Below are 57,102 nucleotides of genomic sequence, written 5' to 3' on the forward strand. Positions count from 1 at the left end.
GGGCGATGGCTGGCAGGCTTGGGCGCTCGCGCTCGAAGCGGTTGAGCAGCTCGGAGGAGAAATGCTGGGCGTCGCCAGCTGAGCCGCCGTTGCCGCAGGAAAGGATCTTGCCTTCGCTGAGCAGTGCCTGAACCATGGCCAGGCTGCCTTGCTCGATAAAGGGGATGAGCACTTCCATGGCCTGCTGCTTGGTTTCAATGCTGGCTTGGAACAGGTGGCGAATACGGGCTTGCATGTCCATTGGAGATATAACCTTCAGTGTGGCGTCTGTTCAGGTATCAAAGGCGTTTTGAATCCATTCCAGTTGCGCGGGGGCTTGGCTGTCGGCGTTTATGGCAATCACATCAAAACGGCATGGGTACTTGGCCCAGCGTGATTCTTGTTGCAGGAAGTGCTGAGCGGCGCGGCTGAGTTTCTCACGTTTGCGTGCATCCACGCTCTCTGCTGCGCCGCCCCAGGCGCTATGGCGCCGATAGCGAACTTCTACGAATACTACTGTATCGGCGTCGAGCATGACCAGATCGAGCTCGCCGAGGCGGCAGCGCCAGTTCTGTGCCAGCAGGCGCAGGCCGTGCTGCTCGAGATGCTGCCGGGCCAGGGCTTCGGCAGCATCACCGCGTTGTTGCGTGCTGATGCGCTCGCTCAATTGAGGCTGTCGGGCAGCGGCTGCACCTGGCCGTCACGGAACTCGGCCCAGGGCAGTTGCCGCTCGATGCGCTGGCTCGGGTTCAGGCTCAGGTTACCGGACAGGCCTTGCAGGCGAGTCTCGGGCAGCGCCTTGAGCTGGTTCAGGCGTGGTGCCAGCTGGAAGGCATCAGCGCCCATGGCATACAGGCGGCCGAGGCTACCGCCGGCCTGCGGCCACTGCGTGCTGGCCTGCTGGCGCAGCGGGTCGTTGACGTTCAGCAGCCACGGGGTTTCGCAGAACATGATGCCGTTGAGGTCGATGTACTGCGCCTGGTTGTAGGTGCCGGTAAACAGGTGCGAGGTGGCGTACACCGGTACATCGCCGGCGTACTGGAAGGCCAGGGTCGGTTTGATCTGCTGGGCCTGCTGCGGCGTGGCGGCGAGGAAGATGAAGTCGACATCACGGCGGCGCGACGGGGCGGCGGCAACCGAGGTGCCCAGGGTGTTTTGCAGGCGTTTGCTGCGTGCTTCGCTTTCGCGCAGTTGGAACAAATCGGCGATCTGTCGGGCCAGTTCGACCGGCTGATCAACATGCTCGGCGGCGATCAGGGTGCCGCCCTGGGCTTGCCAGCTCTGGCGGAAAGCGGCGAGCACGCGGTCGCCCCATTCGCCGTTGGGCACCAGCGCTACGGCGCGGCGCATGCCGTCGGCCCAGGCGCGGCGGGCGACTTCGCGAGCTTCGTCCTCGGCGGCGAGGCCGAACTGGAACAGTTGCGCCGGGCCTTCCTGAGTGCCTTCGCTGTAGTTCAGTGCGAGGGTGGTGATCGGCAGCTGTTCACGGCTGCTCAGCTGGCTGACCAGGTTCTTTTCCAGCGGGCCGATCACTAGCTGTACGCCGGTGGCCTGGGCCTGGGCGTAGAAGGCGTCCATGGAGCCGATGCGCGAGCTGTCGAACATCTGAATGTTCGGTGGGTTCTGTCCGGCTTGTTGCGCCTGGTAGTGCGCGGCGAGGAAGCCGTCGCGCAGGGCGCGGGCCACGCTGGCCAGTTGGCCATCTTGTGGCAGCAGCAGAGCAATCTCAGTTAGCGGTTGGCTGGAGAGCTTTTTCAGCTCGACCAGCGCCTGCGGCAGTTGTTGCGCTGCAGGGTGCTGCGGATTGGCGGCGACCCAGGCATCAATAGCGGTTTGCTGCTGCTCCAGGGTGCCGGCGCTCTTGGAGGCGCGGGCCAGTTCCAGCCAGCCGTCGAGGTCGGCATCGCCGCTGGCTTGCTGCTCGCTCGCGGGCAGGCTGGAGACCAGGGTCCAGATGGCTTCCTGGTTGTGCGTGGCGCTGGCGCCACTGAGTAGCGGGGCGATGTAGGCGCGTTCGCGGGCTGCGGCCAGGGTTTGCCCGGTGGCTTGCAGAGCGTTGGCGCGGACCAGCTGGCTGCGTACCTGTTGTTCAACTGGCAGCTCGCCGAGGCGCTCCATGCTCGGGTGGCTGAGGGCACGCAGGGCGGCCTTGGGTTTGTTGCGGCTCATGTCCAGTTCGGCGCGCAGGGTGCTGGCGTAAATCTGCTGGGCCGGTTTCAGGCTTTCCAGCTGCACCTGTTCAAGAATGCTGCTGGCGCGAGTCAGGTCTTTCTGCTTATAGGCCAGGTCGGCCGCCGACAGGCGCAGTGCCGCGGCTTGCTCGGCCGGGCTTTCGGCCGCTTGCTGCAGCAGTTGTTCGATGCTGGCTTGCGGCGTGCGCGGCAGCTCGCCCAGGGTCGATGAGGGCTGGCTGGCGCAAGCGGCTAGCAGGCCGGCAAGGCAGAGGATGGAAAGGGCGCGCAGGCGGGCGATCAGGCGGGTGGGCATGTAGGGCGTTCCTGATACTTGATCAAATTGAGCGTCGAATTGTACCCAAGCCCGCCGGGTGACGCGATGTCGAAGGTTGGAAACGGGCTACAATGCGCGCTTTGCTGATTTTGAGAGGCCTGTGCTGTGACCACTTCCGCTGCTGCGAATTCGCCTTTGGGCAGTCTTTATGTGGTTGCTACACCCATTGGCAACCTGGATGACATCAGCGCGCGAGCGCTAACCATCCTGCGCAGCGTGGCTCTGATTGCCGCCGAAGACACCCGCCATTCCGCACGGCTGATGCAGCACTTTGGCATCGGCACGCCGCTGGCAGCATGCCATGAGCACAACGAGCGCGATCAGGGCGGACGCTTTCTTGCGCGGCTGCTGGCGGGTGACGATGTGGCGCTGATCTCCGATGCCGGCACGCCGCTGATTTCCGATCCGGGCTATCACCTTGTGCGCCAAGCGCGTGCTGCCGGTATTGCGGTGGTACCGGTACCGGGCGCCTGTGCACTGATTGCCGCGTTGTCGGCTGCAGGCTTGCCGTCGGATCGCTTTATTTTCGAGGGGTTTCTGCCCGCCAAGGCGGCTGGGCGCCGCGCACGCCTTGAGCAGGTAAAGGAAGAGCCGCGCACGCTGATCTTCTATGAGGCGCCGCACCGCATTCTTGAATGCCTGCAGGATATGCAGGCGGTGTTTGGCGATGAGCGTCCAGCGCTACTGGCGCGTGAGCTGACCAAAACCTTCGAAACACTCAAGGGCATGCCGTTGGCTGAGTTGGCCGCCTGGGTGGCCGCCGACAGCAATCAGCAGCGCGGCGAATGTGTGGTGCTGGTTGCGGGCTGGCAGGCGCCGGAAGGCGAGGAGGCAGTCAGTGCTGAAGCCATGCGCGTGTTGAGTCTGCTGTTGGCGGAAATGCCGCTCAAGCGCGCGGCGGCACTGGCCGCGGAGATCACTGGGGTGCGCAAAAACTTGCTCTATCAGGTGGCCCTGGAGCAGCAGAAAGACGTTTAAACCTTGTTCTATGGGGCGCGGGCCGTTAACCTTGCCCGTGGAGAGTCGATCGGACAGTCGCTGCCGTGTTGCGTTCTGCGTAATGCGGGGGAGGAAAGTCCGGGCTCCATAGGGCGGAGTGCCAGGTAACGCCTGGGAGGCGTGAGCCTACGGAAAGTGCCACAGAAAATAACCGCCTAAGCGCTTCGGTGCCGGTAAGGGTGAAAAGGTGCGGTAAGAGCGCACCGCGCGACTGGTAACAGTTCGTGGCTAGGCAAACCCCACTCGGAGCAAGACCAAATAGGGTTCCATTGGCGTGGCCCGCGCTGGAACCGGGTAGGTTGCTAAAGGCGTGCAGTGATGTACGTCGTAGAGGAATGACTGTCCTCGACAGAACCCGGCTTACAGATCGACTCTCCACCTTCCTCATTTATCCGCTTCACTGTTTCACCTCCTTTCTAAGACCGAAAAAATCTTACTCTTAACAAACTACTTTAACTTCGCAGTTCAACGCGCTGCATAAGCTCATTTTTATATCCATTTCCTCGCGTTATTTCTCCGTTTTGCCCCTCTCAAAGTTCGCTAAATCGCCGTTCTATAAGGATTTTTCCCGCCAAGCGTGCCTTGACGGTGGGGGGCGTGCGTTCCTATAGTGTGCGCGAGTGGTAGGAAGTGGCACAAAGTGGGTTTCTTAGGCATGGATAGCTAATAAAAAGGGGTAGCGCGATCGTGTTTCGCGGAGCAAACGCCATCAGTCTCGACGCCAAAGGGCGACTCGCGATGCCAAGTCGGTATCGGGACGAGCTTGTGTCGCGTTGCGCCGGCCAGCTTATCGTCACGATTGATGCCATCGACCCCTGCCTCTGCGTCTATCCACTGTCCGAGTGGGAGCTGATTGAAGCCAAGCTCCGCGAGCTCGCCTCCTTCCGTGAAGAAAACCGCCGCCTGCAGCGTTTGCTGATCGGCAACGCTGTTGACCTTGAGCTGGATGCCAGTGGTCGTTTCCTGGTGCCGCCGCGTCTGCGCGAGTACGCCAAGCTGGATAAGCGCGCGATGCTGGTCGGCCAACTCAATAAATTCCAACTGTGGGATGAAGATGCCTGGAATGCTGTGGCCGATGCCGATCTGGCCGCGATCAAGCAACCGGGTGCTCTGTCCGACGACCTACGTGACCTGATCCTGTGACCATGACCAGCAATTTCCGCCACATCACCGTGCTACTCGACGAGGCTGTCGAAGGGCTGGCTGTGCGCGCCAATGGTTGCTACCTGGATGGCACCTTCGGGCGCGGCGGGCATAGCCGGCTGATCCTGGAAAAGCTCGGGCCAGACGGTCGCTTGCTGGGGTTTGACAAAGATCCCCTGGCAATTGCGACGGGAAATGCGCTGGCGGCCGAAGACGGCCGCTTTGTCGTTGTGCAGCGCAGCTTTGCCGAGCTGGGCGCCGAGCTGGCGCAGCGTGCGCTGGGCGGTCAGGTCAGCGGCATCCTGCTCGATCTCGGTGTGTCGTCGCCGCAGCTGGACGACGCCGAGCGCGGCTTCAGCTTTATGAATGACGGCCCGCTGGATATGCGCATGAACCCGGATGCCGGCGTCAGCGCCGCCGACTTCATCGCCAGCGCTGGCGAAGAAGAAATTGCCCGGGTGTTCAAGGAGTACGGCGAAGAGCGTTTCGCCAAGCGCATGGCTCGCGCCGTGGTGTTGCGCCGCGCCGAGCAACCGTTTACCCGCACCGCCGATCTGGCTCAGGTGCTGACCGTGGCCAATCCGGCCTGGGAAAAAGGCAAGAATCCTGCAACGCGCGCCTTCCAGGGCCTGCGCATCTATATCAACAACGAACTGGGTGATCTGGAGAGCGGCCTCGACGCGGCCCTGGAAAACCTCGAAGTGGGCGGTCGCCTGGTGGTGATCAGCTTCCACTCGCTGGAAGACCGCATCGTCAAACTCTTTATGCGCAAGCATGCCAAGGGTGAGATGGACAAGCTGCCGCGCGATCTGCCGATCATCCCGAAAGCCTTCGAGCCGCGCTTGAAGCTGATCGGCAAACCGGTATTCGCCTCCGAGGCTGAGCTTGCCGCCAATCCACGTTCGCGCAGTGCGGTGATGCGCATTGCAGAGAAAGTGCGATGAGCGCGTTATTCGCCAAGCCATTGCCCGGTGGCAGTCTGCTGATGCTGCTGTTGTTTGTGGCTGTGCTGGTGTCTGCGGTGGGGGTTTCCTACAGCGCGCACTGGAACCGTCAGCTGCTTAACGACCTGTATGCCGAACTCAGTGTGCGCGACAAGGCGCAGGCCGAGTGGGGTCGGCTGATTCTCGAGCAAAGCACCTGGACCGCGCATAACCGCATCGAAACCCTGGCCACTGAGCGCCTGAACATGCGTATCCCGGATGCCGCCGAAGTGCGCATGGTGGCGCCATGATCGGTCTTGAAGGCGCACTCTACCCCTGGCGCTTCCGTCTGGTGCTGCTGCTGCTGGCACTGATGGTGGGTGCGATTGCCTGGCGTATTGTCGACCTGCAGGTGTTTGACCAAAGCTTCCTGCAGGCTCATGGCGACGCACGCAGCGTGCGGCATATCCCGATTCCAGCGCATCGCGGGCTGATCACCGACCGTAATGGTGAGCCCCTGGCTGTCAGCACTCCGGTGACCACCCTGTGGGCCAATGGCAAGGAGCTGCAAAGCGGCAAGGCCAAGTGGAATGAACTCGCGGCTGCCCTGGGTCAGGACGCCAAGACCTTCTCTGCGCGCCTGGCTGCGGCGCATGAGCGCGAGTTTATGTACCTGGTGCGCGGGCTGACGCCTGAGCAGGGCCAGCGCATTCTCGACCTGAAAGTGCCGGGCGTGTACGGCATCGAAGAATTCCGCCGCTTCTATCCAGCGGGTGAGGTGGCCGCCCATGTGGTGGGCTTTACCGACATTGATGACCGCGGCCGCGAAGGCATGGAACTGGCCTTCGAGGATTGGCTGGCCGGCGTGCCCGGCAAGCGTCAGGTGCTCAAGGACCGGCGCGGACGACTGATCAAGGACGTCCAGGTTGCACAGAATGCCAAGGCCGGTAAGGCCTTGGCATTGTCGATTGACCTGCGCCTGCAATACCTGGCGCACCGTGAGCTGCGCAACGCTGTCACCGAGTTCGGCGCCAAGGCCGGCAGTCTGGTGCTGCTCGATGTGCAGACCGGCGAAGTGCTGGCCATGGTCAACCAGCCGACCTACAACCCGAACAACCGCCGCAATCTGCAGCCGGCGGCCATGCGCAACCGCGCGATGATCGATGTGTTCGAGCCTGGCTCGACCGTCAAGCCGTTCTCCATCGCTGCCGCCCTGGGCTCCGGCCGCTGGACCCCGGCAATGACCGTGGACACTGCGCCGGGCAGCTTGAAAATCGGTCGTTACACCATTCGTGACGTGTCCCGTGGCGGGGTGCTCAACCTGACCCAGATTCTGATGAAGTCGAGCAACGTCGGCATCAGCAAGGTGGCCTTCGATATCGGTGCCGAGCCGATTTACGCCGTGATGCAGCAAGTCGGCCTGGGTCAGGACACCGGCCTGAGCTTCCCCGGCGAGCGCGTCGGCAATTTGCCCAACTACCGCGTCTGGAAACAGGCCGAGACTGCCACTTTGGCTTATGGCTATGGCCTTTCGGTGACCGCGGTGCAGTTGGCGCATGCCTACTCGGTGTTGGCCAACCACGGCGGGAACGTGCCGTTGTCGATGGTGCGTTTGGATCGCCAGCCGGTCTCCACCCAGGTTATTGATGAGCAGATCGCCAAAACCGTACTGGGCATGCTCCAGTCGGTGGTTGAAGAGCCAGGCGGCGGCGGTGCGCGGGCCAAGGTGCCGGGTTACCACGTCGGCGGCAAAAGCGGCACCGCACGTAAAGCCGCCACTGGCGGCAGCAAGGGCTATGTCGACAAGGCCTATCGCTCGTTCTTCGCCGGTGTCGCGCCTATCGATAACCCACGTATTGCCGCGGTCATCATGATTGATGAGCCGGGCGAGGGCGGTTACTACGGCGGCCTGGTCGCCGCGCCGGTGTTTGGCAAGGTCATGGCCGGCGCGCTGCGGTTGATGAACGTCGCCCCGGATAACCTGCCGCCAGCCGAGCCAGTCAAGGTTGAGACCGCAGCCGTTGATCCCCTTAAAGGAGGGCGCATCTAATGCCTATGCCCCTTAATCAGTTGCTGCCGGAAGCCGCCAGCTCCACCCTGATTCGTGAATTGACCCTGGACAGCCGCAAGGTGCGCCCGGGCGACCTGTTTCTCGCCGTGCCAGGCACCCAGCAGGACGGCCGCGTGCATATCGCCGATGCGGTTGCCCGTGGCGCCGCCGCCGTGGCCTATGAGGCCGAAGGCGCTGCGGTGATGACTGCGCACAGTGCCGAGCTGGTTGCGCTCAAGGGCCTGGCTAATCAGCTGTCGGCGATTGCCGGGCGCTTCTATGGCGAGCCGAGCCGTGGCCTGCACCTGGTCGGTATCACTGGCACCAACGGTAAAACCAGCGTCAGCCAGTTGCTGGCTCAGGCGCTGGACCTGCTGGGCGAGCGCTGCGGTATCGTCGGCACCCTGGGTAATGGCTTTTACGGTGCGCTGGAGCAAGGCCGCCACACCACGCCTGATCCCATCGGCGTGCAGGCGACCCTGGCCGATATGAAAAACGCCGGTGCTCGCGCCGTGGCCATGGAAGTCTCGTCCCACGGTCTGCATCAGGGCCGCGTGGCGGCTCTGGCGTTTGATGTGGCAGTGCTGACCAATCTGTCCCGTGATCATCTGGATTACCACGGTTCGATGCAGGCTTACGCCGAGGCGAAAGCCGCGCTGTTCGCCTGGTCGGGCCTGCGTTGCCGCGTGCTCAACCTGGACGACGCCTTTGGTCGTGAACTGGCCGCTGCCGAGCACGAGTCGCGGTTGATCAGCTACAGCCTGATCGATTCCGACGCCTACCTGTATTGCCGCGACGCACAGTTCGACGAGCAGGGCGTGCGCGCGACCTTGGTCACTCCGCGTGGTGAAGGCAGCCTGCGCAGCTCGCTGCTCGGCCGCTTCAACCTGAGCAACCTGCTGGCGGTGGTCGGCGCGCTGCTCGGCCTGGATTACCCGCTGGATGAAATTCTCAAGGTGCTGCCACAGCTGCAGGGCCCTATTGGTCGTATGCAGCGGTTGGGTGGCGGCAAGCAGCCGTTGGTGGTGGTGGATTACGCACATACGCCGGATGCCCTGGAAAAAGTTCTCGAAGCCCTGCGCCCGCATGTCAAAGGCCGCCTGCTGTGCCTGTTCGGCTGTGGTGGCGACCGTGACAACGGCAAGCGTCCGCTGATGGCTGCGGTGGTTGAGCGTCTGGCCGATGCGGTGCTGGTCACCGATGACAACCCGCGCACAGAGGCGCCTGCGCAGATTTTTGCCGACATTCGTGCCGGTTTCGCCACGCCTGAGGCTGTGCAGTTTGTGCATGGCCGCGGCCTGGCGATTGCTCAGCTGATTGCCGCTGCCAGTGCCGATGATGTGCTGGTACTGGCCGGCAAGGGCCATGAGGACTATCAGGAAATCAACGGCGTGCGTCAGCCGTTCTCCGATCTGCTTGAAGCGACAAAAGCGTTGGCCGCATGGGAGGTGGCGCATGCTTAAGGCGCTGCGGTTGAGCGAAGTGGCTGGCCCATTGAGTGCCAAGGTGATTGGTGCCGATGTGGCATTCAGTGCAGTCAGCAGCGACAGTCGGGCGATTCAGCCAGGCCAGCTGTTCGTCGCCCTGGCCGGCCCGCGTTTCGATGGTCATGACTACCTGGCTGACGTCGCCAGCAAAGGTGCTTTGGCGGCGCTGGTCGAGCGTGAAGTCGTCGGTGCAGCGCTGCCGCAACTGCTGGTTGCCGATACCCGTTTGGCCCTGGGTCAGTTGGGCGCGCTTAACCGCCAGGCCTTCACCGCGCCTGTGGTGGCGATTACCGGCTCCAGCGGCAAGACCACGGTCAAGGAAATGCTCGCCAGCATCCTGCGTGAAGGTCTGCGAGGTCCTGTGCTGGCCACCCGTGGCAACCTGAATAACGATCTCGGCGCACCGCTGACTTTGCTGGAGCTGGCTCCTGAGCATGTTGCCGGGGTGATCGAGTTGGGTGCCAACCATGTCGGCGAGATTGCCTACACCGTCAACCTGACCCGACCGCAGGTAGCCATTATCAACAATGCCGGTAACGCCCATGTCGGCGAGTTCGGCGGCCCGGACAAGATTGTCCAGGCCAAGGGCGAAATCCTCGAAGGTTTAAGCGACAGCGGCGTGGCCGTGCTCAACCTTGACGACAGCGCATTCGCCATCTGGCAGCAACGTGCCCGGGGCCGTGCGGTCAGCAGCTTCGCCCTGCGTAATTCTGCCGCTGACGTTTATGCCAGCGAGCTGGCGCGCGACGCCCGTGGCTGCTCGGCTTTCACCCTGCATTGCGCCAGTGGTCAGGCCCGTATTCAGCTCAACCTGCTCGGCGAGCACAACGTCGCTAATGCCCTGGCCGCTTCCGCTGCTGCCCAGGCGCTGGGTCTGGCCCCGGCGGCGATCAAGGCTGGGCTGGAAAGCCTGCAACCGGTCAAAGGCCGCGCCGTAGCACAGATTGCGCCAAACGGTCTGCGAGTGATCGACGACAGCTACAACGCCAACCCGGCATCTGTTTGCGCCTCCATCGATATCCTCACCGGCTTCCCGGGCCGCCGCGTGCTGGTGCTGGGCGATATCGGCGAGCTGGGCGAATGGGCCGAGCAGGGCCATCGCCAGGTCGGCAGTTATGCCGCAGGCAAAGTTGATGCGCTGTACGCCGTGGGCCCGCTGACAGCTCACGCAGTGGCCGAGTTTGGTGCGGCAGCTCGGCATTTTGCCGACCAAGCCAGCCTGATTGCTGCGCTGCTTCTAGAACAAGGCAGCGAGCAGGGCGACACCACCCTTCTAATTAAAGGTTCACGCAGCGCGGCGATGGAAAAAGTCGTCGCGGCGCTGTGTGGCACATCCGGGGAGATTCACTAATGCTGCTGCTGCTGGCGGAATACCTGCAACAGTTCCACAAGGGTTTCGCAGTGTTTCAGTACCTGACACTGCGCGGCATCCTCGGCGTGCTCACCGCCCTGGCGTTGTCGCTGTGGCTCGGCCCGTGGATGATCCGCACCCTGCAGATCCGCCAGATCGGCCAGTCGGTGCGTAACGACGGCCCGCAGTCGCACCTGTCGAAGAAGGGCACGCCGACCATGGGTGGCGCGCTGATTCTCTCGGCCATCGCCGTCAGCACGCTGCTCTGGGCTGACCTGTCCAACCGCTATGTATGGACCGTGCTGGCCGTAACCCTGCTGTTCGGTGCCATTGGCTGGGTCGATGACTACCGCAAAGTGATCGAGAAGAACTCCAAGGGCCTGCCGAGCCGCTGGAAATACTTCTGGCAGTCGGTGTTTGGCCTGGGTGCTGCGCTCTTCCTTTATATGACTGCGCAAAGCCCGGTGGAAACCACCCTGATTCTGCCACTGCTCAAGGACTTCAGCCTGGAGCTGGGCCTGGGCTTCGTGGTGCTGACCTACTTCGTCATCGTCGGCTCGAGCAACGCGGTCAACCTCACCGACGGCCTCGACGGCCTGGCGATTCTGCCCACCGTCATGGTTGGCGGCGCGCTGGGGATCTTCTGCTACCTGTCGGGTAACGTGAATTTCGCCGAATACCTGTTTATCCCCTACGTGCCGGGTGCGGGCGAGTTGATCGTATTCTGCGCCGCCCTGGTCGGCGCGGGTTTGGGCTTCCTCTGGTTCAACACCTACCCGGCGCAAGTGTTTATGGGCGACGTCGGCGCGCTGGCGCTGGGCGCGGCCCTGGGCACCATCGCCGTGATCGTCCGTCAGGAAGTGGTGCTGTTCATCATGGGCGGCATCTTCGTGGTGGAAACCCTGTCGGTGATCATCCAGGTCGCCAGCTTCAAGCTGACCGGCAAGCGCGTGTTCCGCATGGCGCCGATCCATCACCACTTTGAACTGAAAGGCTGGCCCGAGCCGCGCGTGATCGTGCGCTTCTGGATCATCACCGTGATTCTGGTGCTGATCGGCCTTGCCACTTTGAAACTGCGTTGAGGAAAGTATGAGCCTGATCGCTTCTGACCACTTCCGCATCGTTGTCGGCCTCGGCAAGAGCGGTATGTCCCTGGTGCGCTTCCTTGCGCGTCAGGGCCTGCCGTTTGCCGTGGTCGACACCCGTGCCAACCCGCCGGAGCTCGCCACCTTGCGTGAGCAGTTCCCGCAGGTGGAAGTGCGTTGTGGCGAACTGGATGTGGAATTCCTCTGCCGCGCCAGCGAGCTGCTGGTCAGCCCAGGTCTGGCTATCGCCACGCCAGCGCTGCAGGCGGCCGCTGCGCGCGGGGTCAAGTTGTCGGGTGATATCGATCTGTTCGCCCGTTATGCCAAGGCGCCGATCATTGCCATCACCGGCTCCAACGCCAAAAGCACCGTGACTACCCTGGTTGGTGAGATGGCCGCAGCGGCGGGCAAGAAGGTCGCCGTCGGCGGCAACCTCGGTACGCCGGCGCTGGATCTGCTGAATGATGAGATCGAGCTGTACGTCATGGAGCTGTCGAGTTTCCAGCTGGAAACCACCGACCAGCTCAATGCCGAAGTGGCGACCTGCCTGAACATCAGCGAAGACCATATGGATCGCTACGCCGATCTGCCGGCCTACCACCTGGCCAAGCACCGCATCTTCCGTGGCGCGCGGCAGGTGGTGGTGAACCGCGACGACGCGCTGTCGCGTCCGCTGGTGGCCGATCAATTGCCGTGCTGGTACTTCGGCCTGGGCAAACCGGACTTCAAGCGCTTCGGTCTGCTCGAAGAAGATGGCGAGAAGTTCCTGGCCTACCAGTTCGCTGCGCTGCTGCCAGTGCGTGAGCTGAAGATTCGTGGTGCGCACAACCAGTCCAACGCCCTGGCGGCTTTGGCCCTGGGGCATGCCGTGGGTCTGCCGTTCGAGCCGATGCTCGAAACGCTGAAGCGCTTTGCTGGCCTGCCGCATCGCTGCCAGTGGGTGGGTGAGCGCAACGCAGTGAGCTACTACGACGATTCCAAGGCCACCAACGTCGGTGCCGCGCTGGCGGCCATTGAAGGCCTGGGCGCGGATATCAGCGGCAAGCTGGTGCTGATCGCCGGTGGCGACGGCAAGGGCGCGGATTTCTCGGCATTGAAGAATCCTGTTGGCACGTTCTGCCGCGCCGTGGTGCTGCTCGGCCGTGATGCCGAGTTGTTGGCTGATGCCCTGGGCGACGCCGCACCACTGATTCGGGTCAAGACCCTGGACGAGGCTGTACAACGCGCTGCCGAGTTGGCCGAGCCAGGCGATGCCGTACTGCTGTCGCCGGCCTGCGCCAGCCTGGATATGTTCAAGAATTTCGAAGAGCGCGGGCGTCTGTTCGCCCAGGCCGTGGAGGGTTTGCAATGATGCTTGCCCGCCTGCTCGCCTTGCCTTCGCCGCTGCATACCCGTCGTGGTATCGATCTGGACTTCCCGCTGCTGGCCGGTTGCCTGGCGCTGCTCGGCCTGGGCTTGGTTATGATTGCTTCGGCTTCCTCGGAAGTGGCGGCGGTGCAGTCGGGTAACCCGCTGTATCACATGATTCGTCACCTGATTTATCTGACCATCGGCCTCGGCGCTGCGCTGGCGACCCTGCTGGTGCCGATGGCGCTGTGGCAGCGTTACAGCGGCATGCTGCTGCTGGCGGCGGTGGTGCTGCTGATTCTGGTACTGCTGCCGGGCATTGGTCGTGAGGTCAACGGGGCCAAGCGCTGGATCGGCCTGGGCATCTTCAACCTGCAGCCGTCCGAGCTGGCCAAGCTGTTTAGCGTGATGTTTATCGCTGCCTACCTGGTGCGTCGCCAGGAAGAAGTGCGCGAGAAGCTCACCGGCTTTATCAAACCGATGCTGGTGCTAGGGCCGATTGCCGCGCTGCTGCTGGCCGAGCCGGACTTCGGCGCCACCGTGGTGCTGGTCGGTGCGGCCATCGCCATGCTGTTCCTCGGCGGGGTCAACCTGCTGCGCTTTATTCCGCTGGCGGCCTGCGTACTCGGCCTTGGCGTGGTGGTGATGACCAGTCAGGCCTATCGCTTGGAACGTCTGACCAACTTCGTCGACCCCTGGGCGGATCAGTACGGCGCCGGTTACCAGCTGAGCCAGGCGCTGATCGCCTTCGGTCGTGGTGAATGGTTCGGCGTCGGTCTGGGCAACAGCGTGCAGAAACAGTTCTACCTGCCGGAAGCACATACCGACTTCGTGTTTGCCGTGTTGGCCGAAGAGCTGGGCATGGTCGGCGCGCTGATTACCGTCGCTCTGTTTGTCTTCGTCAGTGTGCGCGCCCTGTATATCGGCCTGTGGGCGGAGAAGGCCAAGCAGTTCTTCTCGGCCTATGTGGCTTACGGCCTGGCGTTTCTGTGGATCGGTCAGGTGCTGATCAATATCGGCGTAAATGTCGGCCTGCTGCCGACCAAGGGCCTGACCCTGCCGTTCCTCAGCTACGGCGGCAGCTCGCTGGTGATCTGCTGCGTCAGCCTGGCGCTGTTGCTGCGCATCGAGTGGGAGCGTCGCACCCAGTTGGGCAACGAGGATGTCGACTTCAAGGAATCGGATTTCTTCGAAGGCCAGCCCGCCGAGGAGGTTCAGCATGCGCGGTAATGTGCTGATCATGGCCGGCGGCACCGGCGGGCATGTATTCCCGGCGCTGGCCTGCGCCCGCGAGTTCAAGGCGCGTGGCTACAGCGTGCATTGGCTGGGTACGCCGCGTGGTATCGAGAATGAACTGGTGCCGGCAGCTGGCCTGCCGCTGCACCTGATCGATGTCACTGGCCTGCGTGGCAAGGGCAAGCTGTCGCTGCTGAAAGCGCCGTTCCAGTTGATCAAGGCGCTGTTCCAGGCGCGCAAGGTAATGCGCGAGCTGCAACCGGTGTGCGTCCTGGGCATGGGCGGTTATGTCACCGGTCCCGGCGGCCTGGCTGCGCGCATGAGCGGCGCGCCGCTGATCATCCACGAGCAGAACGCCGTGGCCGGCACCGCCAACCGCAGCCTGGTGCCATTCGCCAGCCGCGTCTGCGAAGCCTTCCCGAATACCTTCGGTAATAGCGACAAGTGTCGCACCACTGGCAATCCGGTGCGTGAAGAGCTGTTCCTGGAAACCCCGCGTGATTCGCTGCGCAACCGCCAGCCGCGTTTGCTGGTGCTGGGCGGCAGCCTGGGCGCCGAACCGCTGAATAAATTGCTGCCCGAAGCCCTGGCGCTGGTGGCGGCTGAGCTGCGGCCTGAAGTGTTCCATCAGGCCGGCAAGCAACATGATGCAATTACTGCTGAACGCTATCGCGCCGTTGGCGTCGAAGCGCAGGTCGCGCCGTTTATCAAGGACATGGCGCGGGCCTACGCCTGGGCCGATCTGGTGGTGTGCCGGTCCGGCGCGCTGACTGTCAGCGAGCTGGCCGCCGCAGGCCTGCCGGCGTTCCTGCTGCCGCTGCCGCACGCGATCGATGATCACCAGACCCGCAATGCCGATTATCTGGCCAGTGCCGGCGCTGCCGTACTGCTGCCACAACGTTCCACTGACGCCGCCAAGCTGGCCGCGCAGCTGACCGAGGTTTTGATGCACCCCGAACAACTCACTCAAATGGCGCAGACGGCTCGTCGTCTGGCCAAGCCCGATGCAACCTGCACCGTTGTCGATATCTGCCTGGAGGTGGCCCGTGGCTAAGTCTCCCGCCGCTGCACGTTCGGAAATCCGCCGTATGCGCCGCATTCGCCGTATCCACTTTGTCGGCATCGGTGGTGCCGGCATGTGCGGTATCGCCGAAGTGCTGCTCAACCTGGGTTATGAAGTCTCTGGCTCCGACCTCAAGGCTTCGGCCGTGACTGAGCGTCTGGAAACTTTCGGTGCGCAGATCTTTATTGGCCACCGCGCCGAGAATGCCGAACAGGCCGACGTGCTGGTGGTGTCCAGCGCGGTGAATACCAGCAATCCGGAAGTCGCCACCGCCCTGGAACGTCGCATCCCCGTGGTGCCGCGCGCCGAGATGCTCGCCGAGCTGATGCGCTACCGCCACGGTATTGCCGTTGCCGGCACCCATGGCAAGACCACCACCACCAGCCTGCTGGCCTCGGTGTTCGCCGCTGGCGGCCTGGACCCGACGTTCGTCATCGGTGGCCGGCTGAATGCCGCCGGCACCAACGCGCAGCTGGGCAGCAGCCGTTACCTGATCGCCGAAGCCGATGAGAGTGACGCCAGCTTCCTGCACCTGCAGCCGATGGTCTCGGTGGTCACCAATATCGACATGGACCACATGAGCACCTATGGCGGTGACTTCAACAAGTTGAAGAAAACCTTCATCGAGTTCCTGCACAACCTGCCGTTCTACGGTCTGGCGGTGATGTGCGTGGATGACCCGATCGTGCGCGAAATTCTGCCGCAGGTGGCCCGCCCAACCGTGACTTACGGCTTTGATGACGGTGCCGATGTGCGTGCGATCAACGTGCGTCAGCAGGGCATGCAGACCTTCTTCACTGTGCTGCGCCGCGACCGCGAACCGCTGGATGTATCGGTGAACATGCCGGGCAACCACAACGTACTGAACGCCCTGGCCACCATCGCGATTGCTAGCGACGAAGGCATCAGCGATGAAGCCATCGTCCAGGGCCTGTCGCAGTTCCAGGGTGTTGGCCGGCGCTTCCAGGTCTACGGCGAACTGCCGGTGGATGGCGGCAGCGTGATGCTGGTCGACGATTACGGCCACCACCCGCGCGAAGTCGCGGCGGTGATCAAGGCCGTGCGCGGTGGTTGGCCGGAGCGCCGCCTGGTGATGGTTTACCAGCCGCACCGTTTCAGCCGCACCCGCGACCTGTATGACGATTTCGTTCAGGTTCTCGGTGATGCCCAGGTGTTGTTGCTGATGGAAGTCTACCCGGCCGGTGAAGCGCCGATTCCAGGGGCTGACAGCCGCAACCTGTGCCACAGCATCCGTCAGCGTGGCCAGCTCGACCCGATCTATATCGAGCGCGGCGTGGACCTCGCGCCCATCGTCAAGCCGCTGCTGCGCGCTGGCGACATTCTTCTCTGCCAAGGCGCCGGCGACATCGGCGGCCTGGCCCCGCAACTGTTGCAAAGCCCTTTGTTCGCCACAGTCGGCGGCGAGTCATCAGAGGAGTCGAAATGAGTGCTGCCAGTCTGCAATCACAATTTCCGGTCAGCGCCTTTGGGCGCGTGGCCGTGCTGTTCGGTGGCAAGAGCGCCGAGCGTGAAGTCTCGCTGAAGTCCGGTAATGCCGTGCTGCAGGCGTTGCTGGCTGCGGGCGTGGATGCGTTCGGCATCGACGCAGGCGATGACCTGCTGCAGCGCCTGACCGCCGAGAAAATCGACCGTGCCTTTATCGTGCTGCACGGCCGTGGTGGCGAAGACGGTTCGATGCAGGGCCTGCTCGAGTGCGCTGGGATTCCTTACACCGGCAGCGGCATTCTGGCCTCGGCCCTGGCCATGGACAAACTGCGTACCAAGCGTGTGTGGCTGAGCCTTGACTTGCCGACGCCGGCCCACGCGGCGCTGGCCTGCGAAGCCGATTGCCATGCGGCTGCTGCCGAGCTGGGCTTCCCGCTGTTCGTCAAGCCGGCCCATGAGGGTTCGAGCATTGGCATGGCCAAGGTCAATGATGTCGATGCGTTGATCGCTGCCTGGAAGGGTGCCAGTCGCTACGACTCGCAGGTGCTGGTCGAGCAGATGATCGCCGGCCCGGAATTCACCATCGCCATGCTGCGCGGTCAGGTGCTGCCGCCGATTGCGTTGGGCACGCCGCACAGCTTCTACGACTACGACGCCAAGTACCTGGCCAATGACACCCAGTACCGCATCCCGTGCGGCCTCTCGGCGGAGAAGGAAGCCGAGCTGAAAGACCTCACTGCCCGCGCCTGCGAAGCAGTCGGCACCCAGGGCTGGGCCCGCGCCGACGTGATGCAGGATGCCGACGGCAAGTTCTGGTTGCTGGAAGTCAACACCGTGCCGGGCATGACCGACCACAGCCTGGTGCCGATGGCAGCCCGTGCTGCGGGTCTGGATTTTCAACAACTGGTGTTGGCGATTCTGGCCGACAGCCTTGAGGCTCGGGGTTAACTCATGACGGCCACCTTGCGTCACCAGCCAGGTTCGAACCGCGCTCCCGTGCGCGGCAAGCCTGTGCCGCGTGGCGCCAGCCGTCTGGTGGCCAAGGAGCCGATCAGCCTGCGGGTGAGCCTGCCGAAAGCCCGCCTTGCTGGATTGGGCGGCTGGCTCAAGCACCTGACCTGGCCGCTGTTGCTGCTCGCACTGGGTTACGGCACCTATGAATTGTCGCTGCGTGCGTTGCCCTATGCCGACCAGCCAATTGCGCGGATCAGCGTCGAAGGCGACCTCAGCTACGTCAACCAGCAGGCCGTGCAGCAGCGTATTGCGTCCTATGCCAATGCCAGCTTCTTCAAGGTTGACCTGCTCAGCCTGCGCCGCGAGCTGGAACTGATGCCGTGGATCGCCAGCGCCCAGGTGCGCCGCGTATGGCCGGATCAGTTGGTGGTGCGTCTGGAAGAACAATTGCCGATTGCCCGCTGGGGCGATGAGGCACTGCTGAACAACCAGGGCGAGGCGTTCGCACCGCAGGAACTGGCCAATTACCAACACCTGCCGCAGCTGTATGGCCCCAAGCGTGCGCAGCAGCAGGTGATGCAGCAATACCAGGTGCTCAGCCAGATGCTGCGGCCCATGGGCTTTTCCGTGGCGCGCCTGGAGTTGCGTGAGCGCGGCAGCTGGTTCCTCTCCACCGGGCAGGGCATCGAGCTGCTGCTGGGGCGTGACCATCTGGTGGAAAAAATGCGGCGCTTCACGGCCATCTACGCCAAGGCCTTGAAAGAGCAACAAACGAATATCGCGCGGATCGATCTGCGTTATGCCAACGGCCTGGCCGTGGCATGGCGTGAGCCGGTAGCGCCCACGGCGGCAACAACCGCTGTCGTGCAGTGAATCAGGAGAAGGCAAGAGCCATGGCAAACGTGCAGAGCGGCAAGATGATCGTCGGCCTCGACATCGGTACCTCCAAGGTGGTGGCGCTGGTCGGTGAAGTGAATGCGGACGGCCAACTGGAAATCGTCGGCATCGGCACCCATCCGTCGCGCGGCCTGAAGAAGGGCGTGGTGGTGAATATCGAATCCACGGTGCAGTCGATCCAGCGCGCTGTTGAAGAAGCGCAGCTGATGGCTGGCTGCCGTATCCACTCGGCTTTCGTCGGTGTGGCCGGCAACCATATTCGCAGCCTCAACAGCCACGGCATCGTTGCCATTCGTGATCGTGAAGTCAGCCCGGCGGATCTGGAGCGCGTACTCGACGCCGCCCAGGCCGTGGCCATTCCGGCTGACCAGCGCGTGCTGCACACCCTGCCGCAGGATTACGTGATCGATAACCAGGAAGGCGTACGTGAGCCGCTGGGTATGTCCGGCGTGCGTCTGGAAGCCAAGGTGCACGTGGTCACCTGCGCGGTAAATGCCGCGCAGAACATCGAGAAATGCGTGCGCCGCTGTGGTCTGGAAGTCGACGACATCATTCTTGAGCAGCTGGCCTCCGCTTATGCGGTGCTGACCGACGACGAGAAAGAGCTGGGCGTATGCCTGGTCGACATCGGTGGCGGCACCACCGACATCTGCATCTTCACCGAAGGTGCGATCCGTCACACCGCGGTGATCCCGATTGCTGGCGATCAGGTGACCAACGACATCGCCATGGCTCTGCGTACGCCGACCCAGTACGCCGAAGAAATCAAGATCCGCTACGCCTGCGCCCTGGCCAAACTGGCCGGTGCCGGCGAAACCATCAAGGTGCCGAGCGTCGGTGATCGTCCGCCGCGCGACCTGTCGCGTCAGTCCCTGGCCGAAGTGGTCGAGCCGCGTTACGACGAGCTGTTTACCCTGATCCAGGCCGAACTGCGCCGCAGTGGCTACGAAGACCTGATCCCGGCGGGCATCGTCCTCACTGGTGGTACGGCGAAGATGGAAGGCGCGGTGGAGCTGGCCGAAGAGATTTTCCATATGCCGGTGCGCCTGGGCGTGCCCCAGGGCGTCAAGGGCCTGGCCGATGTGGTACGTAACCCGATTTATTCCACAGGCGTGGGCCTGTTGCTGTACGGACTGCAAAAGCAGGCCGACGGCATCTCCATGTCTGCGCTTGGCAGCTACAGCGATGAACCCAAACAACCTGTGCTGGAACGGCTGAAACGCTGGGTCCAGGGCAATTTCTGATTTTGCAGTAGGCGTTACAACTAGAAAGTAAAGGAGAGGGAAAATGTTTGAACTCGTAGACAGCGCACCAGCAAGTGCAGTCATCAAGGTCATCGGCGTGGGCGGCGGCGGCGGTAATGCTGTCAATCACATGGCGAAAAACAACATTGAAGGCGTTGAGTTCATCTGCGCCAACACGGATGCACAGGCACTGAAAAACATCGGCGCACGTACCGTGCTGCAACTGGGCACTGCGGTGACCAAGGGCCTCGGCGCGGGTGCCAATCCAGAAGTCGGCCGTCAGGCGGCCATGGAGGATCGCGAGCGTATCGCTGAAGTGCTGCAAGGCACCGATATGGTCTTTATCACCACTGGCATGGGCGGCGGTACCGGTACCGGTGCAGCTCCTGTTATTGCTCAGGTGGCCAAGGAAATGGGCATCCTCACGGTTGCGGTGGTGACCCGTCCGTTCCCGTTCGAAGGCAAGAAGCGCATGCTGATCGCCGAAGAAGGTATTCGCGCACTGTCGGAAAGTGTCGACTCGCTGATCACCATCCCAAACGAAAAACTGCTGACCATCCTCGGTAAGGACGCCAGCCTGCTGTCGGCTTTCGCCAAGGCTGACGATGTGCTGGCCGGTGCCGTGCGCGGTATCTCCGACATCATCAAGCGCCCAGGCATGATCAACGTCGACTTCGCCGACGTGAAAACCGTGATGAGCGAAATGGGCATGGCGATGATGGGCACTGGCTGCGCCAGCGGTCCTAACCGTGCGCGTGAAGCCACTGAAGCAGCGATCCGCAACCCGCTGCTGGAAGACGTCAACCTGCAAGGCGCGCGCGGCATCCTGGTGAACATCACCGCCGGCCCTGACCTGTCCCTGGGTGAGTACTCCGACGTGGGTAACATCATCGAGCAGTTCGCTTCCGAGCACGCCACCGTCAAAGTCGGCACCGTGATCGATCCGGACATGCGCGACGAGCTGCACGTGACTGTGGTTGCCACTGGTCTGGGTGCGCGTATCGAGAAGCCGGTCAAGGTTATCGACAATACTGTGCAAGTTTCTGCCAGCACTGGCAGCAACGCAGCAGCCCCGGCGCGTGCCGAGCAGAGCGTCAATTACAAGGACTACGAGCGTCCGACCGTTCAGCGTCAAAGCCACGGCGGCGCTGCCACTGCGGCCAAGCTGAACCCACAGGATGACCTGGATTACCTGGACATCCCGGCGTTCCTGCGTCGTCAGGCCGATTGATGAAATGTATCAGGAGTATTGGGGTGATTGGTGTTCAGCAAAGGCCGGTTCTGCTATCATCGCCGGCCATTGTTGAAAACAATTCGCAACTAGTGCTATAGCGGCCAAAGCCATGATCAGACAACGCACCCTGAAGAACATTATCCGCGCCACTGGCGTCGGCCTGCATTCCGGGGAAAAGGTATACCTGACCCTGAAGCCGGCACCCGTGGACACCGGTATCGTGTTCCGTCGTACCGACTTGGACCCTGTCGTGGAAATTCCCGCGCGTGCAGGCAATGTTGGTGAAACCACCATGTCGACCACGTTGGTCAATGGTGATGTCAAGGTGGATACGGTAGAGCACCTGCTTTCGGCCATGGCTGGCCTGGGCATCGATAACGCCTACGTCGAGCTCTCCGCGTCCGAAGTACCGATCATGGATGGCAGTGCGGGTCCCTTTGTATTCCTGATTCAATCTGCTGGTTTGCAAGAGCAGGACGCCCACAAGCAGTTCATCCGCATCCTTCGTGAAGTGACAGTTGAAGAGGGCGACAAGCGCGCAACCTTCGTGCCTTTCGAAGGGTTCAAGGTGACCTTCGAGATCGATTTTGATCATCCGGTGTTCCGTAATCGCACCCAGTCGGCCAGCGTGGACTTCTCCAGCACCTCGTTTGTGAAAGAAGTCAGTCGCGCTCGCACCTTCGGTTTTATGCGTGATATCGAGTTCCTGCGTTCACAGAACCTGGCGCTCGGCGGCAGCGTAGATAACGCCATCGTGGTAGATGAGTTCCGCGTGTTGAACGAAGACGGCCTGCGTTACGAGGACGAGTTCGTCAAACACAAGATTCTCGATGCGATTGGCGATCTGTACCTGCTGGGTAACAGCCTGATTGGCGAGTTCAAGGGTTTCAAATCGGGGCATGCGCTGAACAATCGGCTGCTGCGCACCCTGATCGAGCAGCCTGATGCTTGGGAAGTTGTCACCTTTGATGACCCCAACACCGCGCCAATCTCTTACATGCGCCCGGTTGCGGCCGTGTAACGCAATACCCTCCTTACTTTGCTTTTCGAGGCCACCTTCGGGTGGCCTTTTTTTATGGCCTGCCATTCTTGGCGGTCACTCTTCGGGCCGTCGCTGCGCGACGTTAAAAATGATTCCCGATCATTTTTTTGCCTGCGCTTTAGCGGGCGGAAAGCACTTATTCGCTGGGCTTGCCGTGTTTGGCCAGGCGCTCCAGGGCAGCGCGTAGCTTGGGGTCGCTAATGCCGTCGGCGGTGGCTTGGATGTTTTCCGCAGCGCTGCTGGACAGGCAGATTGTGCGACCCGGTGCACGCCTTTCGGCAGTCGGAGGTTGCACCTTGAACAGGATCTTCGTTAAGGTCGCGAATTCTTCGAGTGCCTGCAGTTGTTTCAACAAGCGTTTTTGTTGATAGCGCAGGCGCGTGGCCCAGTGGCCATCGGTGATGATCAATAGCAGGCAACCCTCGCGCCATGAGGCTACATGGCAGTGTTCGCGAGCAGCAGGTTGCAGCTGGCTTTCCAGTAGGTGCTGCAGGCGATCAATGCGTTGCGCTTGATTGAACAGCGCCTTTAGGGGTTTCGCTTCGCGCAACAGCGCGGCGGGAGCCCGGGCCGGCAAAGGACGAAAAGTCATGGCAGGACGCCTGAAAAAGTGGAGCCGCCATGGTAGCAGAATCGCTGCTGCCGACTGACGCTTCACCACTAGGGGAAGGCCGTGCACATCATTCTACTTAGTCGGCACCACGGTGCCGCACGCTCGCTCAGTCTGGATCTGCGCTGGCTATTGCTGGCGTTGCTGCTGGCGCTCGGCGCAGCGCTGGCCAGCGGTGTGGCCGTCGGTGCCTGGTGGGCGCCAGCAACGGTTGAGGTGCATGACGACACCCAGCTCAACCAGGCCATGGATCAACAACGCGCCGAAGTCGGTGAAGTGCGGCGTGACGCGCAGCGTCAACTGGATGCTTTCGCCGTGCATGTGGCCGAGCTGCAGGCGCGCCTGACCCGTCTGGATGCCTTGGGTGCACGCCTGACCGAGCTGGCGGATCTGGATGCCAACGAATTCGACTTCTCCCTTAATGTTGGCCAGGGTGGTGCGGAAGATGCCCTGGGCGATGCAGCGTATGCGCCTCCGCCGTTTATGGATGAGCTGGATCGCCTCAGTCTGCGCCTGGACAGCCGCGAACAACTGCTGGAAGTGCTGGAGCAACTGATCGGCGAGCGACAGCTGAATGAAGCCGAATACCTGTCCGGCATGCCGGTGCGCCATGGCTATATGTCCTCGCCATTCGGTCGTCGCGTGCACCCGCTCACCGGGCGCAATACCCAGCATAAAGGTGTCGATTTTGCCGCCAAGCCAGGCAGTGATGTGGTAGCGGTTGCGGCAGGCGTGGTGAGTTTTGCGGGGAAGAGGTCGGGTTATGGCAATGTTGTTGAAATCAGTCATGCAGACGGCTACACCACCCTGTATGCGCACAACAAGAGCAATCAGGTACAGATCGGTGATCTGGTTCAGCGCGGGCAGACCATTGCCAAAGTTGGCCGCAGCGGCCGTGCCAGTGGTTACCACGTGCACTTCGAGGTCACCAAGCATGGCCGGCTGGTCAATCCAGCCAGCTATATAGCCCGGGTTAACGACGTCGAATAACGCCGCTTTCCTCGTTTGCGTTTCCGGGTAGAATGCCCCCTTCGCACGCAGCCATAAAGGCTGCATGGGTCGCTGTTCAGCCGCCCTCAATCCATACGCCTGGAAGATCCTGTCGATATGTTTGCGCCTTTGTTGAAAAAACTCTTTGGAAGCAAGAACGAGCGTGAAGTCAAACGCATGCTCAAGGCGGTACAAGCCGTCAATGCCTTCGAGGAGCAGATGCTTGCCCTTTCCGATGAGCAACTGCGTGCCAAGACGGAGGAGTTCAAAGCCCGTCTGGCCAAAGGCGAAACCCTCGACCAGCTGCTTGCTGAAGCCTTTGCGGTAGCCCGCGAAGCCGGCAAGCGGGTGATGGGCATGCGCCACTTCGACGTGCAGTTGATTGGTGGCATGACCCTGCACGAAGGCAAGATCGCCGAGATGCGCACCGGTGAGGGTAAGACCCTGGTGGCAACCCTGGCGGTATACCTTAATGCGCTGTCCGGCAAGGGCGTGCACGTGGTGACGGTCAACGATTACCTGGCCCGCCGCGACGCCAACTGGATGCGTCCGCTGTATGAATTCCTCGGTATGAGCGTGGGTATCGTTACCCCCTTTATGCCGCCGGAAGAGAAGCGTGAAGCCTACGCCGCCGATATCACCTACGGCACCAACAACGAATTCGGTTTCGATTACCTGCGCGACAATATGGCCTTCAGCCTGGAAGACAAATTCCAGCGCGAGCTGAATTTCGCCGTGATCGACGAAGTTGACTCCATTCTTATCGACGAAGCGCGCACCCCGCTGATCATCTCCGGCCAGGCCGAAGACAGCTCGCGGCTCTACACCGAGATCAACAAGCTGATCCCGCGCCTCAAGCTGCATGTTGAGGAAGAAGAGGGCGTGGTCACCCAGGAAGGCCACTACAAGGTCGACGAGAAGGCGCGCCAGGTCGAGCTGAACGAAGCGGGCCACCAGTACGTTGAAGAAATGCTCACCGAAGTCGGCCTGCTGGCCGAGGGCGAGAGTCTGTATTCAGCGCACAACCTGGGCCTGCTGACTCACGTCTATTCGGGCCTGCGTGCGCACAAGCTGTTCAACCGCAACGTTGAATACATCGTGCAGAACAACCAGGTGCTGCTGATCGACGAACACACCGGCCGTACCATGCCCGGTCGTCGTCTGTCCGAAGGCCTGCACCAGGCGATTGAGGCCAAAGAAGGCCTGCCGATTCAGGCTGAGAGCCAGACCCTGGCCTCGACCACCTTCCAGAACTACTTCCGCCTGTACAACAAGCTGTCCGGCATGACCGGTACGGCGGATACCGAAGCGTTCGAGTTCCATCAGATCTACGGCTTGGCGGTGATCGTGATCCCGACCAACCGTGCGCTGGCGCGTAAGGACTTCAACGACCTGGTCTACCTGACTGCGGAAGAGAAGTACGCCGCCATCGTTACCGATATCAAGGAAAGCATGGCTCTCGGGCGTCCGGTGCTGGTCGGTACGGCCACCATCGAAACCTCCGAGCGCATGTCGGCACTGCTCAATCAGGAAGGCATCGAGCACAAAGTGCTCAACGCCAAGTTCCATGAGAAGGAAGCCGAAATCATTGCCCAGGCCGGTCGTCCGGGTGCGCTGACCATTGCCACCAACATGGCCGGTCGCGGTACTGACATCCTGCTGGGCGGCAACTGGGAAGTTGAAGTTGCCAACCTGGAAAACGCCACGCCTGAGCAGATCGCGCAGATCAAGGCCGATTGGCAGAAGCGTCACCAGCAGGTGATCGAGTCGGGTGGCCTGCATGTGATCGCCTCCGAGCGTCACGAGTCGCGGCGTATCGACAACCAGCTGCGTGGCCGTGCGGGTCGCCAGGGTGACCCGGGCTCCAGCCGTTTCTACCTGTCGCTGGAAGACAGCCTGATGCGCATCTTCGCCTCGGATCGGGTGAAGAACTTTATGAAGGCCCTGGGCATGCAGTCCGGTGAAGCCATCGAACACCGCATGGTCAGCAACGCCATCGAGAAGGCCCAGCGCAAGGTTGAAGGGCGTAACTTCGACATGCGTAAGCAGCTGCTGGAATTCGACGACGTGGCCAACGAGCAGCGCAAAGTGATCTATCACATGCGCAACACGCTGCTGGCCGCCGACAACATCGGCGAAACCATTGCCGAGTTCCGTCAGGAAGTGCTGGATCACACCATCAACCAGCATATCGCGCCGCAATCGCTGCCTGAGCAGTGGGATATCGCCGGCCTGGAAGAGGCGCTGTACAGCAGCTTCAACCTGCGCCTGCCGATCCAGCAGTGGCTCGACGATGACCACAAGCTGTATGAAGAGACCCTGCGTGCGCGCATTCTTGAAGAGCTGGTCAACGCCTACAACGAGAAAGAAAACGAAGCCAGCGCCGAAGCCCTGCGTACCTTCGAGAAGCAGATTCTGCTGCGTGTCCTCGACGACCTGTGGAAAGACCACCTGTCGACCATGGATCACCTGCGTCACGGCATTCACCTGCGCGGCTATGCGCAGAAGAATCCCAAGCAGGAATATAAGCGCGAGTCCTTCACCCTGTTCCAGGAGCTGCTGGATTCGATCAAGCGCGACACCATCCGCGTGCTCTCGCACGTGCAGGTGCGTCGTGAAGATCCGGCCGAGGAAGAGGCCCGCCTGCGTCGTGAGGCTGAAGCCCTGGCCGAGCGCATGCAGTTCCAGCACGCCGAAGCCTCGGCTCTGCTGCCGCAAGCCACTGAAGAAGAGGGTGATCTGGCGGTTGCCGTTGCGCCTGTGCGCACCGAGCCGAAGATTGGCCGCAACGAGCCGTGCCCTTGTGGTTCCGGCAAGAAGTACAAGCACTGCCACGGTCAAGTTAGTTAAACAGCCCGTGTAAAGCGGGTTGAGCCGACAGTGAAGTTGGCTATGCTTGGCCCAGCTTGATTAACGCCGCGAACGGTCTGACCGCTCGCGGCGTTTTACCATCGCAATCAGTCCTACCACCTCAAGGAGCGTTCTCTATGGCTGTTGGTCTTGGCCCGTTGTCTACCCTGCACCCGGTTCCAGGTTTCGAGCTGGGCATCGCTTCGGCGGGCATCAAACGCCCAGGGCGCAAAGATGTGGTGGTGATGCGATGTGCCGAAGGCTCCAGCGTAGCGGGTGTGTTTACCCTCAATGCGTTCTGCGCCGCGCCGGTGATTCTGGCCAAGAAGCGTGTGCAGGGCAGTGTGCGTTACCTGCTGACCAACACCGGTAACGCCAACGCCGGCACCGGTGAGCCGGGCCTTGCGAATGCCATGCGCACCTGCGCCGCCCTGGCTCAGCTGACCGGCGTGGATGAGGGCGCCGTGCTGCCGTTCTCCACCGGGGTGATTGGCGAGCCGCTGCCGGTCGAGAAGATCGAAAGCGCGCTTCAGGCGGCTCTCGACGATTTGTCCGAGAACCACTGGGCTGAAGCCGCCACCGGCATCATGACCACCGACACCCTGCCCAAGGGCGCCAGCCGCCAGTTTGTTCACGATGGCGTGACTGTCACCGTCACCGGCATCAGTAAAGGCGCCGGGATGATTCGCCCGAATATGGCGACCATGCTCGGCTATATCGCCACTGACGCCAAGGTCGCGCGCAGCGTGCTGCAGGACCTGGTGCGTGATGCGGCGAACAAGTCGTTCAACCGCATCACCATCGACGGCGACACCTCAACCAACGACTGCTGCATGCTGATCGCCACTGGCCAGGCGGCCCTGCCGGAAATTACCCAGGCCAGTGGTGATCTGTTCGCCAAGCTCAAGGAGGCGGTGTTCAGCGTGTGCATGGAAGTGGCGCAGGCCATCGTCCGCGACGGTGAAGGCGCCACCAAGTTCGTCACCGTGCAGGTCAACGGCGGGGCGACCCACCAGGAATGCCTGGATGTCGGTTATGCCGTCGCCCATTCGCCACTGATCAAGACCGCGCTGTTTGCCTCCGACCCGAACTGGGGGCGCATTCTCGCCGCCGTCGGTTACGCCGGTGTGGCGCAACTGGATGTCAGCCTGATCGATGTATTCCTTGGCGATGTGTGCATCGCCAGCCGTGGCTGCCGCGCTGCCAGTTACACCGAAGAGCAGGGCGCCGCCGTGATGGCCAAGGAAGAGATCAGCATCCGCATCGAGTTGGGTCGCGGTGGCTGCAGCGAGACGATCTGGACCACCGACCTGTCCCACGAGTACGTGAAGATCAACGCCGAGTACCGCACCTGATCCGTCCCGTACCTGCTGTATGACTGCCCGCATTCCCGTTGCTCATGCCCCCATGAGCAACGGGAATTTGCTATTGCGGGAGTCGCCTTTTAAGGTCATGCGACCTTCCCGCAGCGAGCGCAGCCCATGTCACTTACTCTGGTTATCGGCGACAAAACCTATTCGTCTTGGTCGCTGCGTGCGGCGCTGGCCCTGGAACTGACCGGCGCGCCCTATGCCGAGCAGCTGATTACCCTGAACCGTCCCGATACCCGTGGGCAGATTTTGCAGCACTCGCCGACCGGCAAGGTGCCGCTGCTGATCAGTGATGACGGCGCGATCTGGGATTCCCTGGCAATTGGCGAATACCTGGCCGAATGTTTCCCCGCAGCGCAGCTGTGGCCACAAGCCCGGGCTGCCCGCGCGCTGGCGCGCAGTGCCTGCGCCGAGATGCACAGCGGTTTTGTCGCGTTGCGCAGCCACCTGCCGATGGACCTCAAGCGCAATCAGGCGTTGGCTGAAATACCCGCCGATGCCGTGGCCGATATCCAGCGCATCTGCGCCTTGTGGGCCGAGTGCAGGCTGCGCTTTGGAAAGGAAGGCGCCTTTCTGTTTGGCCTGCCAACCCTGGCCGATGCCTTCTTTGCCCCGGTGGCGGCGCGCCTGCGCAGTTATCAGGTGGCGCTGCCGGCAGAGGCTGCCGCCTATGTCGAGACGATCTATCAGTGGCCGGCGTTTCAGCGCTGGTACCAGGCTGCTCAGGAGGAACATCTGGCGTGAAGCGTATTCATGTAGCCGCTGCGGTTATTCGCGGTGTGGATGGGCAGATTTTGCTGGCCAAACGCCCCGAGGATAAGCACCAGGGCGGCCTCTGGGAATTTCCCGGTGGCAAGGTCGAAGCCGGTGAGACGGTGCAGTCAGCCCTGGCCCGGGAGCTGGAAGAGGAGCTGGGTATTTGCCCCAGCGCCGCGCGACCGTTGATTCAGGTGCGCCACGATTACCCGGACAAGCAGGTGCTGCTGGACGTCTGGGAAGTCTCGGCGTTTACCGGTGAGCCCCACGGCGCCGAAGGCCAGCCGCTGGCCTGGGTCAGCCCTCGGCAGTTGGGTGACTATGAGTTTCCCGCCGCCAATCGGCCGATCGTGGCAGCCGCGCGCTTACCCGAGCGGTATCTGATTACGCCCGAGGGGCTGAGTGGGCCCGAGCTGCTGCGCGGCATCCAGGCTGCCCTGAAGAGCGGCATCCGCCTGCTGCAACTGCGCGCCCCGGCAATGTTCGATGCGCAGTACCGCGACATTGCCGTGGATGCCCTTGGCCTCTGTGCCGGCAAGGCGCAGCTGATGCTTAAAGGTCCGCTGGAATGGCTGGGCGATTTCCCTGCCGCTGGCTGGCATCTGACGGCGCAGCAGCTGCGTGAATTGAGCGCTGGCGGCCGGCCGTTTCCAGCGCAGCGCTGGCTGGCAGCGTCCTGCCACTCGGCGCAAGAGCTGGAATTGGCCACACAAATGGGCGTGGATTTCATCACCCTGTCTCCCGTGCAAGCTACCCAGACCCATCCCGATGCGCAGCCGCTGGGCTGGGCGCAGGTTGCCGAGCTGCTGCAGGGCTTTAATCAACCGGCTTTTCTGCTCGGTGGCGTTACCCCGGCCGATGTCGAGCGCGCTTGGCAGGTCGGCGCCCAGGGCGTGGCGGGTATTCGCGCGTTCTGGCCCGAGTGAGTCCGTTTATGTGTCTGCCTGATCGAGTGCGTTGATGCCTGTTGAAGCCCGTTCCCCGTCCAATATGCGCCCCAGCACCCTGCACTTGCCGAGCGGCAACTGGGCGACGGTGTTCGAATGCTTGTGCGCGCATTTTCCGGCTATTGCGCCAGTGGTGTGGCAGGAGCGGATCGCCCGTGGTCGGGTGCTAGACGCGCAGGGGCAGCCGCTCGACATGGCTGCGGCTTATCGCGAAGGGCTCAAGGTTCATTACTTTCGTGAAGTGCCAGCGGAGACGCCGATTCCCTTCGAGGAAACCCTGCTGTATATCGATGAGCATTTGCTGGTGGCCGACAAGCCGCATTTTCTGCCGGTGATGCCGGCTGGCGAATACGTCGAGCAGACCTTGCAGGCGCGCCTGGCCAAGCGCCTGGGCAATGCCGACCTGGTGCCGCTGCACCGGATTGATCGGCACACTGCAGGCCTGGTGTTGTTTTCCACCAACCGTGCCAGCCGTGGTCAGTACCAGGCGCTGTTTCGCCTGCGGCAGATGGACAAGTGCTACGAGGCGCTGGCGGCTGCTTTGCCACAGCTGGAGTTTCCGCTGTTACGGGCAACCCGGCTGGAGGGCGCCGAGCCGTTTTTTCGCATGCAGGAAGTGGCCGGTGAGGCCAATACTGAAACCCGTATCGAAGTCGCCCAGCGCCTGGGCGAGCACTGGCTGTACCGGCTGTATCCGGTTACCGGCAAGAAGCATCAGCTGCGTGTGCACCTGGCGGCGCTGGGTGCGCCGATCCTCAATGACCCGTTCTATCCCGAGGTCAGCGATGCTCCCGATGCGCCGGATGACTACAGCAAACCGCTGAAACTACTGGCCAAGGGGCTGAGCTTTATCGACCCGCTAAGCGGTGAGCGGCGCACATTTGAAAGCCAGCTTAGTCTGCTCTGAAGTCGTTGGGTGGATGGCGCTATATCCATCCACCAACCCGTAATGGCGGATGAAAACAGCGTCATCCACCGGCTTCACGCACTCAGCGCCAACCTGCGCAATCTAACCTCGTAGCCCGGATGCAATCCGGGAAAACTGCGCCTGCACCACCGCTCCCGGATTGCGCTAGGGCTTATCCGGGCTACGGCTCAGGCCTGTGGTTTCGCGGCCGCCTGCCAGAGCACTTCATCAATCCCCTGACGTTTGGCGATCAGCCGCGCGGCGACGAACAGCAGATCAGACAGGCGGTTGACGTAGGCCAGGCCGACGCCGCGAATCGGCTCCACGGCGTTCAGGTGCTGGCAGCGGCGCTCGGCGCTGCGGGCCAGGCTGCGGCACACGTGAGCTTGGGCGATCAGGCGTGAGCCGCCGGGCAGGATGAAATTCTCCAGTGGGCCGACTTCTTCGTTCCAGCGGTCGATAGCCGCTTCCAGCCGCTCGATTTCCGAGGCCTGCAGGGCCTGGTAGTCGGGCATCGCCAGTTCGCCGCCAAGGTCGAACAGACGGTGCTGGCAGGGCGCGAGCACTTCGATAATCTCGGTCAGCCCCGGGCACTGGGCTTGCTGTTCGGCAAGTTCGGCCAGCAGCAAACCGATATGACTATTCAGCGTATCCACTTCGCCCATGGCATCCACCCGTGGGTGGTCTTTGGTCACGCGGCGGCCATCGGCCAGGCCGGTTTCGCCGGCATCACCGGTGCGGGTGTAGATTTTCGAGAGGCGGTAACCCATGTTCAGAGACCTGTGTCGGGCGTGGCGACGGTCATTGGTAGGCGCAGGGTGAAGCAGGTGCCCTGGCCGGCTTTGGACTGCACTTCCATCTGCCCTTTGTGGTTGTTGGTGATGATGAAGTAGGACACCGACAGGCCCAGCCCCGTGCCCTGGCCGACTTCCTTGGTGGTGAAGAACGGCTCGAAGATACGCTTGCGCACCGACTCGGGCATGCCGACGCCGTTGTCTTCCACCTGGATTTCCGCCCAGGGCGGCGCCAGGCGCACGCGCAGGGTGATCTGCCCGGGAGTTGTGCTGTCGTCGCGCTGGTGGATGGCCTGGGCGGCGTTTTTCAGCAGGTTGAGCAGCACTTGTTCCAGTTCGTTGGCGGTGGCCGGCACCGGGGGCAGATCGGCGGCGAAATCGCGCTGGATGTTCAGGCTCTTGAAGTCGAAGCTTTCGGTCAGGTCGAAGTCGTTACTGGCGATTTCCACGGCCTGATCGACTAGCGCCGGCAGTTGGCAGGGTGCGAGCTGGCGGTCACTGCGGCGGCTGAAATTGAGCATATGGCTGACGATCTTCGCCGCACGGCTGCCGGCCTGCTGGATGCCGTCGAGCAGACGCGGAATTTCCCGGGCGTTGAGGTAGCGGTCGATGGCTTCCAGACAGATGCCAGCTTGCTCGGCCTGTTCGCGGTTCTTTTCCAGCTCCGGCGACAGGCGCCGGCGGATGTTCTGTACGTTATGCAGAATGGCCCCCAGCGGGTTGTTGATCTCGTGGGCCATGCCGGCGGCCAGGCCGCCGACCGAGAGCATCTTCTCCGACTGCACCATCATTTCTTCCAGATTGAGGCGCTGGGTGATGTCGTCGATACGGATCACTACGCCGCGCCCGCTGCCGCCCGTGAGCGGGTAGAAGGTCAGGGCGAAGTGGCGCGGTTGCTCGTTGCTGCCCCAGGTGACCCGTTCGATCTTTTCCACCTGATGCTGCTCGACGGTGCGCCTTAGCTGCGGCAGGAAGGGCTTGAGCGGCGGGAAGGCGAGGAAGATCGGCTGGTTCAGCGCCTCGTCCAGACGGGTGCCGGAGAGGCTGCTGGCTTCCTGGTTCCACTGGGTGACGTAGAGTTGTTCGTCGAGGGCGATCAGCGCCGAGGGCATGGAGTCGATGATGCTGTTGAGGTACTTCTGAAAGCCGGTGAGCTTCTTCTCGATCTTGCCGCGCACCTGCACTTCCAGCTCCAGCTTGCGGTTGGAGTGGCGGGTTTCCTCGGCCAGGTGCTGAGCCTGGTCGAAGGCCTCCTGGGCATCGTCACGGGCGCGTTTGAGCTGCTGCTCGCGGGCTTCGATGCGCACCAGCATGGTGTTGAAGGCATCGGCCAGGCTGCCGATCTCATCGCGGTTGCCGCGGCGCGCGCGCAGGGCGTAGTTCTCTTCGCGGGTGACCTGGCGTGAGAGTTCTTCCAGACGGCGGATCGGTCGGGTGATCAGGCGGCGCACCTGGCGTGAGACGATCAGCCAGAGCACTACGCTCAGGGCCAGAATCACTAGGCTGGCGGTCAGGGTGCCGGTGTAGAACACCCCCGGCAGTTCACTGGAAGCCACCAGTAGCAGATGGCCAGAGTTGCCGGTGGCCTGCGGCAGTTCGACCAGCTGGTTGATACGGAACTCGCTGTGGCGCCAGGATTCGACCTCTTCGACGCGCTGCGGCAGCTGCAGCTTGGTGCCGCGCTGCAGCTGCGCCAGGTTCAGGCCGTCGGCGTCATAGATCACTGCCGCACGCAGCGGCGCGTAGTCATCCAGGCGCCTGAGCAGGGCTTCGGCGGCAGAGGGGGAGCTCAGTGCTTCTTTGCTTAGCGGTGGGCTGGCAATCAGCCGGCCGAGGGTGTGCAGGGCCTGGGGCGCCACGCTCTCCTGGGAGATCCAGTAGGCCGCGCTGATAAAGGCCAGGTTGGCCACCAGCAGTACGGTGGCGAGCAAAGCCAGCAGGGCGACCAGCAGTTTGCGGCCGACCGGTAGGTTTTCGAGGCTCTGACGCAGGGGCATGGCGGGCTGTCGTGGTGGCGAAAGTGCAGGCAGGTTAACGCGGGCCTCAGTGGCTGGGCAATCCGCGTGCATCAAGGTGGGCCAGCAGTTGGCTGTGCAGCACCTGCAGATGTGGCAGCACCAGTTGGTGACGTTGCGCGGCGTTGCAGGCGTAACCCAGCAGGTAGGCAATTTCCGTGCGGCGGCCCTGGCTGACATCCTGGTGCATGGAGGAGTAGTTGGCAGCGGTGGCCTGGATCACCCGTTGCACTTCGTCATGCAGGTCTTCGGCGGCAGCGCTGTGGCCGCAGCGCTGCAGTAACTCGCCCAGCTCGCTGCACAGGCAGGCGACTTGCGCTGGGTGTTCACGCAGCCCGCCATTGCGGCAGTCGTGCAGCACAGTCAGCGGGTTGATCGCGCAGTTCAGCGCCAGTTTGCGCCACAGGCGGCTGAGGATATCCAGGCTCCAGTCGTGAACAATGCCGGCCTGGCGCAAGTCTTCCAGCCAGGTGGGCGGCTGCAGATCCAGCGGGTCGCCGAGCCAGGTATGGCCGTGGCCGGCAAATACCACCTGAAAATCTGCCTGACGAAACGCGCCTTCGGTGCTGGAGGCAAAGATGCAGCGCGCTTGAGGCGCGGCGCGGGCAACTTCATCCTGGCTGCCCAGGCCATTTTGCAGCAAGAGGATTTCGGCGCCAGGGGCCAGGCGTGGCGCCAGTTGGCTTACCGCCGCGGCGGCGTCATAGGCCTTGCAGGCCAGCAGCAGGCGCTGGATCGGCTCAGGGGAATCGACTGTTTGCGCTGCAATGGCGAAGTGCTGCGCCTGGCCCTGTTCAATCAGGGTCAGCCCTCCGGCCTGTTGATAGCTGTGCAGGCGCGCCGGGTCGCGCAGGATCAGTTGCACCGGCAGGCCAACGCGCGCCAACCGAGTCGCCCATAGGGTGCCGAGGCTACCGGCGCCGAGGATATGCCACATGCCGAACGCGGCTTATTGCGGCAAGGACAGGCGCAGGGCGGTCACCAGTCCGGTGCTGTGCGATTCGGGCAGTATCCTGGCCGCGTGGTCGGTGATTTGGTCCGGAGTGATGGGTAGGCCTTTGGCATCCAGTCCCACCAGGCTGATACCGGCCTTGAGGCTGATAAAGCCTTCGCTGGTCTTGAAGGCCTTGAGGTTGATGCCTTCATGCAGGCGTTTGAAGCTGCTCGGTGAGCACTCGTGCAGGTCGGTCAGCAGGGTGATCAGGCCGAAATGGCTTTCATCCAGGCGCACCAGCACATCCAGTGGCCGCACCAGCTGTTGCAGGCGCCGCGCCACGCCAGTGAGCAGTTCGTTGTAGAAGGCATCGCCATACTGCTGGTGCAGCTCATGCATGTCCTGCAGGCCAATCAGCAGGTAGCACAGCGCGCCGCCGCGGGATTCGACCTGGCGCAGGCTGTCGAGCATCTTCTGGTGCAGGTAGCGGTTGTTGCCGAGGCCCGTGAGCGGGTCGATCAGGTTGCGTTGTTCCAGGCTGGCGATGTTCTCGGTGAGCAGGCGGTTCTCCTGCAACAGGCGCTGCAGGGTGTTGCACAGGCGATCGGCAGCATAGACGCGCGGCACCAACTGCTCGTTCATCGCCGCCTTGCTGATGAAGTCATCGACACCGCTGTCGAAGGCTTCGCCCAATACGTTTTCGCCTTCCTTGCCGGTGAGCAGGATGACGTAGGTGTAATGATGGGCCATTTCATCGAACTGGCGTACCTGAACGGTCAGCTCCAGGCCGTTCATCTCCGGCATCAGCCAGTCGGCGAGCAAGACGCTGGCCGGGCGCTGTTCGAGCAGGCTGATGGCTTCGGCGGCGCTGCTGGCAAAACGGAGGTCCTGATAGCCCGCCTGGCTCAGGGCGCGCCCGATCATGGCGCTGGAGAACTTGGCGTCATCGACGACCAAAATGCTCAGGTGGGGGTTAGGCATGGGCAGGCTCGCTAGGGGGAAATCGCGTGGGCCCGATACTTCGCCGGGCAGTGTGTGTTGCTACCGCTATATAATGGTCGGGTTTTTTTACCGTCAAGCCAGGCGTGTCCCGTTCGTGATGCAGGGCGCGCCGTCTATCTGGAGTAAGCCCATGCCCTCGTTCGACGTGGTGTCCGAGTTGGACAAACATGAAGTTACCAACGCCATCGACAGCGCCATCAAAGAGCTGGACCGTCGTTATGACCTGCGCGGTAAAGGTAGCTTTGAGCTGAAAGAGCTGACTGTCAACCTGACAGCCGATGCGGATTTTCAGTTGGAGCAGATGGTTGAGATTCTCAAGCTCTGCCTGGTCAAACGCAAAATCGACGTACAGTGCCTGGAGTTCAAGGACGCCTATGCGTCGGGCAAGAGCGTCAAGCAGGAAGTGATCCTGCGTGAAGGCATTGAAAAGGACCTGGCGAAGAAGATCGTCGCGCACGTCAAAGACAGCAAGCTCAAGGTGCAGGCCGCCATTCAAGGCGAGCAGGTGCGTATCACCGGCAAGAAGCGTGATGACCTGCAGGAGGCGATTGCTGCCCTGCGAGCCAAGGACTTCGGCATGCCGCTGCAGTTCAACAACTTCCGCGATTAACGCGTGAGTGTGGAACCTTGCCGCCTTACAGGCGTCGCAACGGTGTTGGTGCAGTAAAACCGCCACGGCTTGCCGTGGCGTTTTATTTTCAAAGGTTTACAAGGATTAACCGATGGATATGAACGTCGAACAACTGGTGAAAATGTCCGAGGCCTGGCTGCCTGTGGTGCTGGAATACAGCGGCAAGCTGACGTTGGCTTTGATCACAATGCTGATTGGTTGGTGGCTGATCAGCAAGCTCACCAGCAGCATTGGTCGCTTGCTCAATATGCGTCAGATCGACCGCGCGCTGAGCAGTTTTATCTGCAGCCTGGTCGGCATCGTGCTCAAGGTGTTGCTGCTGGTCAGCGTGGCTTCGATGATCGGTGTGGAAACCACCTCCTTTATCGCGGTGATCGGTGCCGCCGGCCTGGCGATTGGCCTGGCCCTGCAGGGCAGCCTGGCGAATTTCGCTGGCGGGGTCTTGATCATGCTGTTTCGCCCGTTCCGCGCCGGCGACTGGATTGAGGCGCAGGGCGTATCGGGCAGTGTCGACAGTATTCAGATTTTCCATACCACGCTGAAAACCGCTGACAACAAAGTGGTGATCGTGCCCAACGGCAGCCTGTCGAATGGCCATATCACCAACTATTCACGCGAATCCACGCGGCGCGTCGATATCAACCTGGGTATCGATTACTCAAGTGATATCAAGCAGGCCCGCGAGGTGTTGCTGAGCATCGCCAAGGACCCACGCGTGCGCCAGGACCCTGCCCCGGTGGTGTTTGTGACCGGCTTGGGTGATAGCGCGATCAACCTGTCACTGCGCATCTGGGTGGCGACGCCGGATTTCTGGCCGATCACTTTCGCTTTCACCGAGCAGGCCAAGGAGCGTCTGAGTGAGGCGGGTATTGGCATTCCATTCCCGCAGCGGGTGGTGCATCTGGTGCAGCAGCCCGCCGCGTGACGGCGCGCCGGGTTAGCGGCGAGTGGCGTTGTAGAGGTTTTTGAAGGTGCGGCCCATCGCCAGCTGGTAGTGGCCGATCAGGCTTTGCCAATCGGCCTGATCCCACGGCGAATGGCGCCGCAGTTGCAACATGTCGTGCAACGCGGCTTGTTTGCTGGTCAGACGCGGGCGTGATTTTTCCAGATCAAGCAATGCGATTTCGCAGGATGGCTGTGCATCAGCAGTCTGGATGCGCACAAAGATATGCTTTGCATACATGCAGCCATGCTGTCGGCGGGCCTTGTGCAGGTTGGCCAGGCTTTGCGCTATCTGCTGCAGGAGTTGTTGGTGCAGGGCGGCGTCTAGCACCTCACGATCATGGCTTGCATACCATTCATCGAGAGGTTGAAAGCCTTCCAGAGCTTTGGTCACCAGCATTGCGCGCCAGCCTTCGCGGCTTCGCTCGGCTGAGCAGTAAACGATCTCCGGTACCGCTACACCGGCCTTGAGTGCGCTGAGCAGCGCGTCGCGCTCGCGCAATACGGTGGGACGCCCCCAGGGGTGAAGCAGGCTGCGGTAGGTATGCCCGGTCTGCTTTTTGGCATAGAGCAACTGCCCCTGCTGGGTGATGCGCTGAACGCCGCTGTTGCCTCCACGGCGGTCATTGGGCTCTTCGACCCATTCGCCCTGGATCTGCCACCAGCTATCAAGGCTGACTGGGCTGAGGATACTGCTGACGTTACTGAATGTTACGGTCATGGCCTGCCCTTTTGCGAATGTCAGGGCACAGCAAGACTCTTGCCAGTTAGCTCAGTCAGGGCTGTTCGGCGGCGTTAATCGCGTTGGCATTACTGGCCTGCGGCCGCTCGCGGCGCCATTGCAGAAGAATCAGGATCAGTGTCGGAATGCCCAGCAAGGCAGTGATCAGGAAGAACTGCGCGTAGCCATAATTCTCCACCATCACCCCCGAGTAGCCGCCGATCAGCCGTGGCAGCAGCAGCATGATTGAGCTGAGCAGGGCGTACTGGGTAGCGGAGAACTTCAGGTTGGTCAGGCTCGACAGGTAGGCGACAAATGCCGCAGTGGCCAGGCCGGCGCTGAAGTTGTCGGCGGAAATGGTCACGATCAGCATCTGCAGGTCTGCACCCATGCCGGTGAGCATCAGGAACAGCAGATTGGTCGCCGCCGAGGCGGCGCCACCGATAAACAGGATCGGCATAATGCCGAAGCGCACGATCAACAGGCCGCCGAAACCTGCACCAATCAGGGTCATCACCAGGCCGAACAGCTTGCTGACGCTGGCGATCTGATCCTTGGTAAAGCCCTGGTCGATATAGAACACGTTGGCCATTACGCCCATCACGGTGTCCGACATGCGGTAGGTGGCGATCAGCCCCAGCAGCAGGAAGGCCTGCCAGCGATAACGCAGGATAAAGTCGTTGACCGGGGTCAGCACCGGTGCCAGGCCGCGGCGGCCCATGGTGGACAGGCACAGGCTGGTGAGGATGGTGTAGAGCAGGGCGCGCAGGAAGGCGCGGTCTTCCAGCAGCAGGTCGAGCATGCTCGCGTCGCCGTTGATCACGCTGGCGAAGTCGGTGTTATAGAACTGGGTAAACATTGCCGGTACTGATACCAGCAACACAATCAGCACCACTACAGAGACAATCTGATGGCTGAAGCCATAACGGGCGGCGGCCAGTTGTGTACGCAGTGGTACATCCGGCTCGCGCATCCACAGGCTGGTCAGCAGGCCAGGCAGCATCAGCAGGGCAAACAGCAAATAGGTGCCGGCCCAGGCTCCGTGCTGATAGAGCAGGGCGGTGGAGCCAAAACCTTCGGCGAAATACAGTGCACCGGCGGTGGCCAGCAGGGCGGCGACGCGGTAGCCGGCCATATAACTGGCTGCCAGCGCGGCCTGGCGGGTGTCATCGACGATTTCCAGGCGGTAGGCATCAACGGCGATGTCCTGGGTGGCCGAGGCGAAAGCCACCAGTACGGCCAGGGAAATCAGCCAGGTCAGGTGGGTTTGCGGGTCACACAGGGCCATACCGGCCAGGCCGATGGCGATCAAAATCTGTGACAGCACCAACCAGGAGCGTCGACGGCCCAGCTTGCCGAGCAGCGGCAGGCGCCATTGATCGAGCAGTGGCGACCAGACCCATTTAAAGGCGTATGCCAGGCCGATCAGGCTGGCAAAGCCAATGGTGTCGCGGGCCACGCCGGCTTCGCGCAACCAGACAGAAAGGGTTGAGAACACCAGCATATAAGGCAGGCCAGCGGCGAACCCTAGAAGGAGCAGCACCAATGTCGAGGGGCTTGAATAAGCGGCTATGGCTTCGCGCCAACTTTTACGGGGCATTGAGCGGACTTCTGCCTGAGGATGACCTAATAAAGGGCGCACTCTACCCGCTGTGCTCCATTGGGCGCCAGCCATAGCGCGGCATATCCACCCTATCGTTATGGATTTGCACGCCCTCTTCACGTAGACGACTGCGCTGTTCCGCACCGGACAGGCTGCCAGCAGGCAAACTGAGGCGTCCGCCAGCGGCAATTACCCGGTGCCAGGGTAGGGTGCTGCCGTCCGGCAGTTGGCTGAGGGTGCGCCCGACCCAGCGCGCGGCGCGGCCTAAGCCTGCGTATGCAGCCAGTTGGCCGTAACTCACCACGCAGCCGGCAGGTATCTGCGCCAGCGCTGCATAAAGTGCCGTACGGCGTTCGACCTGGCTTGCTGTCGGCTGGCCTGGCGCGGCATGCTTCGATCCCTGTTCTGGCTCGCTATCCGGCTTTCCCATCATGCTGCTACGTACTCTGTTGTGTTCTCTGGTTCTTGCTCTGGTCGCGCCTGCGTGGGCGGACACGGTGTGGTTGAACAATGGTGACCGTCTGAGCGGTGAGATAGTTCTGCTCGATGGCGGCAAACTGGCCTTGAAGACCAAGTACGCCGGCCAGGTGCTCATTGCCTGGAAGGATATCGACACGCTGCGCTCGGAGAAACCCTTGCTGATGCGCCGCCAGGGCCTCGACAGCGAGCACAGCAACCAGCTGGAAGCCGCCGGCAAGGGCATGGTGCGGGTGGTCAGTGACAGCACGCAGACCGTACCGCTATCCAGCATCAAACGCCTGATCCCCCCGCGACCGGTGCTGCAGGACCGCTTCTGGGAAGGCAATCTGGACGCCAAGCTGGATATGAAACGCGATGACAACCACACCGATGAGTGGAAGCTCAAAGGCAATACGCGTGTGGAGCACGGTCGCTGGCGCCATCTGTTGAGTGGCGAGTTGGAACGCAAGGTCAAGAATGATGCGAAGACTGCCGACAACTGGCAGCTGGAATATGATCTTGACCGCTTTATCACGGATCACTGGTTCTGGCGGGTCGGTGCCGAGCAGGACGAAGATGAGTTCGCCTTTTTTACCCGTCAGCGCTCGCTGGGAACCGGGCCGGGTTATCGCTTCTGGGATAACGAATTGGGCCGGCTGGATGTGATTGGGCAGTTCAACCGCCTGCAATTGGAGTCCAGCGATGCTGAGCGCTCGCTCAATACCTACTCGGTTGCCTGGGATTACAAGCGCCTGCTGTGGGGCACCCGGCTGGAGTTTTACAGCACGGCCGAGCTGCAGTTTCCTGATATAGAAGAAATTGACTACGTACTCGACAGTGAAATGGGCCTGCGTTATCGCCTGACGGATTGGGCGCGGCTGTCGCTGCTGTATGAACTGGACCAGGCGCGTGGGCTCGGGCAAACCAGCAGTGAACGCCGCTATCTGTTGGGGGTAGGGGTCGGCTGGTAGCGCACGCGGTGGTGAACTCGTGGTGATTCTGTCGGTCAGTGCTTGCTCTGGCGTCGTGCTTACGGATAATGCGCGACCTTCCGCGAACCCGAAGTAGACAAACCATCCCTATGTTTTCCCGAACCCTGCTGTGCCTGGCCCTTTCTGTGGCCGCCACCTCCGCGCTGGCGGATACCGTCTGGCTGAAGAACGGCGACCGCCTGACCGGCAAGATCAAGTTCTACGACGGCGGCAAGCTGCTGCTGGAAACTGACTACGGCGGCGCCATCGCTCTGGACTGGAGCAAGATCGCCACCCTGGAAAGCGATCAGGAACTGCTGATCAAGGAAAACGCCATCGCTGGTGAGCGCGCCAAGTCCCTGCAGCCGGCCGAGCCGGGCAAGGTGATCCTGGCCAATGGCGATGCGCCGAAGACGGTAGAGCTGGCCAGCATCAAGCAAATGCTCAAACCTAAGCCGCTGATTGAAGACTTTGTCTGGAAGGGCAATATCGACGCCTCACTGGACTACAAACGTGCAGAGCGGGACACCGACGACTATGACGTACGCCTGAAAACTCAGGCCCGGCATGGTCTGTGGCGGCATAACGGGCAGGCCGAGTACAACCGCGAATTTCGCGACAGTGTGGTGAGCACCGATAACTGGGGCGTGGAATATGCCCTCGACCGCTTCCTGACCGAACACTGGTTCTGGCAAGGGCGCTTGGAGTACAAGCGTGATCGCATTGAAGACCTGCGTCGTCAGCGCACCGTGGGTACCGGTCCGGGTTACCAGTTCTGGGACAATGAACTGGGCGCCCTCTCCGTGGCCGGGCTGCTTAACCGCACGGACTACGAGTATGCCAATGGTGAAAGCGACAACTTCTACGCCGCGAGCCTGAAGTGGGACTACAACCGCTACCTGGTCGGCAAGAGTGTCGAGTTGTTCAGCGATGGCGAAGTGGGCAAACCACTGAATAATGTCGCTGATTACACCCTGGATGCCGCCGTGGGCTTGCGTTACAAGCTGACCGACTGGGCCTCGCTGAATATGAAGGCTGAGAAGGACCTGGTCAGCGGCTCGGAAGGCGAGCTGGATGAGACCCGTTATAGCCTGGGCTTTGGCGTGGGTTGGTAAGGTCTTAGCCGCATAAAAAAGCCCCGCGTTTGCGGTAAGACTGCTCACTTAAGTGGAGCAGCTTTCCGATCCATTGAGGTCGGGCTTGAAGTCTTTACCGACCTAGGTCTTGGACGGTGGTTCAGGCCGTAGGATGGGTGCTAACCCATCAGCCAATTGATGGGTTAGCACCCATCCTACGGTCCTTTAACACAAAAAATGCCGCTTCTCTGGCAAGGGAGAAGCGGCATTTTTCTTATGTGAACAGCATTACGCGTTTGCGGGGCTTTTTGTTTGCAGCGTGCCGATATAGCCAATCAGAGGCGCAGGCCGCCATCCAGCTCCAGAACGCGACCGGTGTAATAGTCGTTTTCCAGGATATAGGCCACCGAGTGGGCGATCTCGGCGGGTTTGCCCATGCGGCGCAGTGGGATGACCGAGGTCATGCGCTCCAGCGCTTCCGGTTTCATGCTGGCAACCATTTCGGTTTCGATAAAGCCCGGTGCTACGCCCGCGACACGGATGCCGTAACGCGCCAGTTCTTTGGCCCAGACCACGGTGTCGGCTGCCACACCGGCCTTGGCGGCGGAGTAGTTGGCTTGGCCGATATTGCCGGCACGGGAGATGGAGGAGATGTTAATGATCGCGCCTTCGTTCTTCAGCTCGATCATCTTCGCCGCCACTTCGCGGGTGCAGAGGAATACGCCGGTCAGGTTGACGTCGATCACCGACTGCCACTGGGCCAGGCTCAGCTTGGTGATTTCGCCGTCCTTGACCTTGATGGTCAGGCCGTCACGCAGGATGCCGGCGTTGTTCACCAGGCCGTTGATCGCGCCGAAGTCTTCGGCAATCTGCGCCACGGTCTGGGTCACTTGCTCTTCATTGGCGACGTTGCACAGGTAAGCGCGGGCTTCTACGCCCATGGCCTTGCAGGCAGCCACGGCTTCGTCGAGTTTTTCCTGGTTCAGGTCGACCAGCGCCAGTTTGACGCCTTTGTCTGCCAGGTATTCGGCCATGGCACGGCCCAGGCCCTGACAGCCGCCGGTAATGATGATGACCTTGTCTTTAAGTTGCATCGCGAGTCCCCTCAAATGGTGTCGTGTGGCCTTGCCGGCGGTTAATCTAGGCGCCTCCCGTTCTGTGACGGATTTTATGCAAGGAGTCATAAGGTGAGCGTGAAAGCCGGCAAGCATGCCCGAGAATTGCTGCTCAAGGAATACCGTGGCGTGCTCAGTACCCATTCCAAGGCCATGCCGGGTTTCCCTTTCGGATCAGTGGTGCCCTATTGCCTGGATGCTGACGGTTATCCGCTGATTCTGATCAGCCGCATCGCCCAGCACACCCATAACCTCAAGCAGGACGGCAAGTGTTCGCTGCTGGTGGGCGAGCGCGGGGCGGAAGATGTGCAGGCGGTCGGTCGTCTTACTTTGCTCGCGCAAGCACGACAATTGGATGACGAGGGACAGATCGCGGCGGCGGCGCAGCGTTATTACCGCTATTTTCCGGATTCGCGCGGCTATCACCAGGCCCATGACTTCGACTTCTGGCGACTTGAGCCGGTGCGCTGGCGCTATATCGGTGGTTTTGGCGCGATTCACTGGTTGGATCAGGTGGCGCTGGCCAATCCCTTTGCTGGCGACAGTGAAATCAGCATGGTCGAGCATATGAACAGTGACCATGGCAACGCTATCGCCCACTATGTCCAACTGGCCGGCTTGCCCAGCTATGCGCCGGCCGAGCTGGTCGGTCTTGATAGCGAAGGTTTCCACCTGCGCATCGGTCAGGGCCTGTATTGGTTGGCGTTTCCAACATCCTGTAACAGTCCGCTTGAGGTGCGCCAGGCCCTGGTGGCGCTGGCTCGCGCCGAGGTCTGGCCGACCGATGGTCAGGCTTCAGCTTGAATTCAGCCTAACGCCCCATACTTCACCCTTACTGGAAGCTAATCTTCCGTTTAGAGCCTGCCTACGATCTGCTGCGCGTCGGCCCTGCTGCGTTAAAAACAGGCTCGGAATGCTCATTTACACCAGTAAACTCCGCTTCCTCGCCGTTTTGACCAGCCGAAGGCTGTTACTACGTAGCGCCTTGCATGGCTCTAGCTCGCGAGACCGTAAACAGGCTCTTAAGGAACCTTTGATGCGCGCTTTTCTGTTTTTGTTTTTGCTGTTTCCGATCATCGAGCTGGCCCTGCTGATTCAGGTGGGCAGCGCCATCGGTGTGTTGCCGACCCTGTTGCTGGTCATAGGTACTGCCATTCTCGGCAGCGTTTTGCTGCGTGTCGCCGGTGTTGCCACTGCCTGGCGTGCGCGGGAAAAGCTGGCGCGTGGTGAGTTGCCTGAACAGGAAATGCTCGAAGGCCTGCTGATCGCCGTCGGTGGTGGTTTGTTGCTGCTGCCAGGCTTTATCAGCGACATCTTCGGCGTGTTCTGCCTGATTCCCTTCACCCGTCGTCTGCTGGTCAACAAGGTGCGCCTGCGTGCCGCCGAGCAGGCCATGCGTCAGCGCGCCTTTTTCGACGACCAGGCCGCGCGCTCCGGGCAAGCTCGCCCCAATGTGCTGGAAGGCGAATACGAGCGCCGCGACTGATTTGCGGCTCGTAAAAAGGCTTTCACATATTAAAAATTTCACCCTCTGCCCTTGAAATCCCCTTGTGCGCCCTTATGTAGCGGTCACCGCAAGGTTTTCTGTCGTATCGGCAGATCAGACTTCAGCGCTGCGCCTGGCGTAGCGCTACCGGCCTCGCCGGACTTTGCTAACCCGCTGGTGAATTCACCAGCCGCTGTAAACCACCTATTGGGAGAGATCGACAATGAAGCTTCGTCCTCTGCATGACCGCGTCGTAATCCGTCGCAGCGAAGAAGAAAAGAAAACCGCAGGCGGCATCGTGCTGCCAGGTTCCGCTGCCGAGAAAGCCAACAGCGGTGAAATCCTCGCTGTCGGTACCGGCCGCGTGCTGGACAACGGTGAAGTGCGTGCCCTGGCCGTTAAAGTCGGCGACAAAGTGGTGTTTGGCCCTTACTCCGGCAGCAACACCATCAAAGTTGACGGTGAAGACCTGCTGGTAATGAGCGAGAGCGAAATTCTCGCTGTCGTTGAAGGTTGATTTCAGCGCCCCGTCGCTACGAATTCCGCTCTATTTGAACGAATCAAGGAATAACCATCATGGCTGCTAAAGAAGTTAAATTCGGCGATTCCGCCCGCAAGAAAATGCTCACTGGTGTCAACGTTCTGGCTGACGCAGTAAAAGCCACCCTCGGCCCGAAAGGCCGTAACGTGATCATCGAGAAGAGCTACGGCGCTCCGACCATCACCAAGGACGGCGTTTCCGTTGCCAAAGAAATCGAGCTGAAAGATCGCTTCGAGAACATGGGCGCGCAGCTGGTTAAAGACGTTGCTTCCCGTGCCAACGATGACGCTGGCGACGGCACCACCACTGCTACCGTTCTGGCTCAAGCCATCGTCAACGAAGGCCTGAAAGCCGTCGCTGCCGGCATGAACCCGATGGACCTCAAGCGCGGCATCGACAAGGCGACCATCGCCATCGTTGCTGAGCTGAAGAAGCTGTCCAAGCCGTGCGCTGACACTAAAGCCATCGCCCAGGTCGGTTCGATCTCCGCTAACTCCGACAGCTCCATCGGCGAAATCATTGCCGAAGCCATGGAAAAAGTCGGTAAAGAAGGCGTGATCACCGTTGAAGAAGGCTCGGGCCTGGAAAACGAACTGTCGGTTGTTGAAGGCATGCAGTTCGACCGTGGCTACCTGTCCCCGTACTTCATCAACAAGCCGGACACCATGGTTGCCGAGCTCGACGGCCCGCTGATCCTGCTGGTCGACAAGAAGATCTCCAACATCCGTGAACTGCTGCCAGTTCTCGAAGCTGTGGCCAAATCCGGCCGTCCGCTGCTGATCGTGGCCGAAGACGTTGAAGGCGAAGCCCTGGCGACTCTGGTGGTGAACAACATGCGCGGCATCGTTAAAGTCGCTGCCGTTAAGGCACCGGGCTTCGGCGACCGTCGCAAGGCCATGCTGCAGGACATCGCCGTCCTGACTGGCGGTACCGTTATCTCCGAAGAGATCGGTCTGAGCCTGGAAAGCGCCACCCTGGAGCACCTGGGTAACGCCAAGCGCGTAATCCTGAGCAAAGAAAACACCACCATCATCGACGGTGCTGGTCAGCAGGCTGATATCGAATCGCGCGTTGCGCAGATCCGTAAGCAGGTTGAAGACACCTCGTCCGACTACGACAAAGAAAAACTGCAAGAGCGTCTGGCCAAACTGGCTGGCGGTGTTGCGGTGATCAAAGTCGGTGCCGGCACCGAAGTTGAAATGAAAGAGAAGAAAGCCCGCGTTGACGACGCCCTGCACGCGACCCGCGCAGCCGTTGAAGAAGGCGTGGTACCTGGCGGTGGCGTTGCGCTGGTTCGCGCGCTGCAGGCCATCAGCGAGCTGAAAGGCGACAACGCCGATCAGGACGTGGGTATCGCTCTGCTGCGTCGTGCTGTTGAAGCACCGCTGCGTCAGATCGTTTCCAACGCTGGTGGCGAGCCAAGCGTAGTGGTCGACAAGGTCAAGCAGGGTTCGGGCAACTACGGCTTCAACGCCGCAACCGACACCTACGGCGACATGATCGAGATGGGTATTCTCGATCCGGCTAAGGTCACTCGTTCGGCTCTGCAAGCTGCAGCTTCGATCGGCAGCCTGATGATCACCACCGAAGCGATGATCGCCGAAGTGGCTGAAGACAAGCCGGCCGGTGGCGGTATGCCAGACATGGGCGGCATGGGTGGCATGGGCGGCATGATGTAAGCCAGCCCGGCGCCCAGCAGACCGCCGCCAGGCGGTTTGCTTGATGTAAAGAAAACCCCGTGCCTGTCACGGGGTTTTCATTTTTCTCGGCTATAAACAGTCCTCGCGGCAAAGCGGTACGCCAATTGCTTTGTGTGATGCGCGCTCCCGGACTGGAGCCTGTCAATCTGCGCAGTGCTGCCTGTCAGCATTGCCGCGCCGTGTTTTGACCTCACCTGGATGTGCTCTACCACGCCGCTTTTGCCGTGTGGCTGGAGGTTGTGCCGGTTAGGGTGTTGCCTGCGGCTGTTTTAAAACCGCTGGTTCTATGACGCACCGCGCTGATGCAAATGGGCAATTAAGTGACTGTGGGTGTGTTACCGCCAGGTGCGCTGATGCGGCCCCAATCCTTGGTTTGCTCGAGCATTGAACCATTGGTGCGAATGTAGTTCGAAGGCCTGGCCTGCTAAATGGCTTACGTGTGGATCAGGATGATCGCAATAGAGTTGCCGGCAGAGTCCGGTAGTAACGACCGCTGGTCGCAAAGCGCGACATTGCGGTTATCAGTGATCTAGGGTCTACAAACAGCGTTTGGCAGCGCTATCAAGAGGTTGCAGTGATGAAGCTAGAAATCGCACGAGGTTTGTTCCTGGTGACCGCGCTCAGCGTGGCCTCGCTCGCGGCGGCGGCCTGGCAAGAAGCCAGCCCCCAGGTCATCACCCTCAATGAGCGCGGCTACTGCCCGTTGCCACCGCAGGCACGAACGGCCGAGGCGCTCAAGCCGGACCACGACCTGCTGCTGTTTATGTTCAGCTTGTCCCAGGGCGCCCGTTCGCAAGGTTGAGCCTGCTGACCTGACAATTCGATAGACAGAAAAAAGCCCTGCACTGCAGGGCTTTTTGGTTAGTGGGCTTTGGCCGTTGTCGGTGGCGCATCGGGTTGTGCCAGCAGGCTGTACACGCAGGGCAGCACGAACAGGGTAAACAGCGTGCCAATCGACATGCCGGTGGCGATTACCAGGCCGATGTCGAAGCGGCTCACCGCACCGGCGCCGGTTGCCAGGATCAACGGCACCATGCCGAAGACCATCGCCGCGGTGGTCATCAGCACCGGACGCAGACGAATCGCCGCCGCCTCTTCAACTGCTTCACGACGTGACAGACCTTTCTCGCGGCGCAGCTGGTTGGCGAACTCGACGATCAGGATGCCGTGCTTGGTGATCAGGCCGATCAGCGTCACCAGGCCCACCTGGGTGTAGATGTTCATGCTCGACAGGCCGAGGAACAGTGGAATCAGTGCGCCACAGATCGACAGCGGCACCGTGACCATGATCACCAGTGGGTCGCGGAAGCTCTCGAACTGCGCCGCCAGCACCAGGAAGATCAGCGCCAGCGCCAGGCCGAAGGTCACGTACAGCGCGCTGCCTTCCTGCACCAGTTGCCGCGAGGCACCGGCGAAGTCGTAGGCGTAACCGGCTGGGGCTTCCTCGCGCATGATCTGCGTCACCGTGTCGATGGCTTCACCCATGCTGACAATCGGTACGCCCTGGATAATCGCCGAGTTGAGCTGCTGGAACTGGTTGAGCTGGGTTGGCCGCGCACGGTCGCTGACTTTGACCAGCGTCGACAGGGCCAGCATCGCGCCGCTTTCGCTCTTCACGTAGTAGCTGCCCAGCCATTCCGGGTTGTCGCGGTAGGCGCGCTCGACCTGGGCAATCACCTTGTAGCTGCGCCCGTCGATGGTGAAACGGTTGATCTCGCCTTCACCGAGTAGGCTGGCCAGGGTCAGGCCGAGGTCTTCCATCGACACGCCCATCTGCGCGGCTTTCTCGCGGTCGATTTCCACCACCACCTCAGGCTTGTCGAAGGCCAGGTCGACATCGAGGAAGGCGAACTTGCCGGATTCCACCGCGCGTTGCTTGACCCGCTCGGTCACCTGCAGCAACGACTGGTAGTCGTTGGGCGTGTTGATCACGAACTGGAACGGCAGACCCTCACCGGTACCCGGCAGGGACGGTAGGTTGAAGCCGAAGATCTGCAGGCCGGCGATCTGCGACAGGCGCGCTTGCACCTCCGGGAGAATCTCCATCTGGGTGCGCTCGCGCTCGTTCCATGGCGTCATCAGAAAGCCGCCGATACCCGATTGCACGCCGTTGAAGCCGTTGATCTGGAACGAGGAGTAGTACTCGGGGAACTCCTTGAAGATGGTCACGAACTCATCGGTGTACTTGTTCAGGTACTCCAGGTTGGTCGGTTGCGGCGCGCTGGCCATCATAAAGATGATGCCCTGGTCTTCTTCCGGGGCCAGTTCGCTTTTGGTGAACTTGAGCAGCACCGGGATCAGGCACATGACGATCACTGCGAACACCAGCACCACCGGGCGAGTATCCAGGGTGCCGTGCAGGGCGCGCTGATAGCGCTGCTTGAGGCTGTCGAAGATCTGGTCGAGCTTGTGCGCCAGACCCGAGGGGTTTTCCTCGTGACGCAGCAGCTTGGCGCACATCATCGGCGACAGGGTCAGGGCGACGATGCCAGAGATAATCACCGCACCGGCCAGGGTCAGGGCAAACTCTTTAAATAGCGCGCCGGTAAGGCCTTCGAGGAAGCCGATAGGGGCGTACACCGCCGCCAGGGTGATGGTCATCGACACCACCGGTACGGCGATCTCCCGCGCGCCTTCGATGGCCGCATCGTAGGGTGTCTTGCCTTCCTCGATATGCCGGTGGATGTTCTCCACCACCACGATGGCGTCGTCCACCACCAGGCCGATGGCCAGCACCATGGCCAGCAGGGTCAGTAGATTGATCGAGTAGCCCATCAGCTGCATAAAGAACATCACGCCGATCATCGACAGCGGGATGGTGATCACCGGGATCAGCACCGAGCGGAACGCGCCGAGGAACAGGAATACCACGACGATGACGATCAGCACGGCTTCGAACAGGGTTTTCACCACCTCATCAATCGAGGCCTGGATAAACAGCGTGGCGTCGTAGGCGATGGAAACTTTCAGGTTCGGCGGCAGCTGCGCTTCCAGGTCGGGCATGACCTTGCGCACTTCCTTGATCACGTCCAGCGGGTTGGCCCCCGGCGTGCCTTTGATGGCGATGTACACCGAAGGGATGCCATCGAAGGAGCTGATCGAGTCGTAGCTTTCCGCGCCCATTTCCACCCGCGCCACATCGCGGATCAGCACGCGGCTGTCGCCCACGGTCTTCAACGGGATGGCAGCAAAGGCTTCGGCGGACTTCAGGTCGGTTTCGGCGTTGATGCTGGTGACCACGTACTGGCCTTTCACTTCACCCGCTGCGGCGAGGAAGTTGTACTTGCGCACCGCGTCATTCACGTCGCCGGCGGTCACGCCGTAGGCGCCCATCTTCACCGGGTCGAGCCACAGGCGCATGGCAAACACCTGATTGCCGAGAATCTCGGCCTCGGCCATGCCGGGCAAAGTGGCCAGCTTGGGCTGGATCACCCGCGACAGGTAGTCGGTGATTTGCGGGTTGGACAGTTCATCGCTGTAGAAACTGAGGTACATCAGCGCGGTGGAGTCGGCGGCTTCCTTGCTTAGTACCGGGTCTTCGGCGTCCTGCGGCAACTGGTTCTTCACCTCGTTGGCCTTGGCCAACAGCTCGGTAAACAAACGGTCGCTATTGGCGCCGATACGCGCGTAGATCGAGATGACCGACACATTCTGCCGGCTGACCGAGGTCATGTAGTCGATGCCGTCGGCGCTTGCCAGGCTCTGCTGCAGCGGTTGGGTGATATAGCCCTGGATGGTCTCGGCATTGGCCCCGGGGTAAGCCGTGGTCACCGTGATCAGGGCGTTTTCCATCTGCGGGTACTGGCGGATGGTCAGTTTGCTGAATGCCTGGAAGCCAAGCAGGATGATCAACAGACTGACCACGGTCGCCAGTACCGGGCGACGGATAAAGGGATCAGTAAAAGCCATAAATAAGTTCCTTTGCGCAGCGCCGGATTAATTGGCGCTTGGCTTGTCCTGCGAGTTGGCGATGCTGACGTGGGCGCCGTTGTCCAGCTTCAGCTGGCCGGCGGACACCACTTGCTCACCGGCTTGCAGACCTTTGCTGATCACCACCTGGCCTGCGCGGCGCTCGCCGGTTTCGACGAAGCGGCGCTCGACCACCAGTTCGGCCTGGCCTTTGTCGTCTTTGACCACCTGGCCGTCTTCAGCCTTCTTCTCGCCGATCACGTACACCGAATTGCCATACAGGGTGTAGGTGATGGCGGTTTCCGGAACGACGATCAGGTTCTGCTCGCCCGGTAGCAGTACTTCCAGGTTGGCGAACATGCCGGGCAGCAGTTTGCTTTCCGGGTTGACCAGCATGGCGCGCACCTGCACGTTGCGGGTGGCGTCTTCGACCTTGGGGTTGATCGCGGCAATTTCGCCCTCGAACACCTCATTCGGGTAAGCCGCCACGCTAAAGCGCACGCGCTCGCCGATGGCCAGCTTGGGCACCGCCTGCTCGGGCAGGAAGAAGTCGACGTAGAGCTTGCTCAGGTCCTGCAGGGTGGCGATGGTGGTGCCCGAGGACAGGTAGTCACCGACGTCGACCTGGCGGATGCCGATGGTGCCGGCAAACGGCGCGATGATGCGCTTTTTCGCCAGCATGGCTTTCAGTTGGGCAACGCTGGCGTTGGCCTTCTGCAGGCTGGCGGAGAGGCGGTCGAACTCGCTTTTCGAGATACTCTGGCGATTGACCAGGCTGCGGCCGCGCTCGTATTCCACGCGGGCCAGGCCCAGCTCTGCCTCGGCGGTGGCCAGGCTGGCCTGCTCGACATCGCTGTCCATCTGGATCAGCGGCTGCTGCAGGGTGACCTGTTCACCGGAGCGGAACAGCACCTGTTGCACGGTGCCGCCGACCTCTACGGTGAGGTTAACGCCCTGGAAGGCCTTGAGTGTGCCGATGGCTGGCAAGCGGCCCTGCCACGGGCGCTCTTCGGCCGTTGCGGCATCGACGCTGATGGCCGGCTGCGGCGCGGAGAACATCTGCACTTGTTGGTAGATGGAGAAGCCTTTGTAGGCGGCGAGGGCGAGTACCACGACGAGTACTGCGCCGAGCATGATCAGCATGCGGCGGAGCAACATATTCCGGTTCCTTGGCAAGGCGGTTGGATAGCCTGGGAATAGGCAAGAGGGGCACATTAGACCTCGCGCAAAGGCCTGTCAAAGATTCGCATTTGCAAAATAGCGTTGTACAAAACTTGCCTGATTGATCAAGTGCTTTTTAAGCAAAATGCCAGCATATGCTGGCATTTTGTTTGTTGCGCTGTGCTGACCTCTGGGCGTCAGGCACTCAGGCGCTGGGTCACTTCGTTGAGTTGCCCGGAGAGCACTTGCAGGTTTTGACCGGCGCTTTCAGTGCGCTGCACGTTCTCCTGGTTGGCCGTGGCGATGGCGGTGATTTCGGTGAGGTTGCGCGAGATGTCCTCGGCCACCGAGGTCTGTTCTTCGGCGGCGGTGGCGATCTGTCGGTTCATATCGCGAATCGCTTCCACCGCGCTGGTGATCAGCTGCAGCGTGGCGCCGGCCTCGGTGACCTGAGTCACGCCTTCCTCGCTGCGGTGTTGGCCGCTCTCGATGGCGCGCACCGCATTCACCGCACCGGTTTGTACGGTGTCGATGATCTGGTGGATTTCTGCAGTGGACTCGGCGGTGCGCTGCGCCAGGGTGCGCACCTCGTCGGCCACCACGGCAAAGCCGCGGCCCTGTTCGCCGGCGCGGGCGGCTTCGATGGCGGCGTTGAGCGCCAGCAGGTTGGTCTGTTCGGCGATGCCGCGAATCACTTCCAGTACCTTGCCGATGCGCCCGCTGTCGGCTTCCAGGCGGCGAATTACCTCCGAGGTGTTGCTGATCTCACCGCGAATGTCGGTGATGGTCTTGATGGTTGCCTGCATCACTGTTTCGCCCTGGCGCGCGGCGCTGTCGGCGGCATCGGCCGCGCCGGCGGCTTCGGCGGCGTGGCGGGCGACCTCCTGGGCCGTGGCGGACATTTCATGCATGGCCGTGGCGACCTGGTCGGTGCGCGAGAACTGCTCGCGGGTGCCCTGGGCCATCAGCGTGGCGATGGAGTTGAGTTCGCCGCTGGCGGTGTCCAGATCAGCGGTGCTGCGCTTCAAGCGGGTAAAGGTGTCGGAGAGGAAGTCGCGCAGGATATTTGCGGCAACGGCCAGGTTGCCCAGCTCGTCCTGGCGAGTGGAGTCGACACGCTTGCCGAAGTTACCCTGGCTAAGCTGGGCGATATGCTCGATCAGCTCGCGAATCGGGTTGATCAGGTTACGGTTGACCAGCCACAGGCTGAACAGCGCAATCACCACGGTGGCGCCGAGCATCAGCAGGGTGCCGAGGGTGATGGTGCGGTCGGCCGCAGCGTTGATCAGGCTGGCCTGCTCCAGGCTCTGCTTGTGCAACTCGCTGGACAGAGCCTCCAATTGTTGTGCGGTGTTGCGGTCAATACCGGACACCGCCTTGTCGCCAACCGCAGCGTCACCGCCGGCAGCGACAAAGGCATCGCGACCCTTGCGGTAGTTGGCGCCGAGCGTCTGGTGTTCGCTGCGCAATGTATCGACCTTGGTCTTCAGTTCGCGGTCGTTACCAGCCTCTTCGCTCAATTTGCCCAGTAAGTCCTGAACCTTGCGTTCCTGCGCCTCAAACTGGCTCCAGTATTTGTCCAGCTGGGCTTTGTCGCTGCCACGCAGCAGGACGTTTTTCCATTCCTGTACCTGGGTCTTGAAGTTCAGGTTGGTCGAGTCGATCAGCGCCGAGGCCTCCAGCGGGCCATCAAGCAGGCTGCGGTAGGCCTGCATGCCGCTGGAAAGGAAGCTGAAGCAAGCCAGTGCCGTGACCAGAATCAGCGCCAGGCTGCCGCCGAGCAGGGCGAGAATTTGCGCGCGCAAGGATTTTTGCAGAAACATGGGTGATACCCCTGAGTGTGGAAGGCGGGATGCCAGTGACGCAGAACGCGCCCTAACTGCGAAGATCCCTATCGACTGGTATCGGCTGGGCCGGGTGCCTGGAAGCAACGGCTAGCTAGGAGTATAGATCGGCTCTGCGGCAGCGTTCTTTAGCGTGCCGCAGGCGTATTACAGATTCAGCGCTGGGGCGCTTAGACCAGGCGCAGGTGGTTGTCCCACAGGCCGGCGGGGAGTTGCAGGGGCTGGCTGCTGATCTGGGCGCTGCGGCAGTCGTACAGGCGGCAACGGCCGACGCCACTGCTGACCACAAAGCCTTCAGCCACCGCGCCCACTCCGGCGCAGTCGGCCAGGGGCGCATCCAGGCGCAGTTCGGCGCTGTCCAGGTCCCAGATAAATACCCGGTTGCCGCGCGGTGCGGTCAGCGCCAGCAGGCGCAGCTCGCTGTGGATCGCCACGCTGGCGGTGTACTGGTTCATCAGCTGGCGCTGCGCATCGGCCACCGGGAAGTGCTGGAAGGGCTGGCCAGGGCGCTTGATCGCCAGCAGCGGCACCACATCGCTGATCTCGCCCATATATTGCTGGCCGGTCACCAGGGTGCCGTCGCTGGCCACCGCCATATGGCGCACGCTGTTCATTCGTTCGGGCAGCTGCTCCTGGCTGAGCAGGCTGCCGTCGCGGCGCAGCAGCACCAGGCTGGAGTCCATAGCGTCGAGGTTCATTTCCACCCGGCTGTCGGCTTCGGTGCGGATGCCGCCATTGGCCACCGCCAGGGTTTCGCCATCTGGCAGCCAGAGCAGCTGGTGCGGGCCGATGCCGTGGGTCGGCAGCTCGCTGCTGCGCAGCAACTGTTCACCTTGCAGGCGATAGACGCCGAGTACACCGCGACCGGGATCGGCGGTGTCGTTCTCGGTGGCGTACAGCCATTCGCCGTCCTTGTGGAACACCGCGTGGCCGTAGAAGTGGCGCTGCTTGGGCGTATTCAGGGTCTGCAGCAGGCGGCCGTCGCGGGTGTCGATCAGGTAGCTCTGGGTGCTCGGACGGCGGCCGACAAACAGTGCCATCGGCAGAAATGGATGACCGATCACATCGTGGCAGCGCTCGTTGACCTGGGTGGCAAATACCTGGCTGCCATCCAGCCGGTAGCCGACCGCAAAGTGTTTGCCAGCGCTGTCGTTACGCGCCGATAGCAGCAGCGGCTGCGCGCCGCTGTGCATCAATGTCCAGCCACCCAGGGCACTGGCGGCCAGCGCCGCGCCGGTGAGACCGAGGAATGCTCTGCGATTGATCTGCATGCTTTAGTCGCCGTCATGGGCGTTAAAGCCCAGCTGGATACCCAGCACTTTCGCCAGCTCACCTTCATGCAGGCGGTGCAGCACATTCAGGCTGTCGTACAGGGCGTTGACCTCGGCGCGCCCGGCTTCATCGCCAAGCAGTTCGCCGAGCGGGCGCTGGGCGGCGGCCAGGCGCTGGCGGGTGTCGCTGTAGGCGGCGTTGATGCGTTGTTTCAGCGCGTCTTGATCACTGCCAAGCAGCGCCTGGATGCCGTCCTGTTCGGCGCCCAGCCAGATGCGTTCGGCGCTGGCCAGGCTGGCGGCGAGGTTGGCTAGGCTGGCTTTGCTGCGCCAGGCTTCGGCTTGATAGGGCTGCGGCTGGCCTTTGCTCTGGCGGCCGAGTGGCGTGCCGAGTTTCTTCTTCAGTCCGTCGATGGCGCTGACCTGGGTGCGCAGCAGTTCGGCCACCGCTTCCGGGGCTTCGGCGTAGCGCGCGTTGGGGAAGTCCTTGAGCAGCGCGGCCATACCGTTCTTGGCTTGCCACTGGCTCAGCACATCGGCGGCGAGCACTTGCTGGTGTTGACCAATGGCGACGATCAGCGGGCAGTAGCGGGCTTTCTGTTCGGCGATGTTCAGGTCGATGGCTGGATCGAACAGCAGGTATTCATAGGCGGTCAGGCCTTGCACCACGACGCTGGATTTATCCAGATCGGCCGGGGTCAGCTCGGGTTTGCTGTTGACCAGTGCTTCGACCTGGCGTGCTACCAGGTTCTTCTTGTCCGGCCAGAACTGCACCTGCCAGGCGCGGTTGCCTTCCGCCAGTGGGCCGAAGGCCACCGGTTGTGCGGCAGCCCAGGCGCTTTGCGCACTGGCGAAGGCCTGGCGGGCTTCGGCGAGGTTCTGCTGGCCCGTGCAGAAGGCCTGGCCGCTGACAGCCAGTTGGCGGTCGGCTTCACTCCAGGCGCTGTAGATCGGCAGCAATACGCCATCGGTGAGCGCACGGCTGACCTGCTGCTGCGGGTCGCTGGGGCTGCAGGCGGTGAGCGTGAGGCTGAGCAGGGCGAGCGTGAGGGGTGAGCGGATCATCTGCGGCTCCTTACAAGGAATTCAGAAAAGCCAACAGCGCGCTGCGCTCGTCGGCATTGAAAGTCAGCACCTGCTGCTTGGCCGCCTCGGCCTCACCGCCGTGCCAGAGGATGGCCTCCAGCAGGTTGCGCGCGCGGCCGTCATGCAGGAACTGGGTGTGGCCGTTGACTGTTTCGGTCAGGCCGATGCCCCAGAGTGGCGGGGTGCGCCATTCGCGGCCGCTGGCGAGAAATTCCGGGCGATTGTCAGCCAGGCCTTCGCCCATGTCATGCAGCAGCAAGTCGCTGTAGGGGCGAATCAGCTGATTGGCCAGTTCGGGTTCGGCGGCGTCACTGGCGGTGGTGAACTGCGGGGTATGGCAGCCCTGGCAACCAGCCTGGTAGAACAGGTTCTTGCCAGCCAGCACCTGCGGCGTGTCTGCGCCACGACGCGCGGGGACGCCGAGGTTGCGGGTGTAGAACAGCACACTGGCGAGGATATTGTCGCTGACCTCGGGCTCGCCGCCATGGGGCGCGCTGCGGCAGTCGATCTGCGCCGCTGTGCAGTTGTCATGGTCCACCAGCGTGCTGGTCAGGCCCATGTCGTTGGCAAAGGCGTCAGCATTCTGCTGGTTGAGCGAGGGTTGGCCGGCTTTCCAGCCAAAACGACCGAGTACCGTGCGTTGTTGCTCGCGGTCCCAGACCTGGTTGGCGCGCCCGGAAATGCCATCGCCATTGCGGTCATCCGGGTCGGCATTGGCCAGGATGGCCGCTTCGGGAATAGCTTCGAGCAGGCCCAGGCCGATCATCGGCGGGGCGATGCGCGCGGAAAACAGCGTGTCGGGATGCAGGACGCCATAACCGAGCTGGCTGATTTCCAGGCTGGGCTGACGCAGCTCGACCTGGGTGCCATCGGCAAAACTGACCTGCTGCGTGCTGTAGCTGACGCGCACCTTGCCCTCGGGCGCGACGCCCGGGTTGGCCATATCCTGCAGCTGAGCGCCGTAGGTGGGCTCGGCCAGCACGCCAAGGCGCTGGATGATTGCGGCGTGTTCGCTGCGCGCTGGAATCGACAGGCGCACCAACATCGACACCGAGCTGATCGCATCAGGCGCCGGCGGATGGCCGCGGCCGTCCTTGATATGGCAGTTCTGGCAGGCGTTGGTGTTGAACAGCGGGCCTAGGCCGTCACGCGCGGTGGTGGTGGCGGGTGCGGTAACCCAGGGGTTACGAAAGAAGCTGTTGCCGACGCTGAAATCCAGGCGCCGTGACGGTGACAGGTTGGCGGATGGCAGGGAGAAAGCGTTCTGGTCAGCCTTGCGCACGGTGGTGCTGCCTGCGGACAGGGCTTCGCCGGGCTCGGCTTGGGTGAACTGGGGAGTCTTATCGCAGGCGACCAGGCTCAGGCCCAAGGCCAACAGCAGCGCAATGCGATGCGGGGCAAACATGAAAGGACATCCGCAACA

Annotated in this window: 50 protein-coding genes and 1 other RNA gene (1 of these 51 cut by a window edge); 33 read left to right on the plus strand and 18 right to left on the minus strand. The window is 61.9% G+C overall.

The genetic code is table 11. From position 1 onward, the window contains the following. The 3 genes in view from P3C18_RS05075 to P3C18_RS05085 are tightly spaced (at most 30 nt apart) and all read right to left on the minus strand, a layout consistent with a single transcriptional unit that may run on beyond the window. Positions 1-241: the start of a phosphoheptose isomerase gene (locus P3C18_RS05075; RefSeq protein ID WP_275960770.1), read on the minus strand. It extends 353 nt beyond the left edge of the window; only the first 241 of its 594 coding nucleotides appear in the window; the start codon lies at positions 239-241; its stop codon lies beyond the left edge, outside the window. A 30-nt stretch (positions 242-271) separates the two neighbouring features. Continuing rightward, complete coding sequence (locus P3C18_RS05080; RefSeq protein ID WP_275960771.1) at positions 272-646, minus strand: YraN family protein; 375 nt, start codon at positions 644-646, stop codon at positions 272-274. After that, positions 643-2,454, minus strand: coding sequence for a penicillin-binding protein activator (locus P3C18_RS05085; RefSeq protein ID WP_275961585.1), 1,812 nt, complete (start codon positions 2,452-2,454; stop codon positions 643-645). Before P3C18_RS05085 ends, P3C18_RS05080 begins: the two co-directional genes overlap by 4 nt. Positions 2,455-2,622: 168 nt before the next feature. Between P3C18_RS05085 and rsmI the strand changes: the two genes are divergently transcribed. The 18 genes from rsmI to lpxC all read left to right on the plus strand — a co-directional run bounded on the left by rsmI (position 2,623) and on the right by lpxC (position 21,967). Continuing rightward, positions 2,623-3,465: a 16S rRNA (cytidine(1402)-2'-O)-methyltransferase gene (gene rsmI, locus P3C18_RS05090; protein ID WP_275960772.1), complete on the plus strand. Its 843-nt coding sequence runs from the start codon at positions 2,623-2,625 to the stop codon at positions 3,463-3,465. 41 nt (positions 3,466-3,506) lie between these two features. Beyond that, positions 3,507-3,865, plus strand: an RNA gene (rnpB, locus tag P3C18_RS05095) — RNase P RNA component class A. 308 nt (positions 3,866-4,173) lie between these two features. Beyond that, positions 4,174-4,629, plus strand: coding sequence for a division/cell wall cluster transcriptional repressor MraZ (gene mraZ / locus P3C18_RS05100; protein ID WP_090249128.1), 456 nt, complete (start codon positions 4,174-4,176; stop codon positions 4,627-4,629). Positions 4,630-4,631: 2 nt separating this feature from the next. Further along, on the plus strand, positions 4,632-5,573 hold the full coding sequence (gene rsmH / locus P3C18_RS05105) for a 16S rRNA (cytosine(1402)-N(4))-methyltransferase RsmH (RefSeq protein ID WP_275960773.1): 942 nt from the start codon (positions 4,632-4,634) through the stop codon (positions 5,571-5,573). Next, positions 5,570-5,863: a cell division protein FtsL gene (ftsL, locus tag P3C18_RS05110; protein ID WP_275960774.1), complete on the plus strand. Its 294-nt coding sequence runs from the start codon at positions 5,570-5,572 to the stop codon at positions 5,861-5,863. The genes rsmH and ftsL overlap by 4 nt, the downstream gene beginning before the upstream one ends. Then, a complete protein-coding gene (locus P3C18_RS05115; protein WP_275960775.1) occupies positions 5,860-7,602 on the plus strand; it encodes a penicillin-binding transpeptidase domain-containing protein in 1,743 nt (580 codons plus the stop codon). Before ftsL ends, P3C18_RS05115 begins: the two co-directional genes overlap by 4 nt. Further along, positions 7,602-9,065 carry a UDP-N-acetylmuramoyl-L-alanyl-D-glutamate--2,6-diaminopimelate ligase gene (locus P3C18_RS05120; RefSeq protein WP_275960776.1) on the plus strand — a complete coding sequence of 488 codons (1,464 nt, stop codon included), beginning with the start codon at positions 7,602-7,604 and terminating at the stop codon, positions 9,063-9,065. The genes P3C18_RS05115 and P3C18_RS05120 overlap by 1 nt, the downstream gene beginning before the upstream one ends. After that, positions 9,058-10,440: a UDP-N-acetylmuramoyl-tripeptide--D-alanyl-D-alanine ligase gene (gene murF / locus P3C18_RS05125; protein ID WP_275960777.1), complete on the plus strand. Its 1,383-nt coding sequence runs from the start codon at positions 9,058-9,060 to the stop codon at positions 10,438-10,440. The genes P3C18_RS05120 and murF overlap by 8 nt, the downstream gene beginning before the upstream one ends. Next, positions 10,440-11,522: a phospho-N-acetylmuramoyl-pentapeptide-transferase gene (mraY, locus tag P3C18_RS05130; RefSeq protein ID WP_275960778.1), complete on the plus strand. Its 1,083-nt coding sequence runs from the start codon at positions 10,440-10,442 to the stop codon at positions 11,520-11,522. Before murF ends, mraY begins: the two co-directional genes overlap by 1 nt. 7 nt (positions 11,523-11,529) lie before the next feature. Further along, complete coding sequence (murD, locus tag P3C18_RS05135) at positions 11,530-12,876, plus strand: UDP-N-acetylmuramoyl-L-alanine--D-glutamate ligase (protein WP_275960779.1); 1,347 nt, start codon at positions 11,530-11,532, stop codon at positions 12,874-12,876. Next, complete coding sequence (gene ftsW, locus P3C18_RS05140; protein ID WP_275961586.1) at positions 12,876-14,102, plus strand: putative lipid II flippase FtsW; 1,227 nt, start codon at positions 12,876-12,878, stop codon at positions 14,100-14,102. Before murD ends, ftsW begins: the two co-directional genes overlap by 1 nt. After that, the gene (murG, locus tag P3C18_RS05145; RefSeq protein ID WP_275960780.1) at positions 14,092-15,162 is read left to right on the plus strand and encodes an undecaprenyldiphospho-muramoylpentapeptide beta-N-acetylglucosaminyltransferase; all 1,071 of its coding nucleotides are present in this window, start codon (positions 14,092-14,094) and stop codon (positions 15,160-15,162) included. Before ftsW ends, murG begins: the two co-directional genes overlap by 11 nt. A 34-nt stretch (positions 15,163-15,196) precedes the next feature. After that, positions 15,197-16,618: a UDP-N-acetylmuramate--L-alanine ligase gene (gene murC, locus P3C18_RS05150; protein ID WP_275961587.1), complete on the plus strand. Its 1,422-nt coding sequence runs from the start codon at positions 15,197-15,199 to the stop codon at positions 16,616-16,618. Next, positions 16,615-17,565 (plus strand): D-alanine--D-alanine ligase, encoded by a 951-nt coding sequence (locus P3C18_RS05155; RefSeq protein ID WP_275960781.1) that lies wholly within the window; start codon positions 16,615-16,617, stop codon positions 17,563-17,565. The genes murC and P3C18_RS05155 overlap by 4 nt, the downstream gene beginning before the upstream one ends. A gap of 3 nt (positions 17,566-17,568) precedes the next feature. Continuing rightward, positions 17,569-18,444 (plus strand): cell division protein FtsQ/DivIB, encoded by an 876-nt coding sequence (locus P3C18_RS05160; RefSeq protein ID WP_275960782.1) that lies wholly within the window; start codon positions 17,569-17,571, stop codon positions 18,442-18,444. Positions 18,445-18,464: 20 nt separating this feature from the next. Further along, on the plus strand, positions 18,465-19,712 hold the full coding sequence (gene ftsA / locus P3C18_RS05165; RefSeq protein ID WP_090251236.1) for a cell division protein FtsA: 1,248 nt from the start codon (positions 18,465-18,467) through the stop codon (positions 19,710-19,712). A 43-nt stretch (positions 19,713-19,755) separates the two neighbouring features. Next, a complete protein-coding gene (gene ftsZ, locus P3C18_RS05170; RefSeq protein WP_160085453.1) occupies positions 19,756-20,943 on the plus strand; it encodes a cell division protein FtsZ in 1,188 nt (395 codons plus the stop codon). Positions 20,944-21,055: 112 nt separating this feature from the next. After that, positions 21,056-21,967, plus strand: coding sequence for a UDP-3-O-acyl-N-acetylglucosamine deacetylase (lpxC, locus tag P3C18_RS05175; protein WP_090249100.1), 912 nt, complete (start codon positions 21,056-21,058; stop codon positions 21,965-21,967). Positions 21,968-22,124: 157 nt separating this feature from the next. Here lpxC and P3C18_RS05180 read toward each other — a convergent pair whose 3' ends face one another. Then, a complete protein-coding gene (locus P3C18_RS05180) occupies positions 22,125-22,580 on the minus strand; it encodes a DciA family protein (protein WP_275960783.1) in 456 nt (151 codons plus the stop codon). An 81-nt stretch (positions 22,581-22,661) separates the two neighbouring features. Between P3C18_RS05180 and P3C18_RS05185 the strand changes: the two genes are divergently transcribed. The 6 genes from P3C18_RS05185 to P3C18_RS05210 all read left to right on the plus strand — a co-directional run bounded on the left by P3C18_RS05185 (position 22,662) and on the right by P3C18_RS05210 (position 30,418). Beyond that, the gene (locus P3C18_RS05185) at positions 22,662-23,588 is read left to right on the plus strand and encodes a M23 family metallopeptidase (protein ID WP_275960784.1); all 927 of its coding nucleotides are present in this window, start codon (positions 22,662-22,664) and stop codon (positions 23,586-23,588) included. Positions 23,589-23,705: 117 nt separating this feature from the next. Then, complete coding sequence (gene secA / locus P3C18_RS05190; RefSeq protein WP_275960785.1) at positions 23,706-26,438, plus strand: preprotein translocase subunit SecA; 2,733 nt, start codon at positions 23,706-23,708, stop codon at positions 26,436-26,438. Between the two features lie 137 nt (positions 26,439-26,575). Beyond that, on the plus strand, positions 26,576-27,793 hold the full coding sequence (argJ, locus tag P3C18_RS05195; RefSeq protein ID WP_275960786.1) for a bifunctional glutamate N-acetyltransferase/amino-acid acetyltransferase ArgJ: 1,218 nt from the start codon (positions 26,576-26,578) through the stop codon (positions 27,791-27,793). Positions 27,794-27,919: 126 nt separating this feature from the next. Then, positions 27,920-28,552, plus strand: coding sequence for a glutathione S-transferase family protein (locus P3C18_RS05200; protein WP_275960787.1), 633 nt, complete (start codon positions 27,920-27,922; stop codon positions 28,550-28,552). Beyond that, complete coding sequence (locus P3C18_RS05205) at positions 28,549-29,490, plus strand: Nudix family hydrolase (protein WP_275960788.1); 942 nt, start codon at positions 28,549-28,551, stop codon at positions 29,488-29,490. Before P3C18_RS05200 ends, P3C18_RS05205 begins: the two co-directional genes overlap by 4 nt. A gap of 34 nt (positions 29,491-29,524) precedes the next feature. After that, a complete protein-coding gene (locus tag P3C18_RS05210; RefSeq protein ID WP_275960789.1) occupies positions 29,525-30,418 on the plus strand; it encodes an RluA family pseudouridine synthase in 894 nt (297 codons plus the stop codon). Between the two features lie 188 nt (positions 30,419-30,606). Here P3C18_RS05210 and P3C18_RS05215 read toward each other — a convergent pair whose 3' ends face one another. From P3C18_RS05215 to P3C18_RS05230, 4 genes are read right to left on the minus strand one after another with little or no spacing between them, the layout of a single operon-like run. Then, positions 30,607-31,188, minus strand: coding sequence for a cob(I)yrinic acid a,c-diamide adenosyltransferase (locus P3C18_RS05215; RefSeq protein ID WP_275960790.1), 582 nt, complete (start codon positions 31,186-31,188; stop codon positions 30,607-30,609). Between the two features lie 2 nt (positions 31,189-31,190). Beyond that, positions 31,191-33,209 carry an ATP-binding protein gene (locus tag P3C18_RS05220; RefSeq protein ID WP_275960791.1) on the minus strand — a complete coding sequence of 673 codons (2,019 nt, stop codon included), beginning with the start codon at positions 33,207-33,209 and terminating at the stop codon, positions 31,191-31,193. Positions 33,210-33,255: 46 nt separating this feature from the next. Then, positions 33,256-34,164 (minus strand): putative 2-dehydropantoate 2-reductase, encoded by a 909-nt coding sequence (locus P3C18_RS05225; protein WP_275960792.1) that lies wholly within the window; start codon positions 34,162-34,164, stop codon positions 33,256-33,258. Between the two features lie 12 nt (positions 34,165-34,176). Further along, on the minus strand, positions 34,177-35,142 hold the full coding sequence (locus P3C18_RS05230) for a response regulator (protein ID WP_275960793.1): 966 nt from the start codon (positions 35,140-35,142) through the stop codon (positions 34,177-34,179). A 151-nt stretch (positions 35,143-35,293) separates the two neighbouring features. Between P3C18_RS05230 and P3C18_RS05235 the strand changes: the two genes are divergently transcribed. Continuing rightward, positions 35,294-35,773, plus strand: a complete 480-nt coding sequence (locus tag P3C18_RS05235; RefSeq protein ID WP_275960794.1) for a YajQ family cyclic di-GMP-binding protein — start codon at positions 35,294-35,296, stop codon at positions 35,771-35,773. A 112-nt stretch (positions 35,774-35,885) separates the two neighbouring features. Further along, on the plus strand, positions 35,886-36,719 hold the full coding sequence (locus P3C18_RS05240) for a mechanosensitive ion channel domain-containing protein (RefSeq protein WP_275960795.1): 834 nt from the start codon (positions 35,886-35,888) through the stop codon (positions 36,717-36,719). Positions 36,720-36,731: 12 nt separating this feature from the next. On the opposite strand, the gene P3C18_RS05245 is transcribed toward P3C18_RS05240, so the two are convergent. The 3 genes from P3C18_RS05245 to P3C18_RS05255 are packed head-to-tail and all read right to left on the minus strand — an operon-like array spanning position 36,732 to position 39,490. Next, a complete protein-coding gene (locus P3C18_RS05245) occupies positions 36,732-37,457 on the minus strand; it encodes a lipopolysaccharide kinase InaA family protein (protein ID WP_275960796.1) in 726 nt (241 codons plus the stop codon). Positions 37,458-37,512: 55 nt separating this feature from the next. Continuing rightward, positions 37,513-39,057 carry an AmpG family muropeptide MFS transporter gene (locus P3C18_RS05250; RefSeq protein WP_275960797.1) on the minus strand — a complete coding sequence of 515 codons (1,545 nt, stop codon included), beginning with the start codon at positions 39,055-39,057 and terminating at the stop codon, positions 37,513-37,515. Between the two features lie 43 nt (positions 39,058-39,100). Further along, on the minus strand, positions 39,101-39,490 hold the full coding sequence (locus P3C18_RS05255; RefSeq protein ID WP_275960798.1) for an MGMT family protein: 390 nt from the start codon (positions 39,488-39,490) through the stop codon (positions 39,101-39,103). A 1-nt stretch (position 39,491) separates the two neighbouring features. On the opposite strand from P3C18_RS05255, the gene P3C18_RS05260 reads away from it, so the two are divergent. Both P3C18_RS05260 and P3C18_RS05265 read left to right on the plus strand, forming a co-directional pair. Next, complete coding sequence (locus P3C18_RS05260; protein ID WP_275960799.1) at positions 39,492-40,490, plus strand: DUF481 domain-containing protein; 999 nt, start codon at positions 39,492-39,494, stop codon at positions 40,488-40,490. Positions 40,491-40,600: 110 nt separating this feature from the next. Next, positions 40,601-41,605, plus strand: coding sequence for a DUF481 domain-containing protein (locus tag P3C18_RS05265; RefSeq protein ID WP_275960800.1), 1,005 nt, complete (start codon positions 40,601-40,603; stop codon positions 41,603-41,605). A gap of 296 nt (positions 41,606-41,901) precedes the next feature. Here the strand turns inward: P3C18_RS05265 and P3C18_RS05270 are convergent, their stop codons facing one another. After that, complete coding sequence (locus P3C18_RS05270) at positions 41,902-42,660, minus strand: SDR family oxidoreductase (RefSeq protein WP_275960801.1); 759 nt, start codon at positions 42,658-42,660, stop codon at positions 41,902-41,904. Positions 42,661-42,753: 93 nt separating this feature from the next. Here P3C18_RS05270 and P3C18_RS05275 point away from each other — a divergent pair, with 93 nt between their 5' ends. The 5 genes from P3C18_RS05275 to P3C18_RS05295 all read left to right on the plus strand — a co-directional run bounded on the left by P3C18_RS05275 (position 42,754) and on the right by P3C18_RS05295 (position 47,210). After that, positions 42,754-43,485, plus strand: coding sequence for a HugZ family protein (locus tag P3C18_RS05275; RefSeq protein WP_275960802.1), 732 nt, complete (start codon positions 42,754-42,756; stop codon positions 43,483-43,485). A 232-nt stretch (positions 43,486-43,717) separates the two neighbouring features. Further along, a complete protein-coding gene (locus P3C18_RS05280) occupies positions 43,718-44,167 on the plus strand; it encodes an FxsA family protein (RefSeq protein WP_275960803.1) in 450 nt (149 codons plus the stop codon). A gap of 223 nt (positions 44,168-44,390) precedes the next feature. After that, the gene (locus tag P3C18_RS05285; RefSeq protein ID WP_090249058.1) at positions 44,391-44,684 is read left to right on the plus strand and encodes a co-chaperone GroES; all 294 of its coding nucleotides are present in this window, start codon (positions 44,391-44,393) and stop codon (positions 44,682-44,684) included. A 59-nt stretch (positions 44,685-44,743) separates the two neighbouring features. Further along, positions 44,744-46,387 (plus strand): chaperonin GroEL, encoded by a 1,644-nt coding sequence (gene groL / locus P3C18_RS05290; RefSeq protein WP_275960804.1) that lies wholly within the window; start codon positions 44,744-44,746, stop codon positions 46,385-46,387. Positions 46,388-46,985: 598 nt separating this feature from the next. Beyond that, a complete protein-coding gene (locus P3C18_RS05295; RefSeq protein WP_090382500.1) occupies positions 46,986-47,210 on the plus strand; it encodes a hypothetical protein in 225 nt (74 codons plus the stop codon). A gap of 59 nt (positions 47,211-47,269) precedes the next feature. Here the strand turns inward: P3C18_RS05295 and P3C18_RS05300 are convergent, their stop codons facing one another. From P3C18_RS05300 to P3C18_RS05325, 6 genes are all read right to left on the minus strand, one after another. Next, on the minus strand, positions 47,270-50,317 hold the full coding sequence (locus P3C18_RS05300) for a multidrug efflux RND transporter permease subunit (RefSeq protein ID WP_275960805.1): 3,048 nt from the start codon (positions 50,315-50,317) through the stop codon (positions 47,270-47,272). Positions 50,318-50,344: 27 nt separating this feature from the next. Beyond that, entirely contained in the window at positions 50,345-51,475 is a 1,131-nt protein-coding gene (locus P3C18_RS05305) for an efflux RND transporter periplasmic adaptor subunit (RefSeq protein WP_275960806.1), read from the minus strand. Between the two features lie 200 nt (positions 51,476-51,675). Beyond that, positions 51,676-53,301 (minus strand): methyl-accepting chemotaxis protein, encoded by a 1,626-nt coding sequence (locus tag P3C18_RS05310; RefSeq protein ID WP_275960808.1) that lies wholly within the window; start codon positions 53,299-53,301, stop codon positions 51,676-51,678. Positions 53,302-53,492: 191 nt separating this feature from the next. Then, positions 53,493-54,587 (minus strand): DUF1513 domain-containing protein, encoded by a 1,095-nt coding sequence (locus P3C18_RS05315; RefSeq protein WP_275961588.1) that lies wholly within the window; start codon positions 54,585-54,587, stop codon positions 53,493-53,495. Positions 54,588-54,596: 9 nt separating this feature from the next. Beyond that, on the minus strand, positions 54,597-55,658 hold the full coding sequence (locus P3C18_RS05320; protein WP_275960809.1) for an imelysin family protein: 1,062 nt from the start codon (positions 55,656-55,658) through the stop codon (positions 54,597-54,599). A 10-nt stretch (positions 55,659-55,668) separates the two neighbouring features. Beyond that, positions 55,669-57,084, minus strand: coding sequence for a di-heme oxidoredictase family protein (locus P3C18_RS05325; protein ID WP_275960811.1), 1,416 nt, complete (start codon positions 57,082-57,084; stop codon positions 55,669-55,671). Positions 57,085-57,102 lie beyond the last annotated feature (18 nt).

It is taken from the genome of Pseudomonas sp. 1928-m, from assembly GCF_029269135.1.
Taxonomy (GTDB): Bacteria; Pseudomonadota; Gammaproteobacteria; order Pseudomonadales; family Pseudomonadaceae; genus Aquipseudomonas.

What these genes read in the sequence shown, in the direction of transcription:
- rsmH (WP_275960773.1), top strand. Translation starts at nt 4,632, where the DNA reads ATGACCAGCAATTTCCGCCACATCACCGTGCTACTCGACGAGGCTGTC.
- ftsL (WP_275960774.1), top strand. Translation starts at nt 5,570, where the DNA reads ATGAGCGCGTTATTCGCCAAGCCATTGCCCGGTGGCAGTCTGCTGATG.
- P3C18_RS05115 (WP_275960775.1), top strand. Translation starts at nt 5,860, where the DNA reads ATGATCGGTCTTGAAGGCGCACTCTACCCCTGGCGCTTCCGTCTGGTG.
- P3C18_RS05120 (WP_275960776.1), top strand. Translation starts at nt 7,602, where the DNA reads ATGCCTATGCCCCTTAATCAGTTGCTGCCGGAAGCCGCCAGCTCCACC.
- murF (WP_275960777.1), top strand. Translation starts at nt 9,058, where the DNA reads ATGCTTAAGGCGCTGCGGTTGAGCGAAGTGGCTGGCCCATTGAGTGCC.
- mraY (WP_275960778.1), top strand. Translation starts at nt 10,440, where the DNA reads ATGCTGCTGCTGCTGGCGGAATACCTGCAACAGTTCCACAAGGGTTTC.
- murD (WP_275960779.1), top strand. Translation starts at nt 11,530, where the DNA reads ATGAGCCTGATCGCTTCTGACCACTTCCGCATCGTTGTCGGCCTCGGC.
- ftsW (WP_275961586.1), top strand. Translation starts at nt 12,876, where the DNA reads ATGCTTGCCCGCCTGCTCGCCTTGCCTTCGCCGCTGCATACCCGTCGT.
- murG (WP_275960780.1), top strand. Translation starts at nt 14,092, where the DNA reads ATGCGCGGTAATGTGCTGATCATGGCCGGCGGCACCGGCGGGCATGTA.
- murC (WP_275961587.1), top strand. Translation starts at nt 15,197, where the DNA reads ATGCGCCGCATTCGCCGTATCCACTTTGTCGGCATCGGTGGTGCCGGC.
- P3C18_RS05155 (WP_275960781.1), top strand. Translation starts at nt 16,615, where the DNA reads ATGAGTGCTGCCAGTCTGCAATCACAATTTCCGGTCAGCGCCTTTGGG.
- P3C18_RS05160 (WP_275960782.1), top strand. Translation starts at nt 17,569, where the DNA reads ATGACGGCCACCTTGCGTCACCAGCCAGGTTCGAACCGCGCTCCCGTG.
- ftsA (WP_090251236.1), top strand. Translation starts at nt 18,465, where the DNA reads ATGGCAAACGTGCAGAGCGGCAAGATGATCGTCGGCCTCGACATCGGT.
- ftsZ (WP_160085453.1), top strand. Translation starts at nt 19,756, where the DNA reads ATGTTTGAACTCGTAGACAGCGCACCAGCAAGTGCAGTCATCAAGGTC.
- lpxC (WP_090249100.1), top strand. Translation starts at nt 21,056, where the DNA reads ATGATCAGACAACGCACCCTGAAGAACATTATCCGCGCCACTGGCGTC.
- P3C18_RS05180 (WP_275960783.1), bottom strand. Translation starts at nt 22,580, where the DNA reads ATGACTTTTCGTCCTTTGCCGGCCCGGGCTCCCGCCGCGCTGTTGCGC.
- secA (WP_275960785.1), top strand. Translation starts at nt 23,706, where the DNA reads ATGTTTGCGCCTTTGTTGAAAAAACTCTTTGGAAGCAAGAACGAGCGT.
- argJ (WP_275960786.1), top strand. Translation starts at nt 26,576, where the DNA reads ATGGCTGTTGGTCTTGGCCCGTTGTCTACCCTGCACCCGGTTCCAGGT.
- P3C18_RS05200 (WP_275960787.1), top strand. Translation starts at nt 27,920, where the DNA reads ATGTCACTTACTCTGGTTATCGGCGACAAAACCTATTCGTCTTGGTCG.
- P3C18_RS05210 (WP_275960789.1), top strand. Translation starts at nt 29,525, where the DNA reads ATGCCTGTTGAAGCCCGTTCCCCGTCCAATATGCGCCCCAGCACCCTG.
- P3C18_RS05215 (WP_275960790.1), bottom strand. Translation starts at nt 31,188, where the DNA reads ATGGGTTACCGCCTCTCGAAAATCTACACCCGCACCGGTGATGCCGGC.
- P3C18_RS05220 (WP_275960791.1), bottom strand. Translation starts at nt 33,209, where the DNA reads ATGCCCCTGCGTCAGAGCCTCGAAAACCTACCGGTCGGCCGCAAACTG.
- P3C18_RS05225 (WP_275960792.1), bottom strand. Translation starts at nt 34,164, where the DNA reads ATGTGGCATATCCTCGGCGCCGGTAGCCTCGGCACCCTATGGGCGACT.
- P3C18_RS05230 (WP_275960793.1), bottom strand. Translation starts at nt 35,142, where the DNA reads ATGCCTAACCCCCACCTGAGCATTTTGGTCGTCGATGACGCCAAGTTC.
- P3C18_RS05235 (WP_275960794.1), top strand. Translation starts at nt 35,294, where the DNA reads ATGCCCTCGTTCGACGTGGTGTCCGAGTTGGACAAACATGAAGTTACC.
- P3C18_RS05240 (WP_275960795.1), top strand. Translation starts at nt 35,886, where the DNA reads ATGGATATGAACGTCGAACAACTGGTGAAAATGTCCGAGGCCTGGCTG.
- P3C18_RS05245 (WP_275960796.1), bottom strand. Translation starts at nt 37,457, where the DNA reads ATGACCGTAACATTCAGTAACGTCAGCAGTATCCTCAGCCCAGTCAGC.
- P3C18_RS05250 (WP_275960797.1), bottom strand. Translation starts at nt 39,057, where the DNA reads ATGCCCCGTAAAAGTTGGCGCGAAGCCATAGCCGCTTATTCAAGCCCC.
- P3C18_RS05255 (WP_275960798.1), bottom strand. Translation starts at nt 39,490, where the DNA reads ATGGGAAAGCCGGATAGCGAGCCAGAACAGGGATCGAAGCATGCCGCG.
- P3C18_RS05260 (WP_275960799.1), top strand. Translation starts at nt 39,492, where the DNA reads ATGCTGCTACGTACTCTGTTGTGTTCTCTGGTTCTTGCTCTGGTCGCG.
- P3C18_RS05265 (WP_275960800.1), top strand. Translation starts at nt 40,601, where the DNA reads ATGTTTTCCCGAACCCTGCTGTGCCTGGCCCTTTCTGTGGCCGCCACC.
- P3C18_RS05270 (WP_275960801.1), bottom strand. Translation starts at nt 42,660, where the DNA reads ATGCAACTTAAAGACAAGGTCATCATCATTACCGGCGGCTGTCAGGGC.
- P3C18_RS05280 (WP_275960803.1), top strand. Translation starts at nt 43,718, where the DNA reads ATGCGCGCTTTTCTGTTTTTGTTTTTGCTGTTTCCGATCATCGAGCTG.
- P3C18_RS05285 (WP_090249058.1), top strand. Translation starts at nt 44,391, where the DNA reads ATGAAGCTTCGTCCTCTGCATGACCGCGTCGTAATCCGTCGCAGCGAA.
- groL (WP_275960804.1), top strand. Translation starts at nt 44,744, where the DNA reads ATGGCTGCTAAAGAAGTTAAATTCGGCGATTCCGCCCGCAAGAAAATG.
- P3C18_RS05295 (WP_090382500.1), top strand. Translation starts at nt 46,986, where the DNA reads ATGAAGCTAGAAATCGCACGAGGTTTGTTCCTGGTGACCGCGCTCAGC.
- P3C18_RS05300 (WP_275960805.1), bottom strand. Translation starts at nt 50,317, where the DNA reads ATGGCTTTTACTGATCCCTTTATCCGTCGCCCGGTACTGGCGACCGTG.
- P3C18_RS05305 (WP_275960806.1), bottom strand. Translation starts at nt 51,475, where the DNA reads ATGTTGCTCCGCCGCATGCTGATCATGCTCGGCGCAGTACTCGTCGTG.
- P3C18_RS05310 (WP_275960808.1), bottom strand. Translation starts at nt 53,301, where the DNA reads ATGTTTCTGCAAAAATCCTTGCGCGCGCAAATTCTCGCCCTGCTCGGC.
- P3C18_RS05320 (WP_275960809.1), bottom strand. Translation starts at nt 55,658, where the DNA reads ATGATCCGCTCACCCCTCACGCTCGCCCTGCTCAGCCTCACGCTCACC.
- P3C18_RS05325 (WP_275960811.1), bottom strand. Translation starts at nt 57,084, where the DNA reads ATGTTTGCCCCGCATCGCATTGCGCTGCTGTTGGCCTTGGGCCTGAGC.